Origin of the sequence: Hufsiella arboris (assembly GCF_009834875.1) — a bacterium.
Taxonomy (GTDB): Bacteria; Bacteroidota; Bacteroidia; order Sphingobacteriales; family Sphingobacteriaceae; genus Hufsiella_A; species Hufsiella_A arboris.
The window spans coordinates 459,432-517,102 of record NZ_WVHT01000003.1; the positions used below are offsets into that span (position 1 = coordinate 459,432).

Below are 57,671 nucleotides of genomic sequence, written 5' to 3' on the forward strand. Positions count from 1 at the left end.
AATGAGCCGGCACCTGGTCACTGTAACTGATTCGGCCCAGACATTCACGTTCAGTGCATCTGCCAAACCTGATCTTGTTAATGTAGATGGCGATAAACTATTGCTCTGTGAAAAAATTGACCATAAATCTTTGGGGGATTTTGCTTACCAGTATGCACACGCACCATTGTATATGGATCGGTTGGAGGCTATCCAGGCAGCAACGAAAAAACTGTCTGCTGCAGAGTCCAAAACCATTTTACAAAGTGCGTTAAAAGACAAGTTCTATGGATTACGCGTTGAAGCAATTAAAAGTTTAAAAGACAGCAAAGATCCTGCTGTTCTAGCGTCTATAAGGACAATTGCGAGCGGAGACCCTAACTACCTTGTACAAGCTGAAGCCCTCAATGCCATCACGCCGTTAAAAGATGAAAGTGATCTTCCGCTAATTCGTAAAGCTTTAACAAGTCAGAGTTATACCGTACAAGGCTCGGCGCTTATGGCTCTGGCTTACCAAAAACCAGATGAGGCTTTACAAGCGGCGAAAGGCCTGGAAAAAAACAGCAAAAAATCCCTTACGGAGGCAGTTACTACTGTTTATGCAAAATATGGCAGCGAAGAGCAATTGCCTTTCATTGCAGAAAAATTTGAGAGCGCCGGTCCGCAGGCAAAAATCAATATGACGCCGGCGTTTATAAACATGCTTGGCAAGTCATCTGACCAGCCGATCATTAAAAAAGGCATTGATCAGCTGAAAGATCTTGGAATAAAATATAAGTCGTATGGAATTGACAAGTTCGCTGTCACCTTTCTTAACCAGTTAAAACAGCAGAAAGGAAGCGACAAAGCGATTGGCGATTATGTGGACGCTGCCATTGCGGAAATCAATAAATAATAAATAAACGATATGAAACAAAAATGGCAGCTTATCGGCTGCCATTTTTGCTTCATATTATTCTTCTATCACTTCGTTATTCAGAAAAACTTCTTCTTTCTTTTCTTCCTTAAAGTAATGCTTTTGGAATATTAGTATTAAGATCACTCCAACTGAAATAGCGGCATCGGCGATGTTAAAAACAGGCCTGAAAAACTCGAAGTCCTGGCCTCCCCAAACCGGCACCCATTGCGGAAATATTCCTTGTAAAATCGGAAAATAGAACATATCTACTACTTTTCCGTGAAACAAGCCGGCATAACCACCACCCGGAGGAAATAGCTTAGCAGGTTGAAAGAAATTACTTTCGCTAAATAACAACCCATAAAAAGTTGAATCGATAATATTTCCCAGTGCACCAGCGAAAATAAGGGCCACGTTCAAAACAAGCCCCCGATGATATTTCTTTTTCACGAGGTAGACAACACCATAACCTATTCCGCAAACGGCGGCAATACGAAACAATGTCAGGAATAACTTTCCAGCATCACCACCAAACTCCATCCCAAAGGCCATTCCATTATTTTCGGTAAAATGTATAATAAACCAGTTACCGGCTATTTTATACTCCTGCCCGAGGGACATGTTAAGTTTAATCCAAAACTTTAAAAGCTGGTCGGCCAATAAAACCAAAAATACTGCAAGCGCAGGCTTAGTATAACCTTTCATCAAGATTGCTTCAATTTAGCTTCCATGCTAAGGGTTGTATGCGGAACGGCACGTAACCTTTCTTTCGGGATCAGCTTACCTGTTTCGCGGCATACTCCGTACGTTTTGTTCTCGATACGAACCAAAGCTGCTTCCAGGTTGTCGATAAATTTACGCTGGCGTGCAGCTAACTGATTGATCTGCTCTTTTTCGAGCGTCGCAGAACCATCTTCGAGCGTCTTGTAGGTTCCGGCAGTATCGTCGGTACCGTTTACATTTGGATTACTTAGTGATTGCGTTAATGATCCAAGCTCTTCACGAGCAGTGCGCATCTTGTCAAGAATAATTTCTTTAAATTCCTGTAACTCTGCATCAGAGTACCTTGTTTTTTCGTTATTAGTCTCCATTTTAAGCTTTCGTTATAAAAATAGCAAGTTCAGAGCCATCTATCTCAACCTTGTTTCCCTGATTAAGGTTATCGTCAAGCTCAAATGAGTTTGCCAAGATTTCGGCGCAAATATATTGTAAATTATTTCTTACCGCTTCAGCAATGTAAGGATTATTGCTAGTTCTGACCGTGATTTTATCCGTCACTTCCAGCCCATTTTCTTTGCGTAAATTCTGAACCCTATTTATCACCTCCCTTGCTATTCCTTCTTGTTTTAATTCATTGGTGATGGTAACATCTAAAGCCACAGTTAGTTTGCCTAAATTTGCAACCTGCCACCCTGGAACATCCTCTGCGATGATTTCCACATCTTCCAATCCAATTGAGTAAGCGTTGTTCAATATCGCGATAGAACCTTCGGCTTCGAGGAATTGAATATTTTCCTGACTAAAGGCATTAATCGCCTCACCGACAGCTTTCATATCCTTCCCAACTTTTTTACCAAGGGTTTTAAAATTCGGTTTTATCTTTTTCTTAATGATTCCCGATGTGTCAGTTATGTAGTCAATCTGCTTGATATTCGTTTCCGAAAGTATCAGGTCTTTAATTGTTTCGACCTTCTGATGAAAAGAATTGTCGAGCACCGGAAGCAGAATTTTGTTTAATGGCTGCCGAACATTAATGCCTATCTTTTTCCGGAGCGATAAAACCAGCGAGGAGATATCCTGGGCAAGAGCCATTCGTTCTTCCAGGTTTTTATCGACCAGTTCGGTGTGATACAGCGGATAATCGGCCAGGTGCACAGATTGTGACTGGTCTTTGCCGGTGGCAGCATTCAAATCCTGGAACAACCTGTCGCTAAAGAAAGGAGCAATTGGCGACATTAATTTGGCTATCGTATCCAAACAGGTGTAAAGTGTCTGGTATGCCGAAATTTTATCTTCTGTATAATCACCTTTCCAAAAACGGCGACGGCATAATCTTACATACCAGTTGCTTAAATGCTCATCCACGAAATTCTGGATAGCACGGGCAGCTTTAGTTGGCTCGAAATCCGCATAAAAGGCATCAACCTCCTTGCTTAAGGTATTTAACAACGAGATGATCCAGCGATCAATTTCCGGGCGCTTTGCAAGCGCAATATCTGCTTCCTTATATTCAAATCCGTCGATATTCGCGTAAAGTGCGAAAAAAGCATAGGTATTATAAAGTGTTCCGAAAAATTTACGACGCACTTCATCCAGGCCTTCGATGTTAAATTTCAGGTTATCCCAAGGCGAAGCATTGCTGATCATATACCAGCGGGTGGCATCAGCGCTATACTGATCAATAGTTGAAAAAGGATCGACGGCATTACCAAGACGTTTCGACATTTTGTTGCCGTTTTTATCAAGCACCAGGCCGTTCGAAACCACATTTTTAAATGCTACACCCGGATTTCCTACGTTCGAATTAACGACTTTTATCTCGTCGCTTGTTTCGCTTAACATTACTGCGATTGCATGCAGCGTAAAAAACCAGCCACGTGTCTGATCAACTCCTTCAGCTATAAAGTCCGCAGGATAAGCGTTCTCGAATTCCTGTTTATTTTCAAAAGGAAAATGCCATTGCGCGTATGGCATGGCTCCTGAATCAAACCAAACGTCGATCAGATCCGGTTCGCGGAACATTTTTTTGCCGGTTGATGAAACCAATACTACATCATCAACATACGGGCGGTGCAGATCTTCAATCTTGAAAGAAGATTCCATAAATCCGGCATCCACCGATTTAGCTATTGCTGTATTAAGTTCTGCTATCGAACCGATACAAATTTCTTCAGAACCGTCTTCCGTGCGCCAGATTGGCAACGGTGTGCCCCAATAACGGGAACGTGATAAATTCCAGTCGACTAAATTTTCGAGCCAATTACCAAAACGGCCGGTTCCTGTAGCTTCAGGTTTCCAGTTTATGGTTTTATTAAGCTCGACCATTTTTTCTTTTACCGCGGTTGTTTTAATAAACCAGCTATCCAGCGGATAATAAAGAACCGGTTTATCAGTACGCCAGCAGTGTGGGTAACTGTGTTCGTACTTTTTAACGTCGAATGCTTTATTGTCTTCTTTTAACTTGATGGCGATAAGAACATCGGTTCCCTTAAAATCCGGCGACTGGCGTTCCTCATCACTGTAATACTCTTCCTTCACAAAACGGCCGGCGAAATCGGTTACTTCTTTAACGAACCGCCCCTGACGGTCGACAAGCGGGTATTCATTTCCTTTTTCATCAGTCACCATTACTGAAGGTACGCCGTTCTCACGGGCGGCACGAAAGTCGTCAGCGCCATAAACCGAAGCCGTATGAACGATTCCCGTTCCATCTTCTGTGGTAACGAAGTCTGCAGGAATAACACGAAACGCATTCTTTTCCAGGTTTTCATTCGTTACATAAGGCATTAACTGGAAATAACGTAGGCCAACCAGGTCGGCACCGGTAAACTCGGCAGCGATCTCCCACGGTATCAATTTATCGCCGGGCTTATAATCCTGAAACGATGCGTTTTGGGCCTCAGCTTTAAAATATTTTCCAACCAACGTTTTGGCCAACACCACACTTACCGGCAAAAAAGTGTATTGATTGAACGTGCGGATTTTCACATATTCAATTTTTTCGCCTATGGCAAGAGCACAGTTTGACGGCAATGTCCATGGAGTAGTTGTCCAGGCAAGGATTGTTGTATCTTCAGCCTCGTTTTGAAACAACTGGGAAATTAAAGGATGAACCTGATCTGGCTTGATTCGAAACTCCGCAACGATCGAGGTATCCTTAACCATCTTATAGGTCCCCGGCTGATTTAACTCATGCGAACTTAATCCCGTTCCCGCAGCTGGCGAAAATGGCTGAACAGTATAGCCCTTATAAAGCAGGCCCTTGCTGTAAAGCTGTTTCAATATCCACCAGAGTGTTTCAATATACTCGTTTTCGTAAGTCACATATGGATTTTCAAGATCGACCCAATAACCCATTTTCTCGGTTAAGTCATTCCAAACGTCCGTATATTTCATCACTTCTTTACGACACGCAGCGTTATAATCTTCAACAGATATTTTTTTTCCGATATCGTCTTTAGTGATTCCTAATGTTTTTTCTACAGCCAGCTCAATAGGAAGGCCATGTGTATCCCAGCCACCTTTACGTTTAACCTGGAAACCTTTCAAAGTTTTATAGCGGCAAAAAATGTCTTTAATGGAACGCGCCATCACATGGTGGATGCCGGGCATTCCATTTGCCGAAGGCGGGCCTTCGTAAAATGTATATGGCCTGGATGATGGGCGGTTTAATACGCTTTTTTCAAAGATTTTATTTTCCTTCCAGTACTCAAGTATGTCTTTACCTATCTGAGATAGGTTTAGTTGCTTATATTCTTTATACATCAGCGCTTTAGCTCTCCAAAATTAAGGTTGCAAATTTAGGTGTTTTGTGTTAAAAAAAGATGCATATATCCAGGTTAGCAAATCTTTTGACTTTTATGCCAGATGTAGCTTCATTACGTTTGAGGCTCAGTCCTAAGACAATCCAGCCGATACATCATTGATTGTTATGAAAACAAGAATTAAAATTTCTTAATTTGCTTTGTGGCCGAAACAGTTCATCTTTTGTTTGGTTAGAACTTAAAATCATAAAATGCTGGTACGAAATAAATATATGCGTTGGGGAATATGGTTATTGATAGCCGGAGTTCTGCTTGTTCTGCTGGGTGAATATTTAAAAACACAAGATACCTGGTACGGTGGTGCGCTAACACTAGGCGTTGTATTATTTATTGCAGGCTTTGTGCTTTTCTTTTACAGCTTGTTACGTAAGATCGATCGGCGTTCTTTGCTAAGAGAGCGCCGGGTTGAACAGCAGAAAAACGATTCAGAAGGAATTAATCCCTAATTTTTAAAACTTGATCAAAAAAATTTTAATGGGATTTGTTTACGCGGCTAAAGGGATTTCTTACGCGTTTAAAAGCCAGGTAAATTTCAAGATTGAGATTTTTATCGCTCTCGCAGCAATCATTATTTCATTCATTCTTAAGATTAGCTTTCACGAATTTTTGTGGATTATATTATCAATAGCCATTGTTTTAATTGCTGAACTGTTAAATACAGCCATTGAAATTCTCGTCGATTTTGTCTCACCCGGTTACCACGAAAAAGCCGGGCGAATAAAAGATATATCTGCAGGACTGGTACTTGTTGCCGCCATCGCGTCAGCCTGCATTGGCGCTTTCATTTTTTTGCCAAAGTTATTTTAACATGCTGCATAAAACCCGTGGCATCGTTTTCAAAACTACCGATTACTCTGAGAGCAGCGTCGTTGTGCAAATTTTTACGGAAAAATTCGGGTTGCAATCGTACCTAATAAACGGCGTAAAAAAAAGTAAAAGCAAAATCAGGTATAACATGTTGCAGCCACTTCATTTACTGGACATGGTTGTATACAACAAACCGACGGGAAATATCCAACGGGTTGCCGAACTCAAAAACGATCCCGTATTTCAAACCATTCCGTACGATATTATTAAAAGTTCACTAGCGATGTTTCTGAATGAAATGCTCTATAAAAGCGTCAAACAGCAATCAGCCGATGAACAGTTGTTTGAATACTTGTACACTTCGATTCATCTACTAGATAGAACAGAATCCGGGCTTCAAAATTTTCACCTGTATTTTTTGCTTCGGCTGACCAGGCACCTGGGCTTTTTTCCTGACCTTACTTTGGCCGGTAAGGCAAACTATTTTGACCTTAAGGACGGGGCTTTTACCGCCCATCCTTCTTCGCATAGTTTTGTATTGCAACAGCCGCACACCGGTTATTGGGCAGCGTTATTATCGCATAGCTTCGACAAGCTACACACAATAAAAATTGCCAATGCAGACCGCAGGGTTTTACTTTCAAAACTTATAGATTATTACCGCCTGCATGTAGAGAACATGGGCGAAATCAAATCTTTACAAGTTTTAGAAGAGATATTGAGTTAGTCGTGTACCAGCACGCTGTTTATTTTACTTTCGAGCTCCTGTATATCAAAAGGTTTCGGCAAAAATGTGTCAGCACCGGCTTGTTGCGCAAGTGTGTGAATATCGTTGTTGGCTGAAAAATAAACCACGGGAATTTGTTTTAAATCTGCTTCATTTTTCAAGGCTCTCGTCGCCACAATTCCGCCTGTATCCGGAATCCAGTTATCCATTAATATCACATTAGGAGCAATGTCACGAACACGCTTCACAATGTCATTACAGTTTTCGGATGTAAAAACTTCCCACCCCTGTTCAGATAGTATATAACTGCATATAGAAAGTATGTCTATATCGTCATCAAAAATAAGTATGCGGTTTGCCATTATGTCTATTTAGTTCTCAAGCTCGTTTCGTCCAAACGATTGAATTTGTATTGCCTGAGTTATTGCATTATCGCCAATTGGTATTGTAAACCAAAAAGTGGACCCTTTCCCCTCATTACTTTCTACACCGATCTTTCCGCCATGGCGTTCAACAATCTCAGCGCAAATGTATAATCCCAAACCTAACCCAGAAAATTTTTGAGAAGATTCCTGAACCCGGAAAAATCTGTCAAAAATGTATGGTAGCTTGTCGGTCGGTATTCCAATCCCGAAATCTGTAACAGCGATTTTTAAATAATTGTTTTCGGGTTTTATATTTAAAATGATTTTTTTTGAGTCGGGCGAATATTTAACGGCATTGGACAAGAAATTAATTATTACCTGCTCCAAGCGATGCTTATCGGCAGTTATATCAGCGTCAGCATCTCCTTCTATCGAAAATTCGTAATGCTCTGCCGTAACTTTGACCTGATCAAGGCAATCCATTATAACCGGTTTAAGTTTAAAATCTGACAAGTTAAGTTTCATTTTGCCGGCCTGGATCTTTGTCACGTCGAGCAAATCTTCAATTAAACCAGTAAGTTTATCAACCTGCGAGTTAGCTTTTTCGATGAAATGATTTACCTGCCTGAGATCCCCATTCTTTTTTGTTAAACGCTCAACTATCTGTAAAGAAGCCTTCATACTGGTGATCGGAGTTTTCAGCTCATGGCTTGCGATACTCATAAATTCATCCTTCTTTCTCATTAAAAGCTTGGTAGCCTGCTGAGCCATTTCCTGCTCGGTAATGTCTGTGAAACTGCCAATGTAACCCTGGAAATTAGGATCGAATACCGGGTTGCTTTGGGCAAGCACCCATCTGTAAATACCGTCCTTACGTCGAAGTCTGAACTTTGACCGATAAACGATATGCTGTTCAAACGCCCTTTTAAATTTTTCGGTTTCAATTCCACGATCATCCTGGTGATAACTTGCCCAAAAAGCCGAACCAAGGCTATCTTCAAAAGAAATACCGGTAAAATCAATCCACGGTTTGTTTACATAGGTTAAACATTGATTCTCATCAATCTTCCAGATCATAAATGGCGTTTGATCTGCAAGTTGTCTGAAACTCTCGCCAGTTATCTTCAATGCTTCGGTGATGATTTTTTGATCATGAAAATCCGTACTTGTCCCCACCCACATAGAAACCATTGTCGTCTCGTCCTTTTGCAATATAGCACGCGTAATGTGCCAGCGGTATTTTCCGTCAGCAGCAAGCAAACGGTGCTCAACTTCATAGTTTGTGCCGGTTTGTACTGCGTTTTCCCAGCTATCTAATGTTTTTTGAAGATCATCAGAGTGAATTATCGTTACCCAGCTATCACCCAAAAGCTTATCTAGATTTAAGCCCGTATATTTTAAAAAGGTATCGTTATAATAATCGACAAACCCTGTTTCTGTAGCGGTCCAGATTTTTTGTGAAATTGAATTTGCCAGGTATTGAAACCGCTTTTGCAATGATGCTTCTTTTCGCTGCATCTGCTTTTGTTCGGTGATGTCAATTATATATGTTACGTTAGCTTTTGATTCTTCATTGAGCACAGTAGCCCCGAGCATCACATCTATGCGGCTTCCGTCTTTCCGAAAATATTGCTTCTCAAACGGAGGGCAAACTCCTGTGGTTTCAAGCAACATAACAGCGTGTTCAGATGCTGGTATAAATTCTTTCGGTGTAATATTTTCCCAGTTTAGGCTGCCGTCTTCAAGCTCCTGCCGTGTATATCCCAGCATATTCAACAGCACGTCGTTACATTCAACTATTTGCCCGTTTACTTTGGTAAACGCCATACCAATGAGATTCGATTCAAACACGCGCCTGAACTGAAGCTCACTGGTATGAAGCTTCATTTCAGTTTCCTTTAGCTTGGAGATATCAAGCATTGAGCCTATCATCCTAAAAGGCGTTCCGAATTCATCATGTGAAATAAGGGCCCGGTCGAGAATAACGAGGTAATTCCCGCTAGCGGTCTGAAAACGGAACTCTTGCTCCCATTTGTTCTGCCCGTTATTTATCGTTGCGTTGAGGTTCTCTAACACTTTTGGTCTGTCGTCCGGGTGAATTTTGCTCCTCCAAAAAGCGAATGTCTTAATTTGATCCGTATCCTCATATCCAAAAATTGAATTGAAGCGCTGGCTCCACCAGGTGGTATTATTGGTTAGATCACGATCCCAGATAACTTCGTTGGTTGCCTGCGAAACCATTATGAAACGCTCCTGGCTTTTTACCAGCTCCTGCGTCCGATCGGTTACACGTGTTTCCAAATCCTGATTCAGTACTTTCAAGCTTTCACGTGCCGAAATCAGTTCGTTATAATTTTTCCTTAAACGCTGTTCTGCAACCCTGCGCTGCGTAACATCTGTTAGCGTTGCCACGAAACCATCCAGCATTTTAACCGCAACCAATTCAAACCATTTTCCCACACTGCCAAGGCTTATTTCACCCTGATACGGTTCATTCTTCTCTACGACTTTAACATAGTGCTCAAACAGCCCGTTAACTGTAAGTTCCGAAACGTCATTTTTTAGTTTGATATTATCGTTATCTGGTAAAAACTCCTTAGATGCTTCATTGCTGGTCACCAGCCTGAAATCGACTATTTTATTTTCGTGGTTGCGAATGCTTTCCAATACCAACACGCCACTCACGCTAGCGTTAAACACTGAATTAACGATGTTATTAAGCTGTTTTATCTGACTAACGTCGACAAAGGTGACAACAAGTCCGTCGATTGATTTATCCTGACGGACATAAGGCATAATGCGCATAATGCTTGCCTTTCCATCAGGAAGATTGATCTCACGCTCGATTTCCTTTCCTGTCTGCTGAACGTTTTTAATATCCTCGGTAAAATCTTCCGACTTAATATTATTTGAAATGTGGCTAATCGGCCGACCAATATCCGACTCGATCAGGTTTACCATTTTTACTGCTGCCGGATTAAATTTACGTATCTGCAGATCAGAATCTAGGAATATCTGGCCAATGTATGTGCTTTTAAAATAGTTGTTCAGGTCGTCGTTCAGATTGATAAGCTCGCGGATTTTAAGTTGATGTTCCGTGTTGAGCGTATGCAATTCTTCGTTCAACGATTGCAGCTCCTCATTACTTGATTGTAATTCTTCATTTGATGAAAGCAGCTCTTCATTGCTCGACTGCAACTCTTCATTAGTTGTCTCCAGGCTTTCGACGGCTAATTGCAGGTTGCTGCGTGTTTCATTGAGCTCTGATTCAAGCTCCTGGACGTATTGAGTTTGATCTGCTCCAACAGCATAATCTCCTTCTTCCAGACTTGTTTCAAACGATGGCTGCTTATTTTCACCTAAAACAACCAACGTAAGCTGGGTATCCGGGTTGACAGGCTTTACAACTACCGAGATGAAGTTGTCTTTATCAAGATTTTTAACCCTTACACTTTTTAAATATACTTTTTGCCGCTCTTTCCAGACCTTACGTATAGCAGTATTTAACGCTACAGATAATTCCGGCGGAACCATTTTAAGAATATTGAGATTCAGTTTCTGTTGTGGCAATGAAAGAAATCTGCCAAAATCGCCAAGTGATTCCTTGATCTCGTAATTCGAATCAATAAAAAAACTTACAAATCCGAAATCTTCTAAGATCGTCTGGTTAAATTCACTAGTTATCGAAGACACTACATGAGAGCTTGGACTAACCCGGGGCGGAATAATCGGCCGTTGCAAAGTTGCAGGCGCAGAAATTAATTCCCGGTTTTCATATTTAAAATTTCCTGTCTTTTTATAAATCTTCCATTTTCCATCGATCTCCTGAAATGCAGTTTTTAAATGCGAAGCCGTTTCACTTGGGCCGAGAAACAAAAACCCGCCTTTATTAAGTGAAAAATGAAATGTTGAAAGTATTTTTTGCTGCAGTATTGAATTCATGTAAATCAGCATATTGCGGCAGGTAACTAAATCATTTTTAATGAAGGGAGGATTTTTGGCTATATCATGAACTGCGAACACAATATTTTTTCTGATACCGGGAATAGCAGAGTAAGTTTTACCATTTCTAATGAAATATTTATTAAGTAAATCCTGGCTGATGTTTTTATCAATTGCTAAAGGAAACATATTTTTTGCAGCGGCGTCGATATTTGCAGGATCGAGATCCGTTGCAAATATTTTAAAAGTTATCCGGCTCCTTTTCTTTTCAAGGAACTCATTCAGCAGAATGGCGATTGAATAGGCCTCTTCCCCGGTGCTGCAAGCCGTTACCCAAATTTTAATGTATTCGTCTTTTTGCTTTTGAGCTAAAATATCCGGGAAAACGCTTTCTTCTAAAACTTTAAAAGCAGCCGGATCTCTAAAAAACTGAGTAACGTTTATAAGGAAGTCCTCACCCATTTCCTGAGCATCATTTGGCGATTGTTGAATCGATTCAATAAGTTCCTCAAGTGATTTAAATCCTTTCTGAGTAATTCGACGGCTAATTCGCCTGATGATTGTTGGTGTTTTATAGTACTGAAAATCATACCCGCTATGATCATAAATCAGTTTAAAAAGCATGTTTAAAAGAGCTTCATCAACTTTTCCGCCGTTTAAGATATGCCCCGGAGCCTCCTTTACATAATTAAAAATCTCATTGGGAATCATTTCAGGCGATAATATCAGGTCTGCTACGCCGGCGTTGATTGCGCTTAACGGCATTCCGTCAAATTTTGAAGTTGCCGGCTCCTGGACAATAACGAGGCCGCCTTGCTTTTTTATCATTTCGGCACCTATTGTACCATCGGTACCTGTACCTGATAAAATCATGGCGATCGCCCGGCTTCCTGCGTCTTTCGCCAACGACGAAAAAAATCGGTTGATCGCTGTGTTCGGCCCTTTTTTGTCTTTTTTTTCTGAGAGAATGATCCGGCCATCATGTATCACAATCAGCTTATTATTCGGGATCACATAAACACATTCACGCTGAACGGTCATCCCGTTTTCGGCTTCGAAAACCCGCATGTGTGTATGTTTAGCAATCAGCTCTACCAATAAGCTTTTATAGTCGGAAGACAAATGCTGAATAATTACAAAAGAAAAGGCGTCATGCTGTGGCATGTGATCGAAAAACTCATGAATTGCTTCCAGTCCGCCGGCGGAAGCCCCAATAGCAACTATATAATGTTTCTTTCCACGAGTGGCCTCAGCTTTAGCCATATTAATTATTAAGGTATCTTGTTGTGTATTCAAATAAAAAACTGCGAAAATCTTCTGCCGATGAAAGCTCTTCTTCTGACCAGGGAAGGGATGTTTGCTTTACAGTTTCTTTCCAAACCTGAAACGAGTTCCGCGGATGATAATTTTTCCCGTCAGGTTCAAAATTTATTGCCTGATTCGGATTACCGCCCCATTCAATATCCTGGATAACTTCTTTCCGAAATCCGATAATATAATCGCCCCGATCGGCATTTATCGGCAAAACGATAACGCCGCTCGCGACTTCGGCATAGTCCTCTGCATTCTCGTAAATGGCCGATAAATTTATTTCGCTAAAAGTTTTGTCGATATTTTTAGCTTGTAACCAATAACTGAGATTCTCCATGTCCTGGACAGATGGTGTAATACCAATGCTGTTTATTTTACCCTTAAAAGCTATACAAACTCCATCGGCACGAAGCAAATCGCCTACAGTAACTTCATTTAAAAGCAGACCCTTCACCAAATCATTTTCTGTGTAAATATTATCAATTAATCTCTCACGCGTTTGTTGCAAAGACGACAAAAATTCAAACTTCTTTTTATTTATAGCAGACGCTATCTTACCGGAAATCACCATCGATAACAGCTCAAATGACGAGCAAATTTCGTAATTCAGATATTTTGGAGTCTTGTTATGGCACGAGATCAGGCCCCATAATTTTTCATCTTTTATTATCCTGATTGAAAGAGAAGCCGCCACATCCATATTCTTAAGATATTCTACATGTACCGACGCCACGCTCCGCATATTACAGTCAGAAAGATCGAGGAATGACATGTTATGGGGATTTATAATCGGGAACAGCTTTATAGGCTGATAGTCACGGTCGGGTATAAAGCGGTAAGCATTGTTCTGGTACATCGCTCTTGCCTGCTTCGGAATATCTGATGCTGGAAACTTATGGCCAAGATAGGGGTGCATTCCTTCTTCATGCTTTTCGGCAACTACCGTTCCGTTCCAGTCCTGGTCAAACTGATACATCAAAACGCGGTCAAAACCTGAAAGATTTTTCAGTTCAGTTACGGCAATTTCGCAAACTTTTTCAACGGAATTACCAAGCTCGATTTTAGCAAAAATATACTTCAGCTGCTGGTAGAAATCTATGAACTTTCGTGGATTACTGTACCTGTTTTTTTCCACTTCAATTAGCAGGAGATCGTTTTTGCTATGTACAAGTGCGAGGTGCTCATTTCCGGCGATAGTTATTGCTATCGGAACTTTATCGCGAATGCCTTCGTTATATTTTTGCAACAGCACTTCCACCTGAGGAATAAAGCGTCCCAACTGACTGTTAATAATTTCTGCAAGTGGTTTATCAAAAAGCTCAGTGACATTTTCACTTACCTGGATAATTTTCATTTCGCTGGCTTCAACAATCAACAGATAACCATATGGTTGAATCATATTCGTTTGATTGAGCGGCAAGCGACCGCAGAAATCGGAATCGTAATTAGTTTTGTTCATCAATCCAAGCCTTAAAGCAAGCAAACGTATCTTTTGCAGCATGTAGCACCTCGCCTTGCTGTGAATCAGTTAAATCCTGATCCAACAATAATTTAAACGAGTTCCACATATGGAAAGTATTCTCTCCATAGCTATTAAAAAATGCGGTGCCGCGATTGGAGCCTAATTTGTCGACGATCATTTTGCTGATCACCTTACCGCCAAGCGTTGAACCTTCAAGTACATATAACGCGCCCAAACATTGTTCATGAGTACTTATTTCGGGCAATTTTGTGCAAACTGTAAGCTCTGTAAAGGCACCGCGCGACAACTTTGCGAGATCATCTTCCAGCAAGGCTGTTTTACGCCTGTGCGGATAATCTGGCATCCGGTGTAAATCAACACTTTTATCGGTTAAAAGTTCAATTGGTTTTAGATAACCCAGAAAATTCTTGATTATTAGGAGATAGTCTTCTTCTTCCTCTATCGCTTTAATACGTCGAACTAATGCCTTTTCGAGGGATTGATGTTCTGTTTCAGTAAACTCTTTTAATTGTGCACTAAGCATGTAAATAAACAAATGGATAAGCCGCTAAATTAAGTTTTAGCATCCATTAAAATAAATACAGTGATAATCAGAACAGTTATACCGCTACATGATTTATTTTAAAAAAAATTTTGGATAGTAGAAGTTTGCCTCTATATTTGCAGTCCCAAACGCAAGGGAGGCTTAGCTCAGCTGGTTCAGAGCATCTGCCTTACAAGCAGAGGGTCACTGGTTCGAATCCAGTAGCCTCCACAAACCCCGAAGAAATTCGGGGTTTTTTAGTAAAGGGATATTAGCTCAGCTGGTTTAGAGCACTACCTCGACAAGGTAGGGGTCACTGGTTCGAACCCGGTATGTCCCACAACCTCAGAGAAATCTGAGGTTTTTTTGTTTAATATTATCCAAGAAGGTCGTAACTTTATTTGTTTTATTAGTCACCTGCGCTGAAAACACTACTGACTTATTTTCCTATTTTCAGTTCGTCTACAAATTGTTATTTTTAAATAACCTAATTAAACAAACCATGAAAATAACTCTACTTTCTCTGGCTCTATGTACTATCCTGTTTTCTGCCTGTAAGAAAAAAAATGAAGCGCCTGCATCAGGTATCAATATTCGGATTGAGAACAAAAGCTCTTATCAGTTTGACAATGTACTAGTTTGGGCTGGCGACGTAAAAAACAATTATGGTTCAATTAAGCCGGGCCAAACCTCCGAATACAAAATCTTTAATGAAGCGTATCGCTATGCTTACGTAAAGCTGAACGTAGGTGAAAAAGAATTTATTCTTCAACCGATTGATTATGTTGGCGAAACCCCGCTAGAAGCCGGCAAGTACACCTACCAGCTAACTGTTTCAAATTATGATCAAAGCCGGTTAAATCTTTCTTATAAAAAGGATTAGCGCCATAATAATCCGATAACTCTGTTAACTTTCTGCATATTTAAGCATCCAACCGTCGAACAAATTTGTTTGTCCAGAATTCCTGTTGCATTTAATTTCATAAAACTGACAAACTTGATGAGTGATTGAAACGTTATCTTGACATTTATCACGAAGTTTTAGCTAATACTTTCTCAACTTTGAATCAATATTCGTGAATTAATAGTGTTTATTTTAAAACTTCGCTAATACGTAATAAATTCAACCCGAATACAATCCTTTTACCATAAAAAACTTCTGCTATGTCTCAACAAACAGACACGTCAATAGACCTTTTAAGCGTCAATGCAATCCGTTTCCTGTCTACCGATATGGTTCAAAAAGCAAATTCCGGCCACCCGGGCTTGCCGCTTGGTGCCGCGCCGATGGCTTATGTGCTTTGGAGCAAATTCTTAAGATTTAACGCTACTGATCCGCATTGGCCTAACCGCGACCGCTTTGTACTTTCGGCCGGGCATGGCTCGGCATTACTTTACAGCCTGTTGCATCTTTACGGCTTTGGACTAACACTGGAAGATGTAAAAAATTTCAGGCAGCTAGGCTCGAAAACTCCCGGCCACCCCGAATCGGTTTTAACACCAGGCGTCGAAGTTACTACAGGTCCGCTTGGGCAGGGATTCGGAAATGGCGTCGGCATTGCTATCGCGGAAGCCTTTTTAGCAGCAAAGTTCAATAAAGAAGGATTTGAAATTACTAGCCATTACACTTATGGTATAGTAAGCGATGGCGACCTAATGGAAGGCCTTGCTTCGGAAGCAGCATCGCTGGCAGGCCACCTAAAGCTTGGGAAGCTAATTTATTTATATGACGATAACAGCATCTCTTTAGATGGGCCGACCAGTCTGGCTTTTACAGAAGATGTAACTGCCCGATTCAACTCGTACGGATGGCACACAACAACCGTAGAGGACGGCAACGACCTGGCGGCAATTGAACAAGCCATAAGCGTAGCGCAGGCTGAGACCGAAAAACCATCGCTGATTTCTGTTAAAACGATCATCGGCTACGGTAGTCCGCAGGAAGGAACCAGTAAGGTTCATGGTAATCCACTGGGCGAGGAAAACCTGAAGAAAACCAAGGAGTTTTTTGGATGGGATCCTGACAAAACATTTTACGTACCGGCAGAAGTCAGCGAACACTTGTTAGAGCAAGGTAAAAAAGGCGTGTCTTTACAAAATGAATGGAACACACTTGTTGCGGCATATAGCAAAAGCTATCCCGAAGAAGGCGTGCAATTACAATTTGGATTTAAAGGAGAGCTTCCCGATGACTGGGATAAGGATTTTCCAACATTTGAAATTGATAAACCATTAGCAACACGCCAGGCATCGGGAATGGCGCTGGAAGCACTGAAAAAAAATATTCCATGGATAATTGGCGGCTCGGCCGACCTTGCCAGTTCTAATGAAACGCCAAAAGAAGGAGACGTAAGTTTCCAGCCTGGAAATTATCAAAATACGAATATTTGGTTCGGCGTACGGGAACATGCTATGGGTGCAGCTTTAAATGGTATGGCTTCACACGAAGGCGTAAAAGTTTACGGGGGCACATTTTTAACTTTTTCTGATTATATGCGTGGCGCCATCAGGCTTGCAGCTTTAACTGAAGCCCCTGTGACCTATATCTTCACTCATGACAGCATAGGACTTGGTGAAGATGGGCCGACACACCAACCAGTTGAACACGTTACAGCATTACGAACGATTCCAAACTTAACTGTAATTCGCCCGGCCGACGCTTACGAAACAGCCGAAGCTTGGAAAGTGGCGATAAACCGAAAAAAAGGACCAGTCGCGCTTATTCTGTCGCGACAGAAGCTGCCAATTCTTGATCAGGGCAAATATGCTCCGGCAAGTAACCTCAGTAAAGGTGCTTATGTTCTTAGCGATTCGGAAGGTACTCCTGACGTGATATTAGTTGCCACCGGCTCTGAAGTTCAGCTTGTTTTAGGGGCTCAGGAGAAATTAAAACAAGACGGAATCAAAGCCCGCGTGGTAAGCATGCCAACCTGGGAACTATTTGACAAACAAGATCAAAACTACAAAGACAGCGTTTTCCCACCACAGATTCGTAAGAGAGTGGCAGTAGAAGCGGGCGTTACAATCGGCTGGTACAAATACGTAACATCTGATGGCGTTGTAATCGGACTAGACAGGTTTGGAGATTCAGGCCCCGGAGAAGAAGTTTTTAAACATTTTGGCTTTACCATTGATAACGTTTATGAGAAGGCAAAAGCTCTTGTTAACAAGATATAATGAAAATTGGAATTGCTGCCGATCATGCCGGCTTTGAAATAAAACAAGCACTTGTCAAATTATTGCATGATGCCGGATATGATGTTAAAGATTATGGCGCTCATGAATTCAATGCTATTGACGATTATCCTGATATCGTTCTCCCGCTTGGCGAGGCGATAGCCAAGGGAGAAGTTAGTCGTGGAATAGCAGTATGTGGCAGTGGAGTTGGCGTTTCTGTAGCCGCTAACAAAATACAAGGAGTCCGTGCTGCGCTAATTACGGAAACATATTCGGCTCATCAGGGCGTTGAACACGACGATATGAATCTCATTTGCATTGGTGGCCGTGTTTTAGGTCAATCGCTTATATGGGATATCGTTCGCGCTTTTCTTGATGCAAAGTATGATGGCGGTGAACGTTTTCAGCGTCGCCTTGACAAAGTTATTGCATTAGAAAAAGCCAATTTCAATAAACCTTAAATAAAAGTGATGTAGATTTACCGGCATAATCACGCATATAAATCTAAATTTAAAACATGGAATTACACGATTTTGGCATAGTTGGCCTGGGTGTTATGGGAAGAAACCTTCTTTTAAATATGGCAGATCATCATTTTGCTGTTGCCGGCCTGGACCTCGATACCGAAAAAGTCGCATCTTTAAAGACCGAAGCATCAGAAGGACATCGCGTTCATGGTACTAATTCGGCTGAAGAATTTGCCGGCATGCTTAAAACGCCAAGAGCTATCATGTTACTCGTTCCTGCCGGAAAACCCGTTGATTCGGCTATTCATAGTCTTTTACCGTTTCTCGAAAGCGGGGATATTATTATCGATGGCGGAAATTCTCAATTTACCGATACCGACCGCCGCGTTACTGAGCTCGCTGAAAAGAACATTCATTTCTTCGGAATGGGTATCTCCGGTGGCGAAAAAGGCGCTCGATTCGGACCAAGCATGATGCCGGGCGGAAATAAAGAAGCCTATGAAAGGTTGCGTCCGATCTTCGAGGCAGTTGCTGCCAAAGTAAACGGCGAACCTTGTGTTGAATATTTAGGAAACGGATCTGCCGGCCATTATGTAAAAATGGTTCACAATGGTATCGAATATGGCATTATGCAGCTTATCTCAGAAGCTTACGATTTAATGAAACGCGGGCTTCGTTTAAGCGATGAAAAAATTCAGCAAACCTTCAGCGATTGGGATCAAAGTGAACTTAAGTCATTCCTGATAGAAATTACTGCCGAGGTGCTGAACAAGGTCGATGACGAAACCGGCAAACACCTTGTCAATCTCATCTCCGACCGTGCGCGAGCAAAAGGTACAGGTAAATGGACATCGCAAAATGCAATGGATTTACAGGTTCCGGTACCTGTAATTGATGCCGCAGTGATGATGCGTGATATATCTACCTACAAAAATGAACGTATCGAAGCTGAAAAAGCATTTCCATTTGCTATACCTACCGAATATGCAGATAACGCTGACGACATCATTGATTCGATAAAACATGCGCTGTATTTCGCTATGTTGACAACGTATGCACAGGGCCTGGCTCAATTGAAGGTAGCATCCAACACATATAATTATGACCTCCGATTGGAAGAAGTTGCCAAAATATGGCGGGGCGGATGTATCATACGAGCCGTTTGCCTGGAAGATTTCCGCAAAGCTTATTCAAGGAATCCTGATCTAGCCAACATACTTCTGGACAAGGAAATTGGAGAACAGGTCATTGCAAGAGAAAAAGCAATACGTTCAGTAGTTAAGCTGGGAGTTGATATGGGAATTCCTTTGGCCGCGCTTATGTCGTCACTGGCATATTTCGATTCATATCGCAGCGCACAACTTCCGACAAATTTAATTCAGGCGCAGCGGGATTATTTTGGTGCTCATCAATATGAGAGAACTGACCGGGAAGGAATTTTTCATACTCACTGGGACTAACCTTATTAAGCATTAGAAATTTATGAAAACCGGCAATACAGCAACTCCAGCAATCATTGTAATCTTTGGTGGCACCGGCGATCTTGCAAAAAGAAAACTTATACCTGCATTTTATCACCTGTTCCTCGAAGGATGGCTGCCAGAAAAGTTTGAAATAATCGGCCTCGGCAGAACCGAGCTTGACGACAAATCATATCGCGATCGTTTATTGGAAGGTTTGAAAGAATTTTCAAGAAGCGGAGATCCGGACAATGAGAAATGGGAAAAATTCAGCCAGTCTGTCACTTATTTCCAGTCGAACATTAACGACGCTGCTTCTTACACACAATTGGCAAAAAAAATCACTGCCCTCGATAAAGAATGGGGAAGCCGGGCAAACAGACTATTTTATCTTTCTGTGGCGCCGCAATTTATTGAAGCAGCAACAACCAATATAAACAAGGCGTCGCTCGCCGACGAACCAAAAGCGGATAGAATTATCATCGAAAAACCGTTCGGCCACAATAAAGAAACAGCGATTGCTCTGAACAAACTCCTTACCAGCACCTTCCAGGAAGAGCAGATTTACCGGATTGATCACTACCTCGGAAAAGAAACCGTTCAGAATATCCTTGCATTTCGTTTCGCTAACGCGCTTTTTGAACCCGTGTGGAACAGAAACTATATCGATTTCGTGCAAATTACCGTTGCCGAGCAGGTTGGTGTTGAGGATCGCGCAGACTATTATGACACGTCGGGTGCATTGCGGGATATGATTCAAAATCACCTTTTGCAAATATTATGCATGGTTGCCATGGAAGCGCCCGTTTCCTTTGAGGCTGAAGAGATAAGAAATCGCAAAGTAGATGTGCTGCGAGCCGTACGCAGGCTGAAGCCTGACGAAGTACATAAATATGCCGTACGAGGGCAATATGGTCCAGGGTGGCTAGAAGGCAAAAAAGTTCCTGGCTACAGACAGGAAGAGAATGTTGACCCGCAATCAAATACCGAAACATTTGCCGCAATCAAATTTTATCTTGATAACTGGCGCTGGCAAGATGTTCCATTCTACCTGCGAACAGGAAAAAGAATGCAGGAAAAAACGTCGACCATATCAATCCAATTCAGGCCCGTTCCTCATTCCACTTTCTCTGGAAGGCAGGCAGACAGCTTAATGCCTAACAGGCTGACCATTAACATACAGCCTCAAATGGATATTCGTCTGCGTTTTACAACAAAGCGGCCCGGCCTTGAAATGGATCTTAACCCAGCCGATATGATCTTTGATTACGATACTTGCTCCACTCAAACACCGGAGGCATATGAAACACTTCTGCTTGACGCCATGCAGGGTGATGCCACTTTGTTTATGCGGTCAGACCAGGTTGAAGAGGCATGGGATGTAATTACGCCTATTTTGGAAACCTGGGAATCACGACCATCGCTTGATTTTCCGAATTATGCAGCAGGCTCATGGGGACCGGAAAATTCGGAAGCTTTAATAGCGAGAGAAGGACATGTTTGGGCATTAAACGCTCACTTAATCGATTAACAGCACACTATGATCCGAATTTTTGATAACACTGAAGACTTAAGCCGCGCGGCTGCAGATTTGTTTTTACAGGCCGCGACAGAATCAATCAGCCAAAACGGACAGTTTAATGTCGCATTAACCGGTGGATCGTCTCCTGTAAAACTCTATCAATTATTGTCCCAGCCCCCATACAGCGAACAGATTCAATGGGATAAAGTGTTTGTATTCTGGGGAGATGAACGTTGGGTTCCGCTTGACGACGAACGTAGTAATGCAAAAATGGCCTATGAAACGTTGTTGAATCATTTGCCGGTCAAACCGGCAGGGGTTTTTCCAATGTGGGCCGATAAAATGCAACCGGCGGAATTCGCTGAACGCTACGAACAAACGCTTAAACTTCACCTTGGCAGTAATCCCCAGTTTGATCTGATTCTTTTAGGAATGGGTGACGACGGCCATACTGCTTCACTGTTTCCCGGAACGGATGTGTTACGTGAAGAGTCAAAATTAGTAGACGCCTATTATCTCGTTCCACAGGATATGTTTCGCGTTACATTAACTGCGCCGGTTATTAACCAGGCAAAGCATATCGCGGTTATCACTTACGGTGAAAAAAAAACGAATGCTTTGTATGAAGTTTTGGAAGGCGAGAAAAATCCGGAGAAGTACCCTTCGCAACTACTTAATCCCAGAGGCGGAGACATAACCTGGTTTGTCGACAAAGAAGCGGCTGCCAAGTTATCTTCATAGCTAAACTGCCGAAATTCATGTGAGATCGTTCAACAAGCGTTCGAATGTGAATTTCGGTTCATATCCCAATACCTCCTGTGCTTTTGCCGGCACATAAACCCGGTCGATACTGCCAGGAAATGTCCAGCCCTTCGAATTATATACTTTTTCAGCCTCCGGAAAGTATTTCAATATCACATCCCTGGGATTTTCTTTCAGAGCAGCCAGATCTTCTTTTATAAACGGCGAACCGCTTGAGATATTAAAAATCTCAAAATCGCGGAATGTATGCTCCATCCCCAGCCTCAAAGCTTCGGCGCCGTCTCGTTCATCCAATCCACGGTACAAACGATGATTAACTTTAAGATTTTCGGGTTCAGGCAAAAATCGCCCGACGCGGTATACAGAGGCTTGCAGTCCTTCCTTGTAGAAAAAGTCTTTACATAATTGTTCGGCTGTCTGCTTGGTGATATCATAAATGTCCCTTGGTTCAATTTGCAAAAATTCATCAACCCAAACCGCCCGTTCAGAATTAACCATCGAACTCCCATAGATGGAAGTAGTGCTTGTAAACAGGAATTTTTTAACGCCATTTTTAACGCAGGCGTTTAATAAATTAAGCGTTCCGAGGATATTTGTTTCAACAAAATCTATTCTGGGATAATTGAGCTCATAGTGTTTACCGTGAATTGCCGCCGTATGAATTACGACATTTACAGATTTCGTTATTCTTTCAACAGCTTCCTTATTTTGCACATCTATATCGACGTCAGTAGTTTGCGCAGGACTAATATCCGCACCTAAAACATCATATTTATGAGATCGCAGGTGATTGACAAGTGCCGAGCCCAATTGACCAGAAGATCCCGTGACTAATATTTTCATTTGCTGATTTGGAGTTGGCCGTAATTCATCATGCTGCAAATCGATTGCTTCCTTTTCTTGATTTAACGATGGTAAGTGCTAGCAGCGTTATCGCCGTTAGTAAATTTGCTATCGCAAACCAGTCGCCGAACCTTGTGTACAACGTAGCGCTTCCACCTAACGAAACATTTCCAATCAATAACGCCGTCTGTCCTTCTGAGCTATTTTTCTCATAAACAACGCGACCATAATAATCGCTGATCGTCAACCTCCCCTGCCGAGCTGTTCTAACTTCTGAAAATCCGTTTTCAACACCTCTTAATATGGCCATCCTCGAATGCAGCCAGTCGTCTTTGGTAAAATCCCAGGCTGGAACGCACAAAAAGTTCAGCTGCATAAGTCCATACTTTCTAACGTACCCACCAAAATCCATGTCCTTACATATTGCGGTGCCAGTTTGCAGCTTATTAAACTTAAACACCCCTATCGAATTTCCGGGATTAAACTGAGTTTCCAATCCCTTAATCAAATGTGCTTTGTTATAGTCTACTTCGGTTAAACCGGTATTGCTTACCACTAACGACGAATTATGAACTTTTTCTCCGGAATAATCAGCGCATCCTATTACCAGATATACATTATTTTGCATTGCCAATTCCCGGATTGAACTTACTGTGGCAGATTGGTTTTGCTTATCGATGTCAATAGCTCTCTCAGGTAACACAATTAATTTAGCTCCGCTGGCGGCTGCCTTCGCTATCAATTTTGAATACTCATTCAAAGCAGCTTTCGACTTAAGTGTATCAGGCGTATTGGAACGATTATGAAATTTTTCATCGGCAGAGATCAAGCCGACCTTAAGCTGTTGTTTGCTTTTATTCCCTGCCTGAAGCCGAATAAATCCGTAAACTAATACAGCAATTATCGTTAAAACACTGGCTACAAGCGGTTTTCTATACCTTGAAAAATGGTTACGATTTATCCACGCAATTGAAATAACTGAAGAAAACAGTGAAAGTATAAACGTAATTCCTAACACTCCGGTTAATGATACAATCTGAATAAGCGGAAGGAAATCAGCTTGCGTATAAGCAATACTTCCAGCAGTCCCATCAGGAGAAATTGCAAACATTAAAAATTCAAACCCTGTGTAAATGACTGGAAATGCTAGAACAGCAGGCCAGCCGTTGTTTTTTCGAACAATAAAGCGTGAAGCTAAAACTAGCAGACTGGAGATCAATGGGATCAGGATAGTATAAATTACAGCTGGCACCAGTGTCATTATGCTTATCAAATAAGTTAGCCAGCTAAGTCGGCCGATTAAAAAAGCAAAGAATGAAACTGTAAAGGCGACTTTTGCAGCGTCAGTATACGCGACAACTAAAACTGGAACGGGCGCAAACCATAACAAGGCGGCCAATTGCCCGTCTATGCCATTTGAGAAATACAATAACACTCCGGAAATTATAGTTGCCAATAACCGGGTAAGTCTTTTATTTAAAATCGTAGGTTTGGCTGAAGCTTCCAAATGGTTTATTATCTAAACTACCATTAATCAACAAGTTACAAAAATCAGTTACAGCTAATTTATTAAATCGGAAACTATTTTTGCTGACAGCAGAGCTAATGGAATACCGCCTCCCGGATGCACACTTCCGCCCGCGAAATAAAGTCCTTTTATTTGGGATGAAAAATTTGCATGCCGCAAAAAAGCCGCAAATAGATTATTAGAACTTGTTCCGTAAAGTGATCCCTGGTAAGATGACGTTTTTTCCTCGATCGATCGCGGGTCGAGAATCTCTTCACAGGTGATCAACGACTCAAGATTCACGTTAAGCATGCGGGAAAGCTTCGCGATAATATGCCGCCTCGAAACCGCAATCAGATCGTCCCAATCTTGTCCGCTATTTGACGGCACATTTATCATGACAAACCAATTTTCACAACCCGGAGGCGCATCATCCGGTTTAAATTTCGAGCTGATATTGACGTATATCGTGGGATCTTCATCAACGGTTTGCTCTTGCCAGATGCTGTTAAATTCCTTTTCATAATCATTACTGAAAAAAATGTTATGCAAATCTAATACAGGAAATTGCCGTGATATCCCCCAGTAAAAAATCAATGCAGAACTGCTTCTCTCCTGTTTAAGCATTTTTTCAGGCGCTATAACATTTCTCAGTAACCGCTTGTATGTGAACCATACATCCATATTTGAAACGATTATATCTGCAGGCAGGGTTTTACCACCAACAACCACTCCCGTGACTTTATCATTGCTGTATTCAATTTTTTCCACTGGCGAGGAAAAATTAAATCGAACTCCGATCTCTTCCGCCAGTTTAACGAGCGACAAGGTAATGGCATACATTCCGCCGTCCGGAAAATAAGCGCCATAATGCTGTTCCAAATGAGGAATAACATTTAAAGTTGCAGGCGCTTTGTATGGATTTGACCCATTATAAGTGGCATACCTGTTAAAAAATTGCTGTGTCCGCTTGTCATTAAAAAAGCTTTTGTTCGCCAAAGCCATGGTACGCAATGAGTCGATCTTGCCAAGTTGAAAGATCGATTTGATAGTATTCCAATTTAAGTATGTGGATAGCTTATGAAGCGATTTCTCAAGAAATACATGATTGGTTATTGAGTAGATCCGCGCACTGTTTTTTAAGAAGCGATTTACAGACTCAGTTGTATCAGAAGTTTTAGCTGCAATTTCGCCTGCTAATTTTTCCTGATCTGAAAAAGCCGAAATCATCGTTCCGTCTTCATAAAAATAATTGCAAACGACTTCCAGCTTCGTATAATTAAAATATTGCCGGGGATTTTTACCTGCTAATAAAAATAGTTCATCCACGTATTGAGGCATGGTAAAAAGGCTCGGACCAGCGTCAAACCGGTAGCCATTTATGTTTATAACAGAAAGTTTACCGCCTGGATGGTTATTAGACTCAAAAACCTGAACATCGTATCCCTTTATCCGGAGCCTGATTGCAGAAGCAATTCCGGCGACTCCGGCGCCGATAATAATTGCTTTTGGCATTTAAACTAAGCAGTTAGCATTTGCAGCACCTTCCCCTATATCGGCAGCATTTTGCAACGTCGTCGCCGCAATTTCATGTAGTGCTTCAGTAGTAAAGAAAGCCTGGTGTGCAGTAACGAGAACATTTGGAAAACTCATTAACCGAAGGATCATGTCGTCGTCGATAACACTTTCTGACAGATCCCGAAAAAAAAGCTTTTCTTCCTGCTCGTAAACGTCGATACCCAGATATCCTAAATGGCCGATTTTTAATGAGTGAATTACGTCTTTCGTGCAAATAACAGCTCCGCGGCTTGTATTTATCAGCATGGCGCCGGGTTTCATTTTTTGCAGGTTATCCTTATTTATCAGATGGCGCGTTTCATCTGTAAGCGGGCAATGGATGGAAATGATGTCCGACGAAGTCAGCACTTCGTCAATGCTGGTAAGTTTGATATATTCGGGTGCGGCATTCGTAACAGGATCATAAGCGATAACCCTACAGCCGAAACCGTTCATGATCGCAGCGAAAGCTACCCCTATTTTTCCTAACCCGATCACTCCGACAACTTTTCCGTAAAGGTTAAAACCCGTTAAACGTTCCAGCGAAAAATTCCCTTCCCGTACCCTGTTATAGGCTTTATGGGTTTTTCTATTCAACGTTAAGATCATTGCCACAGCATGCTCTGCAACAGCTTGCGGCGAGTAGGCAGGCACGCGTGCCACATGTATGCCAAGCTCCTTTGCCGCTGGCAGATCAACCTGATTAAATCCTGCACAACGCAAAAGCACTGCTTTAATTCCAACGTTAGCCAGTTCTTCCAGTGTTTCTCTGTCCAGATGATCGTTTACAAATGTGCAGACCGCATCGTGCCCCTTTGCCAAGACCGCCGTTTTTTTTGTCAATGCGCTCTCCAAAAAAGTAAGCTCATGATCGAATTCGCTTTTGATTGACTCAAATGAATCTTTGTCGTAAGATTTGGAGCTAAAAAAAATCAGTTTCATAGGCGCTGTTTTATACGAAACTACGGATTTTAAGACTGATTAGTAAGAGTTCAGGAAATTTAACCGCCTGTTATCATGAATTCACCGAAGCTTTTCATCAGGTAAGCGAACAGGGATTGATGCGCTTTCGCGGCAAGAATATCTTTGATTCAAAATCAATTGGAAATGAACTTGGAAAGCAAAAAATCGCAAAATGGCAGCGCCGCAGTAGGCTTCGCCATGTTAACTGTCGGAGGTATTTTATTAGCAAATCAAATGGGTGCTAATTTCCCGGGATGGCTTATCAGCTGGCCGATGTTATTGATAGTTTTAGGAATTGTTTCTGGTATCAAACACCGGTTTACAAAACCCGGAGCGTTTATTTTACTAATTATTGGCACAGCGTTTTTGCTGGAAAATTACTTCCTGGCAGCTCATATATCGGTTTTATGGCCAATGTTATTAATCGGCTGGGGAGTATGGGTAATCTTAAAACCTTCTAAACAGCATACTTGCTGGAGACGCAGTCAAATGAATAATAGCGTTGGCAGCTAAACGGCCTTTACGAGGATTTATATCCCACTATATATATTCAATGACAGCCGCACTGAGAACCAGCGCGGCTTTTATTTTGTTAAACTTTTTAGCGTTCGGCTATCTATCCAAAGACAAAACAAAATCCCTGTAATCCGCCGACTTTTAAGAAATTCAAAAACTCCGGTCAAAAATTTCACCGATCATTTTCCTTACTTTACCGAGTAGATGCGTAACCCGGCATGCTGTGTGTTGTTAGATGTTTTAACAACTAATACATTTGATGTAAATATTTAAATCATGAGCGAACTAACTAAAAATAAAAACAAAGGATCGGGACGTGCGATAGCGGGGTTGTTAATACTTGGTTTCGGATGCCTTCTCCTGTTAAACCAGGTAGGCGTTTATTTCCCTCACTGGATATTTGGCTGGCACACCTGGCTGATTTTATGGGGTATATTTATTGGCGTACGTAATAACTGGAAAGGCGCTGGAGCTTTTATAATGATTGGTGTAGGTGTTGTTTTTATGATCGACGACATGTTTCCCGACTTTGACACATCGGCCTTTGTATGGCCTATGATAATTATTGGATTCGGGCTTTTCATGATCTTCGGCCGCAGAAGCAAGGCTTTTAAAGATATGATGTACAATCGTAACAAAAAGTTTGATTGGGACAGACGCCAGTTCCAGGGTCCGGGATATACTGCCGAATCTTCGGAAACCTTTAGCAATACTACTGAAGATGGTCCGCAGCCAGATCAGCCTAACAATAGTGGTACATACTACGATGACTTTATTGATTCAGTATCAATTTTTGGAGGAACAAAGAAAAATGTTTATTCGAAAAGCTTCCGCGGCGGCGATATAGTAAACTTTATGGGTGGGGCCGAAATCAATTTCACACAGGCTGATATCAAAGGACGCGTAGAGCTGGATGTAACACAGATTTTCGGTGGTACAAAAATTATCGTTCCTCCACATTGGGAAGTACAATCGGAAATGGCTGCTATTTTTGGCAGCGTTGAGGATAAGCGTCATATACAACAACAGGCAACATCAGATAAAGTATTAGTTATTAAGGGAACTTCCATTTTTGGAGGAATTGATATTCGCAGTTTTTAACCGAATACTGCCCGAAAATAACTAATCATCAACCAAACTATTTTACTGATGGCAACATCTCTTTTACACAGTACCCGCCTTAAACTGATTTTTCTCGGATCATGGGTTGGCTGGTCACTGCTACAGATCGGATTATTGTGGTGGCTTGATCTCGACTGGAATACTGCTTTAATAGATTCGCTTGTCAGCAATACTTTATTAATGGCTGCCAGCGCTTTAATAAGCAATAACCTCCAATTTTACCAACCCGAAAAAGGGAGGTACGCCTATGTAGCAATTTGGTGCCTCATCTTGTCAGCGATCTACGTATTTGCCGGCCAATGGATTGTAGGTTATCTCGAGCCACAAAAAACCGCTTACCTCGATTTTTTCTATAAATCACTTCCGGTTAGGTTTAGCTTCGGATTTTTAATGATAGGCTGGGTTGCACTATTAAGCATTATCTGGTATACGAGGCAAGATCAGCGCGAGGCTGAAAAACGCAAAGCAGACGCCGAACGGTTGTCGCGCGAAGCAGAACTTTATAAATTGCGACAACAGCTGCAGCCGCACTTCCTGTTCAACAGCCTTAACTCAATTAGTGCGCTGGTGGGCCGTAAACCTGAAGAAGCCAGGACCATGGTTCATCAGCTTTCGGATTTTTTACGCGGAACCTTGCGTAAAGAAGAAAATGAATGGGTGACACTGGCCGAGGAATTACAGCATTTGCAGCTTTATCTTGATATAGAAAAAGTTCGCTTTGGTCACCGGTTAACAACGGAAATCTCGCAAGGCGAAGGCTGCGGGGATTTAAAACTTCCGGCAATGCTTTTGCAACCTTTGGTAGAAAATGCAATAAAATTCGGGCTTTACGACACCACCGGATTAGTTATCATTTCCATAAACGCATGCTGCGAGGACAATTACCTGGTGCTGACTATCCAGAATCCATATGATCCGAATACCTCAAATCCACGGCGTGGAACTGGTTTTGGGTTAAGCGGAGTAAAAAGGCGCCTTTATCTTTTATTTGCAAGGCACGACTTGCTACAAACTTCGGGAGAAACGAATATATTTACCACTTCGGTAAAAATTCCGCAGGTATGATTAAAACAATACTCATTGACGACGAACCCCTGGCCCGTGAAGTGGTCAAGGAATATCTCGAAGCATTTCCTCAGGTGCAGGTTATAGAAGAATGTGGCGACGGCTTTGAAGGCCTTAAAGCCATTCAACAACATCAACCCGACCTGATATTCCTGGATATACAAATGCCAAAGATCAACGGGTTCGAAATGTTGGAATTGATTGATCAGCCGCCCGCCGTTATTTTCACCACTGCTTTTGATGAATACGCAATCAGGGCATTCGAAGCGCATGCGGTCGACTACCTTTTAAAACCTTTTGGCAGAGACCGCTTTAATAAAGCCGTAAACAAATGGCTGGAGCAACAACATAGCGAACGTTCGAAACAAAATGCCTATGCAGTTGCGGAAGCTGTTACTCAAACCTCCGAACATGATCGCGTGGTGGTTAAAACCGGTTCCAAGATTACCATTATTCCTGTAACAGATATAGAGTTCCTGGAAGCGGATGACGATTATGTAAAGATCCACACGTCAGCCGGCTCCTATCTTAAAAATAAAACGATGAGTTATTTCGATCAATGGCTTAGCGCGAAGCAATTTGTGCGGATTCACCGATCGTTCATCGTCCACGTTGACCAGATCACCCGGCTCGATCCGTATGAAAAAGAGACTTATACAGCAATTTTGAAAAACGGAAAAAAATTGCCGGTAAGCAAAACCGGCTATGGAAAATTAAAACAGGTGTTGGGATTATAACAACCCCTTACCTGTTTATCGCTTTTATAATATCGTTAACATCATGCTGTCCACTGAAATATTCTATTAAACTTCCATTAGCAGCGTAAGCATACATGGCCGGAAATTTAGTTGGCTGAAACGTTGGAATAAATTGACGCAGACTATCTGTCAATACCGTTACGTTCTTTTGTCCATACAGCTTTTTCCCGTAGGACTCCATAAACTTAACTATCTCGGTTTTGCCGTCCATAGAAACAAGGTAAAAGTTCACGTTTTTAAAATCAGTGAAACGGTTTCCGATATCTTTCATTTCATGCTGGCAATGCTCACAACTTGTGTCGAACAAAATAATCATGCTCTTTTTCCCGCTTTTGATATCTGCACGTGTAAACGGCTTGTCATTAAGCGTTTTGAAAGAGAAATCAGGAATTGTAGGCGGCTGATATTGCTGCGATTTACTTTGGTTACATCCTACCGACATTATAAAAACCAGGCAGCAAAGGCCGGTTAGAAATTTCTTCATCATATTTTATTGTAACAACAGTTAATAAGAGTTTAAAATTAGCTAAAAGAGCTTAAAAACAAAACTTATAATAATCAGCACATATTATTGATAAGTAACAATTTGGCCAAATGTTTTAATTTAATAATCGTAATTAAGACGGCCTAAAATTGTCATATTAATATCAATTGAATTTCTTTTTGAAAAATCCATTCAATTATCACCCTGCTTTATTAACAAATTCTCAATCACACATGCCTTTTTAAAGATAATTTTATCAAAGCCGTAAAAATTATGAAAATTCGATAAATTACATACAGTTTATTTAAAAGTTTATCAAAATATACTGATATTTGTTGCGGAGAATTTAAAAAAAAATAAAATGAAAAAGTTATTAATAACCTTATCAATCGCAACAACATTAACGACAGCTGCATTTGCTGACATCAAAGTTGATGACAAAGGAAAAAACAAAGACGCTACTACAACTGCCCAATATCAATTTGCATTCGAATTTAAAAATGCAAAAGATGTTGAATGGACTGTTACACCTTCCCAGCTTCAAAAAGCTACTTTCACGTTAGACGGTGTTAGCACTGCTGCCTTTTATAATATGGATAATGAGCATGTTGCGACAACTCAATATGTAGATGCAAAAGAATTGCCTGCAAATGCAGTTTCACAAATCCAAAAATATTATAAAGGATATACTATCGGCCAGGTTGTTAAATACATTGATGCTGATCCGGTTTACTTTGTTGACTTGAAAAACGACAAAGAAGAACTACTGATTAGCGTTACTAAAGACAACAGTGTTGGTTTCTTTAAACAAATCAAATAATCCTGCGAAAAATATAGCCTTGTAAAAGCCGGAAGCAATTCCGGCTTTTGGCGTATATTGGGGGTGATGAAACGCTTTTTAACGCTCATTTTTTTCTCGCTAAATGCATACGCTACTGTTTATGGACAATCAAATGGTTCGTTGCTATGGCAAATCAGTGGCAATAAGCTCACCAAAGCTTCTTACCTGTTTGGCACTTATCATTTAATTGGGAAAGATTTTATAGACACTCTTCCCGGTGTGATGAACAGTTTTAATAAATGTGAGATGGTGGCAGGCGAGATAATAACAGAAGATCAGATTCTGATGGCTCAGAAGATGATGCCTTATATAATGGCAAACGATTCCACTCTCGACAAAGTTCTCAATCCGATGGAATACCGTAAACTTGACCACTATATTCACGATAAAACCGGCGCGGCTGCAAGCGCGTACAACTTTTTCAAACCTGCTATGGTGCAGTACACGTTGCTTGTTATGAGCTCACCCAAAACAATTTCTGACACTAACCCACCGCTTGATATCTACTTCCAGGATCACGCCAGGCAACAAAATAAAACTACTGTTGGATTCGAAACACTGGACGAGCAGGCCAAACTGCTTTTCAATTCACCGATAACAAAGCAAAAGGACGACTTGATGAGGTATATAGCCGATTCTGCTAAAAACGACTCGGCAGCAACGCAATTATTTAAAAGTTACCAGCAGCAGGATATACCGAAATTGGAAAAATTATTGGCTGATGAAGATGATATGTCGCCCGAGGACAGGACAAAACTTCTCTCCGCCCGGAATAAAAAGTGGATGCCCAAGATCTTGAATCTATTAAATAACCATTCTGTATTTATCGCAGTTGGCGCAGGTCACCTATTTGGAACTGATGGCTTAATCGAACTCTTACAACAAAAAGGTTATCGCGTGACGCCGGTGAACACGAAATAATTAATTCGTGTCTTCTACAATTTTTTCGGAAACTGACGACTTTTTTCTCCGGAAACTAATACGACGAACATTAGTTGGAATTTCATCGCCCAGCAACTTGCCCCAGGGCTTTAATTCATCAATCCTGTCGAACACAATTTTAATTATCGCAACAAAGGGTATCGACAAAAACATTCCGGCAACGCCCCATAACGCACCGCCTAACAGCACCACGATAATTGAAAAAAGTGCATTTATCTGAACTTTAGATGAGACAATACGCGGCACAAGTATATTGTTATCTATAAATTGAATAACCGCGTAGGCAGCAATGATTCCGAGTTGAGTCGAAAACCCATCCTTCGTTACCGTCGCCATAAGGACAGGTAATGCTATCGCAATTATTCCCCCGATATAAGGCAACATATTAAGCAAAGCGCCCAGCACTCCTAATAATATGGCGTACTTTACATCAAGTATTAGCAAAGCAGTTGAATTCAAAATAGCCACGCACGCAGCCTCAAGCAACAATCCAACCATATAGCTTTGAATCGCCAGCTTGGTTTGATTCAACACTTCCTGGACCTTCTTTGAATGCTCATCAGCAAACACATCATACAAAAAATTGAGCATTAATGGTTTATAGAGAAGCAATAGAAATATGTAAACCGGAACAAGAAGTATCAGTCCCAATGTGCCGAAGGCTGATCCCAAAGCTGTACCGACCAAGGCCTTACTGCCGTCAATTCCATCATTAACCATTTTTAGCTGCTTGTTTATTGCGATGCCAAATTCCTGTTGCACCCAATGTTGCAGCTGACCTTGCAGCGTATGAAATTTCTCCTTTAATACCGGGTATGTTTCGCTAAAATTTGCAATCTGAGAGGAAAGAAAGTAAAGAATTCCGCCTAACACAAGTACTCCTAATAACATAGAGAGTATGATAGAAACGACAGTCGGAAGCCTGTTCTTTTTTAACTTATTGACCAACGGATTGAGCAATATGGCAATGATCAATGCGAACGCAAGTGGAGAAAAAATATCTTTCAGATTTAGCAACGCATAAGCCAGAAGTGTTAAACCGAATAACACTACGGTGCTTTTAACAAAAAAAGGGTATTGTTTTACTGCCATATGAGCACAAAACCCTGTAAAAATCAAATAGTTTTATCCGGCTCAAATAAAAAAGGCCGGCAAGCCGGCCTTCAAAATTTAGTTTACTTTTTTAATTACGCATGCTGATCGGCATGAACGCCTTCTGCAAATTCTTCGACTATTTTTTGATTAAATGCAGGCAGATCTTCCGGACTGCGACTTGTGACAAATCCGTTATCGACAACCACTTCCTGGTCGACCCAGTTTGCGCCGGCGTTTATTAAATCCTGCTTAATAGACGGGTAAGATGTTAGCTTGCGGCCGTCTATCACACCGGCATTAATTAAAAGCTGCGGCCCGTGGCAGATTGCTGCAACCGGTTTACCTGCTTCAAAAAAAGCTTTCACAAAACTGATCGCCTCTTCATTTAAGCGCAGTTTATCCGGATTGATAACGCCTCCCGGCAATAGTAACCCATCGTAATCATTCGCGTTAGCTTCAGACAAATTTTTATCAACCGGAACTTCGATTGACCAGTCTGTTTTATTCCATGCTTTAATTTTATCTTGCTGAGGCGATACCACATGAACTGTTGCGCCAGCTTCTTCCAACGCTTTTTTAGGACTCGTTAATTCAACCTCTTCAAATCCATTTTCCGAAAGAATTGCGATCTTTCTATTACTTAAGTTTGCCATAGTTATAGATATTTATTTTAATACACTATTAATTACAGCTCCGTTTTTCGATTGTTTAGCCATATTATTTTTTTTACAATCGGCTTCAACTTTTCGAATTTGCCGAAAAGCGCCGAAATCATATATTTGATGGTAACTTATCCGGAATTATTTTGAAAAAACGCATAGCTATTCTTGCCTCTGGTTCAGGGTCAAATGCCCAGAAGATTATGGAATATTTCAAAAAGCATCCGGATGCCGAAGTAGCCATCGTGCTAACAAACAACCCGGATGCTTATGTACTGCAACGGGCCGATAACTTTGAAATACCTTCCCACATTTTTGACAGAGACGAATTTTACGACTCGGACCGTGTAGTAAATCTTCTCAAAAATTTACAGATCGATATCATTGTGCTTGCAGGATTTTTGTGGTTGGTTCCGGAAAACTTGCTAAAAACATTCCCTAATAAGATCATCAACATCCACCCCGCTTTGCTGCCGAAATATGGCGGAAAGGGCATGTACGGCGACCGGGTTCACAAATCGGTGCTTGCGAACAATGAAGAGGAATCGGGTATTACCATTCATTTTGTGAATGAACATTTCGACGAAGGCGAAATTATACACCAGGCACGTTTCCGTATTGACAAAAACGACGACCTCGAAATGATCAAGTTCAAGGGACAGCAGCTTGAGCATCTGCATTATCCAAAAGTTGTAGAAGGATTGCTAAAGAAGATGAAGTCGTTATAAATGCCAGGCCTGGCAAGCGGGGCAATTAAATAAAAATTGGTTTTAGTTTAGTCAGCTCTTTTTTAAAATTCTTTTTCCATCTTATATATTTTGGCAACGCTTTACCTGCCTCGTAATCATTCAAAATATTAAGCAACCGTTTCCGGCTATAAGTTGACAGAGTAAATGAAAATGCGGCTAATGTCAGCACTGAACCTAACACAACCGGCGCTGCAAGCATTTGTGTTTCAAGCTGTGAACCGCCAGGATCGCCGCCGCCTGATGTTGAAATTGCTACAGATCCTGCAACCGCCATTGCTGAAGAAGTAATTACACCAATTTCGGCGCCTTTTCGATAATTAAAAAACATGTTAATTACTGCTTTACTTGAATCATCTTTGCCGTAAAGACTCAAGAAATAAGCTCTGTTCTGAGCACTTTTGGAATAACTACCGGACTTTTGAGGTAAAGATTGAGCTTGAATTTTAAACGTTATTATCAGACTTAAAAGTGCGAGATGTTTAGGTTTCATTTTTGAATTTAAAAATAAATCCAAACTCCTTATAAAATCAGCCTTGACGGGCTGTTTAAAATTGTTGACGAGCTATAAAATACCCTCCCAAATTTCTATCTTTGCGGCTTGAAATAAACACCCGCATGAGTCATCCCGTAAAGATAAAAAACGCCTTAATTTCAGTCTATTACAAAGACAATCTCGAACCGCTGATCCAGGAACTTCATAAACTAGGAGTAACTTTTTATTCAACCGGCGGAACTGAAACGTTTATCCGCAATTTAGGATGCAATGTGATTCCGGTAGAAGACCTGACTGGTTACCCGTCAATTTTAGGCGGAAGAGTAAAAACTTTACACCCGAAAGTATTTGGAGGTATTTTATCACGTCGTGAGCTCAAAGAAGATAAAGCACAAACGGAGCAATATGAAATTCCTGAAATTGACCTTGTCATCGTTGATCTTTATCCTTTCGAAGAAACGGTAAAATCGGGCGCTGCCGAAACAGATATCATCGAAAAAATTGACATAGGCGGCATATCGCTGATACGCGCTGCAGCAAAGAACTTCAAAGATGTAGTGATCGTCGCCTCACAAAAAGAATACTCGAACCTTCTGTCGATCCTTCATGAAAACGAAGGATATACCACGCTCGCACAACGGAAAGAATTTGCGAAACGTGCTTTCAATATTTCCTCACACTATGACACTGCCATCTTTAATTATTTCAATACTGATGAATCTTTCCCGGCATTTAAATACAGCGAACAACAGGTAAAAACACTTCGCTATGGAGAGAATCCGCATCAAAAAGGCGTTTTTTACGGCGATCTGGACTCGATGTTTGCTCAACTTAACGGTAAAGAGTTGTCCTACAACAACCTTGTGGATGTTGACGCTGCGGTTGCCCTTATCGACGAATTTACAGAACCAACCTTCGCGATTTTAAAACACACCAACGCTTGCGGCGTAGCAACCAGAAGCAATCTTTTTGAAAGCTGGAAGTCGGCATTAGCTTGTGATCCTGTTTCAGCTTTCGGCGGTGTTATTATCTGCAACGGAGAAGTTGACGAAAAAACTGCAGCAGAAATCAATAAGCTTTTCTTCGAGGTACTAATCGCACCTTCTTATAGCAAGGAAGCGCTGGCCATTCTTACTGAAAAGAAAAATCGTATTATCCTGATAAGGCAACACGTAAATCTTCCAAAAAAGCAATTTAAAACGTTGTTAAACGGGGTGATCGAGCAGGACAAGGATCATACCATTGAAGGACCGGAAAAAATGACGCCGGTTACTGACCGCAAGCCGACTGAACAGGAACTAAAAGATCTTCATTTTGCTAACAAGCTTGTGAAGCACACCAAGTCGAACACCATTGTACTTGCGAAAAACGGGCAGCTGCTGGCAAGCGGCGTTGGTCAGACCTCGCGCGTAGATGCCTTGAAACAAGCAATAATTAAGGCGAAAGAATTCGGATTTGATCTTCACGGCGCGGTTATGGCGTCGGATGCTTTTTTTCCGTTTCCGGACTGCGTAGAAATAGCTGCACAGGCAGGAATCTCAATAGTTTTACAACCGGGCGGATCAATTAAAGATCAGCTTTCTATCGATAAGGCCAATGAAAAGGCTATTGGCATGGTGATGACCGGTGTACGACACTTTAAGCACTAAAACTAAATCACCGGAATGTTTGCAAAAGTCCGGTGATTTTGTACCTTTTACAAAGTTTTTTTACGACAATAGTATTCGAAAAAAGACGTTAACTTTGCGTACTTTTTTAAAATCATAATCTCTTTTTAATGGGTTTATTTAACTGGTTTACACAAGAAATTGCCATCGACCTGGGTACTGCGAATACCCTCATCATACATAACGATAAAGTAGTAGTTGACGAACCGTCTATAGTGGCTTTTGACCGCACTACAAACAAAGTAATTGCCATCGGTCGGCAAGCGATGCAGATGGAAGGAAAAACCCATGAAAACATTCGTACTGTAAGGCCGTTGAAAGACGGGGTTATTGCCGATTTCAACGCCGCCGAGCATATGATCCGTGGAATGATCAAAATGATCAATAATGGCAAAGGATGGTTTTTTCCTTCGCTAAGAATGGTGATCTGTATTCCCTCAGGTATTACAGAAGTTGAAAAACGTGCCGTTCGCGACTCGGCCGAGATCGCTGGCGCTAAAGAAGTTTACCTGATCCACGAACCAATGGCTGCCGCCGTAGGTATCGGCATCGATGTGGAAGAACCAATGGGTAATATGATCATAGATATCGGTGGCGGAACGACAGAAATTGCCGTTATCGCCTTATCAGGAATCGTTTGTGATCAATCCATTCGCGTTGCAGGAGATAATTTTGACAGTGATATCGTTCAGTATATCCGCCGCCAGCATAATATTATGATTGGTGACCGTACTGCTGAAAAAATCAAAATAGAGGTTGGTGCAGCCCTGCCGGAACTTAGTGATCCACCTGCAGACTTTGCCGTTCAGGGACGAGATTTAATGACTGGTGTTCCGAAACAAATCACCGTATCATACACAGAGATCGCCCACTGCCTGGACAAATCAATTTCTAAAATCGAGGAAGCTATTTTGAAAGCTCTTGAGATCACTCCTCCCGAACTTTCGGCGGATATTTACCAGACTGGAATTTACCTGACTGGCGGTGGCGCCTTGCTTCGCGGCCTTGACAAACGTGTCGCAGCTAAAACTAAGCTACCAGTTCACGTGGCTGAAGATCCGCTTCGCGCCGTTGTTCGCGGAACCGGAATCGCGCTGAAAAATATTGGCAATTACAAATTTTTAATGCAATAAAAAGTAATGAGTGTTGCGAATTGCGTATTGAGATCGCATTCGCAATACGCAATACTTACTACTCAATACTAAAAACATGCGTAACCTCTGGATCTTTCTCAGCAAGTACAACGCATTTTTTCTTTTCATTATCTTTTTTGTCATCTCTTTCGTCCTGCTGGTTAGAAATAACTCGTATCAGCACGCAACGGCGTTCAACTCATCCAATCAAATTATTGGCACCGCATTCAGCCAGGTCAACGATCTGAAAAGTTACCTGAGCCTGAAACAAACCAATGAAAGTTTAGCCAAAGAGAACGCACAGCTCCGCGCTCAATTGAAAAATTCGCTTTACGCTGACACTGTTGAATCAAATAAAGTAAATGATACAGTTGCACATCAGCAGTATAGCTATATTGTTGCCCGCGTAGTAAACAATTCCATTCATCAAAAGAATAATTATATAACGATCAACAGGGGTAAAAAACAAGGAATTACCAAAGATATGGGTGTAATTTGCCCGACCGGCATCGTGGGAATTGTTCAGGATGTTTCAGATAATTTTGCAACTATTCGAACCTTGCTGCATTCCGAATCACGTATCAGCGCAAGCATAGCAGGCTCAAACGCTTTTGGATCGTTAGTTTGGGGCGAAGGAAATTATCGACCGGATTATTCGATTTTAGAAGATGTTCCAAATCATATTATAGTAAAGCGCGGACAAAAAGTCGTTACTTCCGGATTTTCGTTATTTCCTAAAAATCTGCCGATAGGTACTATTACAAAAACCGACAAGCAAGGCGGCAACAACTTCCTCGATATAGAAGTGAAATTAAGCACCGACTTTTCGACACTCGAATATGTGTATGTTGTAAACAATTTAATGACCCAGGAACAGAAAACGCTCGAAACTAATAGTACAAAAAATGAGTAGAGTTATAATTATCACACTTTTACGGTTTTTTCTGCTGTTGTTTATCCAGGTGTTTCTTCTAAAAAACTTTGGCTATTATAACCTGGCGACGCCGTTTTTATACATCTTATTTATCCTGCTACTGCCGTTCAATACTCCAAACTGGCTGTTGTTTGTTCTTGCATTTCTAACCGGTTTAACTGTCGATGCCTTTTATGATACATTGGGAGTAAACGCCGCGGCTTGCACAGTACTTGCCCTGGTACGCGTCCTTTTTATCAGCGTTACAGTACAACGGGACGGATTTGACAATGAACCTGAACCCAGCCTGGGAATAATGGGTTTCAGATGGTTTTTCTTTTATGCGGTCATCTTAACGCTTGTTCACCATACTACCTTGTTCTTCCTGGAAACATTTCATTTTGATGAAATACAATACACGCTCATGCGGATCGTTTTGAGCAGTGTGCCTACCATCTTATTGATGTTGGTTTACGAGTACATTTTTTACAGGAAGAAAGAGCGCTAATGAATAGTTTTTTTGCCCGTCGGTTTGTCATTCAGGCGATATTTATTGTTATGGCGCTGGTTCTGCTGGCCAAGCTTTTCTACATCCAGGTGTTGGATGAAAAATATTACCTGTCGGCGGAAAATAACGTTTTACGTAAATTAGTTATTTATCCTGCACGCGGTCCGATACTGGACCGTAATGGAAAAGTACTCGTACAGAACGAGCCGGTGTACGACATCATGGTAATTCCACGCGAAGTGAAACCCTTTGATACATTGGAATTTTGCCGGCTTATCGGAATTGATAAACCAGGATTTGACAAGCGCTTTCAAAAAGCAAAAAAATATTCACCGTTTCGGGCATCTATTTTCGAGAAACAATTATCGGCACAGCTTTACCAGGTTTTCCAGGAGCGTTTGTTTGATTTCCCCGGTTTTTTTGTAACCAAACGAACCGTGCGGAGCTATCCCGATTCGACAGCAGCGCAATTCCTTGGCTATATTGGCGAGGTTAACGATGCCGCCATTGAAAAATCAGGCGGCTACTACCGTCCTGGTGATTACATTGGTATATCTGGAGTGGAAAAAGCCTACGAGCCAACGCTACGGGGACAGCGAGGCGTTCAAAACTTAATGGTTGACGCGTTTAACAGGCCAAAAGGGCATTTTGCCGATGGCAGGTATGATACGCTTGCGGTTGCCGGCGAGAAGCTGATCTCTTCCTTAGACCTTCGCATTCAACAGCTTGGCGAGCGTTTAATGAAAAACAAAGTAGGCAGCATCGTAGCCATTGAGCCATCAACCGGCGAAATCCTGGCATTTGTGAGCAGCCCGACTTATGATCCGAACTTACTGGTTGGACGCGAACGGGGAAACAACGTGGCCAAACTTTATAAAGATCCATACAACCCGTTTCTTATCCGCCCTATACAGGCGAGGTATTCACCAGGCTCGTCATTTAAACCTGTTGATGGTTTGATCGCGTTACAGGAAGGATTGATTGCACCTTCAACCACATTTTTCTGTCCGCATTTTTACCAGGCCGGAAATCACCGGGTCAGTTGTGAACACTATGACGGAGTAACCGACCTGAGGAAAGGTATTGCCATGTCCTGCAACACTTATTTCTGTAATGTTTTTGAAAAACTAATCAACAGGGCCGGCCCAAGGCAAACAATAAATTCATTCGTTAGTTGGCGTGAAAATGTTCTGAAATTTGGACTCGGAAAAAAACTGGAGGTAGATCTTCCGGGCGAAAGCCGTGGCAACGTTCCAACACCCGAACATTATGATAAGATATTTGGGAAGAACAGATGGAGAAGCAGTTCAATTATCTCTTTAGCAATTGGCCAGGCTGAGTTACTTGCTACTCCCCTTCAGCTGGCTAATATAGAATGTATCATCGCCAACCATGGCTATTACTATACGCCGCACTTAATAAAAGCAGTAGGCGAAAAGCAGATTGTAAAAAAGGAGTTTAAGGAAAGACACAGCGTAGAGGTAAACGCGCAGTATTTTGAGCCAATCATCGACGGAATGCAACAAGTTGTGGAAAGTGGAACAGCCGCTGGCGCACGAATTCCCGGAATTGTCATGTGCGGTAAAACCGGAACTGTTCAAAATAATCACGGTAAGAACCACTCGGTTTTTGTAGCGTTTGCACCGCGTGAAAATCCAAAAATTGCTATTGCTGTAGTGGTAGAAAATGCTGGTTATGGCTCTTCATGGGCAGCTCCGATAGCAAGTTACATGGTTGAAAAGTACTTAACAGATTCGATAAGCAGGCCAAAAGATCAGATAGAATACATCGCAGAAAAAAACCTGTTGCCAGAATTGAAAAGCAAAGCACCCGCAGTTAAACCGAAAACAAAAGCAGATTCTTCGAAACGCGATACTTCGTCAATCAAACAGGTTAAAACCAACCAGTTAAAATCAGCCAGATAGCATGAATAACCAGCGAAACTTATTTTTTAATGTGGATTGGGTAACTATACTTATTTACCTGACGTTATGCATTATCGGCTGGTTCAACATTCATGCAGCGGTATTGGATCCGATACATCCCGGAATCATGGATCTATCCACGAACTACGGCAAACAGCTGCTTTATATTTTGTCTGCACTTGTTCTCGGTTTTTTTATCCTGATAATTGATAGCAAGTTTTATAATAGCTTTTCGCCAATTTTTTACGGACTTACTATTCTTCTGCTTGTTGTTGTACTTGTGGTAGGCCGCAATGTCGGCGGTAACCAGGCCTGGATACCGCTGGGTTCGTTTCGCCTGCAGCCATCCGAGTTTGCTAAGTTTTCAACCTGCTTGCTGCTTGCGCGTTATTTAAGTTCTACAACAACCAAAGTACAGGATTTCAAAACTATTTTGAGTTGCGCGGCTATTATTATCTTGCCGGTGGTTTTAATTATGATGCAGCCGGATACCGGCTCGGCACTGGTATTTACCTCGCTCATTTTTGTCCTTTACAGGGAAGGACTGTCAGGTTATTTTTTGCTTATCGAAGGTCTGTCGATCGTTTTATTCGTATTAACGCTTCTCTATAATAAGTTTTACGTGCTTGCCGGCGTGGTAGTTTTTGCGGCCATCCTTATCTATTTTCTAAAAAGGAATCGAAGTGCAATTCAGACAGTTATCATCGGCGTCATTTATTCGCTTTGTTTTATCTTCTCGGTAGATTTCGCCTATAACAACATACTTAAATCGCACCAAAAAACCCGTATCGATGTCATCCTCGGTAAAGTTGACGATCCGCGCGGACAAGGTTACAATCTAAATCAATCGAAGATCGCTATAGGCTCAGGCCGGCTTTGGGGCAAAGGGTATCTTCAGGGAACCCAAACCAAATATGATTTCGTACCAGAGCAAAGCACCGACTTCATTTTTTGCACGGTCGGTGAGGAATGGGGTTTTGCAGGCAGCTTTGTATTGATCGGTTTATACCTTTTCTTGCTTTTACGCATTATTTTTCTGGCGGAAAGGCAGCGATCGACGTTTAGCCGGGTGTACGGTTATGGCGTAGCTTCCATTATTTTCTTCCACTTTTTCATCAACCTCGGCATGACGATTGGTTTGATTCCGGTTATTGGAATCCCCTTGCCCTTTATCAGCTACGGAGGATCATCGTTGTGGAGTTTTACGATTTTGTTATTCATCTTGCTTAAGCTGGATTCGAACAGGATGGGCATTGTCTGAATACACGAACCTGATTATTTTTATTATTCTATCCTAGTGTCTCCGTTTGATCTCCGACCTGAAACGTTCACAGTACGACCCTTATTTTACACTAAGTCTTAACATTCGTAACTTGCAGAAAACCGCTGCTATGAAGGGTACAAAAACTACTTTCCTGATATTCCTGTTTTGTTCATTCTGTATGAGTGCCTATTCCCAGCAACCTATTAAAGTTGTCATTGCGGGATTGAGCCATGATCATGTTCATAACATCCTTAAAGAATACAATAAAGGCACGGTGACGCTTATTGGCATCGTTGAAGCAGATAAAAGTTTGCAGGAAAAATACAGCAAGCTTTATCATGTACCTCAGGAACTGTTTTCCGATGATCTTCCTTCTCTTCTTTCAAAGAAGAAGCCCGATGTAGTTTTGGGTTATAATCCAGTCGCTGAACATGTAAACCTTGTTCGAGTCTGTGCGCCCTTGAAAATTCCTGTAATGGTAGAAAAACCACTTGCGGCAACTTTGGATCAAGCCCGGGAAATTGCGAAACTGGCAGCTCAGTACAATGTCCAGGTGCTTACTAATTATGAAACTACCTGGTACCCTTCTTACCATGAAGTTTATAAAAATATTGAGAATGACAGTATCGGTTCAATAAAGAAAATGGTCGTACACGATGGACACCAGGGGCCGAAAGAAATCGGCTGCAGCAAAGAATTTTTAGATTGGCTGACAGATCCAGTAAAGAATGGAGCTGGAGCCTTGAACGATTTTGGTTGTTATGGTGCCGACCTGATGACTTGGTTAATGAAAGGGCAACGGCCAATCGCGGTGACTGCCATTGCACGTCATTACAAACCGTCTATTTATCCTAAAGTGGAAGATGACGCAACCATCATTTTAGAATATCCGCAAGCAACCGGACAAATTGAAGCTTCCTGGAACTGGCCATACTCAATTAAAGACCTGGAGGTTTTTGGAGAGAAGGGTTATTACCATGCGTTAAACAGCACAGATATTTTCAGCAGAATGAGAGAAAATAAAACTGCAGATGTGAAAGCTCAACTACTGGAAGCACCGCTAAATGATCCAATAATTTACTTAAAAGCGGTTTTAAAGCAAAAAATAAACTCTAAAAATGATCTGTCGTCACTAACTTATAATATGATTGTGATGGAAATATTGGACGCGGCGAAACGATCCGTTAAGGAAGGTAGACGTATAATCTTATGATCTGGCATTTAATCATCTTGGCGCGAACAGCAAATTACACATTTCCAACACAAAATATAACAACGATTTGAGGATATTTATCACTTTCTTAAATTTACAGTATTAGATCGCTAATACTATGAAAATCAATCCAGTAAGACTTGTTCTCCTCTTGACAATTTCTCTTTCGGGATTAACCCTGCAGCAATGTAAAAAAAACGATATTTCAAAAAGCGCCAAAGCGGAAGTCGCTAATTCGCTTTCAGCTAAAAGCTTTGATGAAACCAGCATATCCGCGCCTTATGTCATCAGAACCCTTGCACATTTCAACAATGTTGATATTAATTTTTCGCGTGTATGTACGGGCCCGGCAGGATACGTTTATGCATCGGCTTATTCTCCTAAAACCAGCGGCGTAATTTATAAAATATCATCAAAGGGCGTTGTATCGAAGTTTGCGAAGCTTGGCACTGGACAATTTTTTACCGGTGTAAAAGCTATGGATAACGGCGATATTTATTACACATCAAGCGAATATGAAGGTCTAAAGGTTTTCAAGCTTACACAGTTGGGTGTAAAAAGTGAGATACGATACACGCTTCCATACCTTATTAGTGATTTAGCGGTTGCGCCCGACGGAACAGTCTATATATCTTCTGCTGCTTACCATTGTATAATGAAAATAACCCCAGACGGAGTGTCCAGTGTTTTAGCCGGACAGCCAAACCAGGAGGGATTTGTCAACGGAAGTGGCCAGAATGCGCGTTTTGCATTTCCATCAACGATCAAATACGCGAGCGAAGGTTATTTAGTTGTCGAAGACGGGCCTTATAACAGGCTACGAAAAATAAGTCTTAACGGGCAAGTCAGTACAATTTATACATTATCGGGCCCCTACCGGGATTATCATATCGACGACTTTTCTATTGTAAAAAGAAAGAGTGACCTGACCGTATCACCATTCGAAAATTTAATCCTTTCTACATCCCTATCTAAATTTATCAAACCATCGCAATATAATATAAATGAAATTTCGCACCTGAGTTACGACGGCAAATTAACTACGATTCTAAAAGATTCAACAAAAGCTGTTCAGTATGGCATGACATTGACATCTGGTAAAGGAATAATTTATTACTACGAATACTACAACAATCGATTCAGAACGATAAGCAGGCAATAGGAATAAGGAAAATTACTTTTTAAAGAAATTATTTTCCAAACTTCCTGTTAAGCAGCTCATACAACTTATCAACCGTAGCTTGTTTTTCGTTCCAGTGATTTTTAACGGCGTAATTTGTTTTCAAAAAATTATCCGCCGCGTCCAGCGTATCAAACCGGTTAACCAGTTCGATCGCTTCGCTGTAAGCGAGACTGTATCCATTAAAAAGCTCTTTAACGAAAAGCAATTTATCGTTCAGGCTTATAATTGACTTCAGATCAGTAACGGTACCTTGTGAAAAACCACTTAAAGCTGTTTGCTGCGTCCGCTGCGCCGATATAATATCATTGATAGTTGGCTTTTTTACTTCCTGTGTCTCGATAGTCGATTCAGGCTGAGGTGTATCTACGCTAATGGTTTTTTCAGCAATCACTACCTCGTTTACAATAGGTTCAAAGGCCGGCTTCTCGGGTTCTTTTACTGGAGTTGGATCGCTCGTTATTTTTGGCAGTTCTGGCGTAGGGGGCGCAGTTTGTGATTTCCTGTTAATTACCTCTCTTTCTTCGTCTGACAGTTCGCGGTCGAACAGCTCATGGGTGGGCTTGCTTTCAAAATCAAACTCCTCATCTTCTTCCGGTTCTAAATCCAGCATAAAGCGAATGGTCGGTTCCGGTTCAGGCTTTTGCTCTTCTTTTTCAGCCTCGGATTCTTTTATTTTAGTTCCGGGTTCTTCAATTTTTTCCTCGTTCCTTTCAACCTCTTTGTCCGCAACCAGATCTTCCTCCGTTTGGGATTCACTATCATCTTCTTTACTGTCAGTAGCATGATTTGCATTTGTTTCCCATGACCATTCGTGCGTAACAGGAGCTGTAGCTTCTTCAGTTTTCACAGGTTCTGAAGCTTGCGCAGGCTCTGCCGCCTTTTCAGGCGCTTCGGCCACTTGAAGTCCGATATCCTGTTTATTAAGTTTTCGCAGTATTTCTATGTGATCAAAAAGGAAATGAGCATTCGCAGAAAAAAGTTCGGTTTCAAGCTCGTTGAATGATTCCGGATTTTGAGAAAGAAATTGGTATTGCTCGGATAATTCCTGAATAATTGTACCAATTTTATTGAAAATACTTTTCTTGTTCATTATCTGAAAATACAAAGATTGACGGGAATGTGTTGGTAATTCGGTGTACCAAAAATAGTATTAAATTCTGATATTAGCCGCTTATATGCTATTTACAGAACATAATCCAGCTCTGAGAACCAAACCTGCAGGAAGCATCGAAGTGATCTGCGGCTCGATGTTTTCCGGGAAAACCGAAGAACTGATCCGGCGTTTGAGAAGAGCGCAGATCGCCCGCCTGGATGTAGAAATATTCAAGCCTAAAACTGATACACGCTATGATGAAACTGCCGTGGTTTCACATGATCAGAACTCTATCCACTCAACTCCTGTTGAAAGCTCCTCAGCGATTTTATTACTCGGTGCCAACAGCCAGGTTGTCGGCATTGACGAAGCCCAGTTTTTTGATGACGAGCTACCTGAAGTTTGCACGAAATTAGCCAATAAAGGCATCCGCGTAATTGTTGCAGGCCTAGATATGGACTTTTTGGGCAAACCCTTCGGCCCGATGCCAGCTTTACTGGCTATAGCAGAAGACATAACCAAAGTGCACGCTATTTGCGTTCGTTGCGGCAACCCGGCAAGTTATTCATACCGGACAGCTCTAAGCGAGTCTAAAATTCTGCTGGGCGAAAAAGAGAGCTACGAGCCACGTTGCCGTTCATGCTTTGCTGAAGGATAAACATAATGCATGCTAAAAAACTTCGGTATCCCAGCTCTTCGCAGATTACGCCAGTAAAGCAAATATTTGTTAATGTGCCATCATGGCTCGCTTAACTGCAGGCGTGTTCATGACCAATGGTTGGTTCCAACTGTATATTTAGGACTGAATGTTTCGATATATCCTGTTCTTTTTCCTGCGGAAAAAGCCTTGAGCGCGAACAGAATAACAGGTATACAACACCTGATCTCTTTCATAACAATCACTGCCCGTTTGCCTTTGCTTTTTTCGCGGCAGCTTTAGCCCTGCCTATCGGGATATTTGTATAAATACTCCATTGCTGATTTTCCTGGCGCCCGTCTATATTTTGCATTACATCGGTAAATCCGCCCGTATATCTTAGTCCGAGAGATAACGATTTTGATTTACCGATACTAAAACCTCCGCCTGCAATCCATCCAAGATCCCATACATTGGTTTCGTCTTTAATATTTCGCGTAAGCTTCAATTCACCTTGCGGCTGATCCGCTGAAAACACGTCCTCTGCTTTTATCCTCAGCCCAATAAGCGGTCCGAGCTCAAAAAAGAAATTCCCGGTTTGATATTGCATAGTCATTGGAAGTGCCAGATACCCGATCCTTCGCTGAACGTCCCCGTCAATAAACTGGGTGTTCAGTGAATCATTTCCCAGGTCATAAGGCTGCAGCTTATTGGCTCCTTTACGCAGCTTAGCAAGCATCTCAAGATTTGCATGCCACTTCTGGTTAAAATGATAGGTAAAAAACAGTCCCAGGTTTACTGAGCTCAGGCTTTTTTGATCACTGATGTTTGATAGACGGCTTAAACCATAATCCACATGAATCCCAAATGAAAGCTCGTCTGAATTAAGTTTATCTCCAAACAACAAGCCCATTACTATCTGCCCCCGGGCGACAGTAGACGTAAACTGAAGGGCGCAAATTATTACAAGGTATTTGATGGCCTTTCTCCATATTTTAAGTTTCCGGCCGTAAAGCCCGCGAATTGATAAAAACTCAATAGAGCGACGTTTATTTTCACCTGTTAATCTATTCATTCGGAGCGTTTTTGCAATGATTGATGAATTGGTTAGTGTATTGTTCTGTTTGCTTCTGTTATTAAAATTAACAATCGGTTGGCCCGGAACGCCCAACTCCACCGCTTTTATGGTTTCATCTTAGAAATTGCAACTTTAATTCTGGCATTTATGACAGCAGCTACATGCTATCAAGGTGGGTATGCCGTTAATGGCGTATTCACAGACTTCCTTTACCCTTGGCAATCAAAAAGAATAGGTAGTGCCGGCTGTCAGCGCCGTCTCCCGCCCCGGAAACCGCCGCCACCACCACTACCGCGATGGAAGTTTTGAAAACGCTGGGTCTGGATCTGGCCACGCTCGCGACTCTGGAACGACTGGTTAAGCTGTTGCCTGGTTCCGCCGTCGCCTCCTATACGCTGCTGCCAGTTGCCGTTCTGGTATTTGCTCCAGTCTCCATTATCATCGCGCCGGTAAATATTGCCGTCATGCCCGGCAAAGGTTCCATTTTTTCCGTTCACTACTTTGGTTCCGTTCGGCCCTACGACACCGGAAGCTCCCCCTGAAGTATTAAAGCCAAAAGCCGTTCCTGCGCCGGTTGTTACGTGGCCTGTGCGAACCCACTGATCACCACGCCCGGCCACGGATGTCCCCCATTGCGCGTAGGGACTATGACCCTGGCGTGTGCCGGCGTAGTTTCCTGTCCACGGATTATAGCCGCCTGCAGCGGTTCTGCCGTTGTACCATCCCTGAACGGTAGCGGCATGTCCGTAACGGCCTGTTGCCGGATTGTAACCTGCTGCAGAGCGAGCGTACCCATAAGGACCGTAGTAAGCCCGGCCGGCTGCCCAACCGCCCGTCCATGGGTTATACACAGCGCCGGCACCCCAGGCACAGGGCCATGGGTTGTAAAACGGGTAATACATCCCCGGCCCCCACCACATATAAGGCGGATAATACCAGCCTGTTCCATAAGCGATGCAAGCGCCGAAAGCTGTTCCGAAAATGAACATGCCGAGATACCCGGAGGTATAACTGCTCTCTACAGTTGTTTCAGTAGGATTAGTCTGTGTAACATAAGTAATATTATAAACCGGCGAACTTGGTGGAATGCTATAAATTTCTTTAGGTATTGAATCCGCTACCTTCCATGGGCCGTTCGGATTTGCCGAGCGAAACCATACCGCGTTATCGCATAAGTAATATTCCGCGCCATCCTTAACCACTTTTGACTGGGTATTCACCGCATATTGCAACTGAGTTGAATCAATTGCTTTAAACTGTGGATCGCCGCTGTAAACCACCTTTACTTTTGCCTCAACATCTTTTTTATTTACAATTGCTGTTGTCGGAACCTGCGCCAGTAACACTGCATCTGAAGACTGTACTGTTCCTGGTACTGAAGCCAAAACATGGGCCTTGGCGGAGTTTTCAGGGATTTTTGAAAAATCTGCCGGCAATTCGTTGCTTGTAAATTGCCATGGCCCTCCGAAAGCAGAAGAACGAAACCATCTGCCGGAAAATAGGACATAATATTGCTTTGTCTTGTTATCAAGGAACAAATCGCTTTCCGTATTAGCGGCATATAAAAGATTGGTGCCGGTTATCTTAGTGTAAATGGGTGAACCTTTCAATAAAATAAGTTCGGCAGGTTTGTTACTGAAATATACTTCTGGCGAAGTAGTATTAGCTGGAGCCGGAATCATTTTTTTCACTTCATCAAAATTCTGACCCGCAGGTAATTTACCCAGTTCCGCCGGAAGTGAAGTTGTTTTCGTCCAGGGACCTTTATAGCTTTTTGATTTGAGCCACACATTCTTTGCAAGCAGGTAATAGTCTTTACCCGTTTGATCGAAGAAAACATCCCAGTTGGTATTGACGATATATTTCAATTTGAGCTTCCCGACAGGCGCAAGTAAAGCAGAATCGCCTTCAACTGTTAAAATGATAGCCGGCGAGGTACTGTAAAATATCTGGGGCGGATCCGTTTTTAACGTCACCGCGTTGGATTGCGATTTGGTGCGGTTCATGTCTGCAATGACCCTGTCAAGTGATATGGTTTCTCCATTGCCCGGAACAAGTTGTTTAAAAAGCGCTGACATGTTTGCCACAGAATCCTGCCCCAGGGAAGGAAAGCGAACATCATTCACTTTCAAGTCGCGGATAAAGACCGTACGTGCGTCTTTATCAGTAAGCGTGTTTGCCTCCAGAGAGGCAACTCCGAGGATCTGCCTTCCACTTTTGGACGTTAGAGAAAAAGCCATTTCGGCCTTGATGTCTTTATAGTTCTTCCAGTCTTCTACCTGTGGTTGATAGTAAATCAATGTTGCTCCATTTTTAACAATCTGCCGTGGCCAGCCGATGTCTTCAATGGGGGTTGTTTGCGCAGTAGCCGCAGCACTAACAACAAACAATACATGTATACTTAAAAGAGAAAATGTTTTTCCAGGACTCATGATCATGAATTTTTACAATAAAACTATCCGACGGTGACATGAAGCTTACAGTCAGGCAAGTATCATCGCAGGCCAAGCGATATATATAAATCAGTTAGTAAAATTAAAGACAGTCGTTAAGGAGTAGTGTTTCGAAAGGCTTCGATACGTTTCATTTTGGAAGATGAAACGAAATAAAATTGTCGCATGAATTTTTGTCGCACGATTTGATGCGACAAAATTTCGTGCGACAAAACTTTAGACAAAAATATATCCCCTAAAAACGCATCACATTATTTCTAAAAAAGTTTACCGGCCGACTTTGTCAAAACGAGATATCCCATTGCACCCTGAATCTCCATTCGTCTGCAGGAATACCGCCGGTTTTATCATAATTAAAGTAGCTTGTTTCGAAGGTCAACTTGTTCGCATGCCCGTTAAAAAACCAATTCACTGCGGCTGAGGTTTCTCTTTTTTTAGTCTGATCTGCTTCCTGGTTGGGCATGTATCCCGCATTTCTCACAGCTAATTCCAGGGGTTTGGGCCACCACTTAATTGCGTTGTGAAAAAAATATCCTGCCTGGATGTAGTAACCATGCAGTTCGTCTTTACGGTTGTTATCGTAAGTATTGATAACGTCTTTGCGATGAAATTCAGATTGCCAGCTAAAGCCGCGATACATAAAAGCGCTTTCAAAATTAAACTGGTTGACCCGGTATTGTCCCGGACCGCCATCCTCGTACCCTGCAAGAGAGCCGCCGCCCGCCTGCGAAAATCGGGTGTACGGACTTTGATTGGTTACAACATTTACCGCCAGCAAACCAACAGGTTTTTTATGATCTTCTAAATCGCTGCCTACAAAGTCAAGATATCTTCCCAGGAAATTCCATTGCAACCTCCCGAAATACATCAAATGGTTATCGTCATTTTCAGAATTACCACGACCAGTTCCGGTAAGCACTCCTGCCCAATAATTAAAATCCGCCACTCCTTTTCCTTTTAGTCTGCCGTAAACTTCAACCCCTTGCTGACGGTCCAAAGTAAATTCGCGATTAATGATTGAGCGGTCGACCATTTGCTGCTCGCCGCTGCTTATTCTTCTTTCACGTGTATATTCCACTTTAAATTGCCCGACCATGAATTTCAACCAATCCCATTTTTCGACCATAATCGTGTAATTCAAAAGATTCGACTGACTTAATTCATATTCCCAGTAATATTTAAGCCAGGGCTTAAAAGCATGTCCTCCAACTTTTAGTCTTGCCCGGTTTATTTTGAAACTGGCTTTATTGTCGCCCTTAAAATCATCAAATGTAACCGGGTCCTGGTCTTCGGGAGTTGCAAAGCGAAACTGAAGACGGCTGCGTATCTGAAGCAGGAATTTATCATCCCTGGTTTTAAACTCAAAGCCTTTTTCGGGGTTATATCTTACGGTAGCCGTTTTTGTCGTATCACTCTCCTCTTCTTGCTGGGCATAGGAAATTTTTGAGACACCAAGCGAAATCAAAAGACAGATAATTATTCGGCAGGCACCTGTTTTTAACATGTCACGAAATTCCTTTACTTCCCAGACGGATAGATCACTTTCCAGTCATTCTTCATGTCAGCTATTGCCCATTTTTTTGCAATCGCTTCGTCCAGTCCTTTATCAAGCGTACCAATATGTGACTTCCTGTCGTATGCCCATTCCCTTACCGAATCAGTATGATGCACATATATTTCAAAATTTTTGAATTTATTAGAAGCCGCCCACTGCAGCATTTGTAAATCGCCATCGGAATTGCCCGCGGCAAATACCGGCCTTCGGCCAATATATTTCATAATTCCAACTGGCTTGCCTTCTTTATCGTCGATAAAATCCAGCTCGGGAGTTTTGATAATAAAAGGTTTTCCATTGTTGTATTCATATTTCGATTTAATACTGCTGCCCACGATCTGGTTTTTCGGTATGCCGTAAACGTCTTCGGCCCAGGCACGCATAAAATCTATTTCGCCCCCGGAAACGATGAACACTTTAAATTGATTCGCCTGAAGGTATTTGACAAGTTCAAGCATAGGCTGAAAAACCAAATCCTTATACCGCTTTTTCTTGATCGGATGTTTTGCAGTATCTGCCCAGCGGCTGACCGTTGAATCGAACTGATCCGTGGTCATACCCGAGTGAGTGATGGCAAAAATCTGCAATAAACCTTTTTGACCCTGTTTCATCATCTCGCCCATGTTGTTTTCCAGCACAGCTTTAAAAGGCTGCTTTGTTTTCCAGTCGGGATGTTTAGGGGCCATCGCTTTCACCTCGTCGAGAGCATAGAACAATTCAAAATAGATCGGCTGTTCTGACCAGAGTGTGCCATCGTTATCAAACGTGGCGATGCGGTCACGTACCGGGATAAAGTCGGCGCTTCCTTCTTTTGTCACGTCGGTAACATAGTCGGTGATCGATTTTTTAACGGCGCCGTCATTCCATGATGGAAGCGGATCTCCACTCGTGGAGGTTTTGGTTGTGGCAGTGCTATCCTGTGATGCGGAACCGGTTTGTTTATCCGGTGAGGATTTGCAGCCCGCGGCCAGCCAGATTACCAGGCATACCGCCAAAAGTTTTACTCTTACCATAATTTTGACTTGTGCAGACGACGAGAATCGTCACGAATTAAAAAAAGGCCAAAGGGATCAATTAACCTTGGCCTGTTAGCTTTCCTATTCTTTTACATCATTAGGCAGTCTGATGCCTTTTTGTTCGAGCATCTTCTTGGCCTCCTGGATCGTTCTGAACTTGTTGATCGTCTCCGGGCCTGTGTAAGTTTCACTTTGCAAAGGCCTTGGAGGGTAATCTATATAAGTTTTCATTAAATCCTGGATCGCCTTATTAAATACTGGCATCGTCCAGGTTTTTTCCGTAAAACTGTTCATAAACAAATCATAACGTTCCTGCGGATCCTGCCAGAGATTGTAGACAGCAGGTACAGTGGCTACATATGTTTCGTTGCCCCGCCAGCCCAACTGCTGGCCAGGCATGTCACTGCCGGCCAATGCACCGTTATCACCACGTGTATTAAATACAGCTTTATATTGTTTAACCCGAACAGCACCAGGCGAAAGCTCTGATTCGGTAAAATAGAACCACCGGTCGCGCAGCGGCTGGCCTGTTTTAAAAAGCACATTCGACATATCATAACTATCGAAGATTATTGGCTTTCCTTCCCGGTCATTTTTAGGCAGTTCTACGCCAGCCAGGCCCGCAAAAGTAGCCATCAGATCAAGGCCGCCGACGATATCATGGCTGTCGCTTCCAGCCTGTATTTGTCCTGGCCACCAGGCAATAGCTGGAACTCTGCTTCCGCCTTCACGGTCAGTGCCTTTTGATCCCCTGAATGGAGTGTACCCTGCGTCGGGATGCACATCCTGCCAGGCGCCGTTATCTACTGTATAAATTACAATCGTATTTTTGTCAATACCCAGCTTCCTGATTTCGTCCATCACGCGGCCAACGTTTGAGTCCATTTCAACTACGCAGTCAGCATATTTGCTTTTGGCAGGAGATTTACCGACAAACTGTTTTGATGGCAAATTGGGTTGGTGGTTCTTAGCAAAGTTCACGCACATAAAAAATGGATCCTTGCCTTGCGCGTAACTATCAAGCTGTTTAATGACATTATCAGTCATCATCATATCCAGCTCAGCGATATTTTCTTCAGTAACTTTTGACACTTCACGCGCCTTTCCGCCAGCTTCACCTTCCAATACCCCTGTGGTTGCTTTTTGAAAAAAGGCCAGGACTTTAGGACCCATATCAGGATTCCAGGACGGAAATGCCGCAGTGTAAGCATTTAAGTGGTAAAGCACCACGTTCTTCATGATATCAAACCCATGAGCAATAGGCATTGCGTAATCTGCTTCGCCCAAATGCCATTTACCGGAAAAGAAAGTTTTGTAGTTCGCTTTCTTCAGCACCGAGGCCAATGTCCATTCCGGTGCCGGCAATCCTCCGCCCTGTCCCTGGAATGCTACTGTTGTCATCCCGCTGCGATTAGGAATGCGGCCGGTTATCATTGCCGCGCGTCCGGGAGTGCAGCTTGGCTGTCCATAGAAATCCCAAAACTGCATACCCTCTTTCGCCATCCTATCGAGATTTGGAGTCGGCATACCACGGCCAACGCCACCGCCGTAAACGCCCAGGTCGCCCCAGCCGGTGTCGTCCGAAATAAGCATGATAATATTAGGTTTTTTAGGCCTCGCCGTTTGCTGAGCCCGGCTCACCGATAGCGAAAAGCTGCATATCAAAACAAGAGCCAATGATTGAAGGATGTTTTTTTTCATAGCAGTATTAAATATTAGTTTTCGTTCTTGTAACTAAGTCGCTATGTACTGATTATGACAGGCTAACTGTTTTGAAAAGCCTTAACGTCATGGGTACCAATATGCGATGCACATGAGACTATCTTTTAGTCAGTGATAAGGCACAACAATAGCCAACGTTTAAACGGAAGCTCAAATAGGTTAGATCAACGAAATTAATCAAGGCGTGGCGTAGAATTCAGAATTTATCCGAAATGTCTGTTTCACATTAAAAAATGGAACCAATCGATAGATCATAAAACGATACGGAAAGTGTCAAAATTCAGAAATGATAGATTTCAATAACAGAGCTCTTCCACTGCCCAATTTAATTCAGCAAGTATTCCGTTGAATTATACTACTTACGCAGGAATGATGCTACGAAATTGGTTAACCGATTTTTAAAAATGAAAAGCTAGTTAACCAATTTGGTTAACTCGTTTTTGGTTAACCGATTTCGAGTTAACCGAATTTGAGTTAACCAATTTAAAATTGGTGGTTAAGACTATCTGCTTCAGCAGGGTCTCGCATAGCGGACCCTGCGTTAATTAATACATTAACTTCATCCGATACATGAACTATTAAGCTTTAGCAGGGTCTCGCGTGGCGGACCCTGCGTTAATTATCGAAATCAATCCCCTGAATCCGAATACAGGGCTTCTTCGATAGCCCTTGATTTTGATGGAATGTTAAGATCGCAAAAGCAATTGACTCCGCCATTCTCGCTACACACCAGGACGAGCAGACCAAAGGAAAAACCTACAAATTCACATCTACAAACTGCTTGCAGTACTCTTTAATTTGTTCCCTGACCCTGCGAAATTGTTCGTTAACCTCCTCTTCCGTTCCTGTTGCTTTCGCCGGATCAGGGAAGTTATAGTGAAATCTCACTGACTTTGCAGGGAAGAAAGGGCAGCGCTCCCGGGCGTGATCACAAACGGTTATTACAAAATCAAAGTTGAGTCCGAGATATTCATCGATATGGTTTGATGTGTGGCCGGAAATGTCAATGCCGTCATCTTTCATAATTTCAATGGCTTTCGGATTTACACCATGTGTTTCCACGCCTGCACTATATATTTCTGCCTTTTCAGCTGCAAAATGCCGCAGGTAGCCTTCGGCAATCTGGCTTCTACAGCTATTTCCTGTGCAAAGCACCAATATTTTTTTTTCGAACGTATTCATACAAAAAGCCAGATTATATTGATGATGCAAAATTTGGGATCGAATCCGAAAATGAGCTGTAAAACGATAATTGAAGTTGTTATGATCAGCGGCTTACGATATTTCTTTTGCAGCATTTTAGCTGCAACACTCTGTCGCGCAACCACAAGATTTAGATTTTTCTCCATAAACTGTAATGCTGAAAATTCCTGTATTACCAGCCTTGAAATCCCGCAATTCTGACTCGCCCAGGTATTTTTCAAGGATATCACCTGGTATGACAATCGGTTTTTCCTTTTGAATACTGCTATTTGAAAACCCGTTTGACCTGATGAGTTCGAGGTAATCTTCTTTTCCGATTGCGCCAGCCACGCAGCCTGCATACATTTCGGCATCTTTTTGTAATGCTTCCGGAAGGCTTCCTACTAACACCACATCTGAAATGCTAAAATGTCCTCCGGGCTTTAACACACGAAATATCTCTTTGAAAACTTTGTCTTTACCAGGAACCAGGTTTAAAACACAATTACTAACGATGACATCTGCTACGTTATCTGAGACTGGGATATTTTCGATATCTCCGAGGCGGAATTCTACGTTTGAGAAACCTAGTTTATCCGCGTTGTCTTTCGCCTTCTCAATCATTGCAGGCGTGAAGTCGATTCCTATTACTCTGCCATCTTCGCCCGTTTCAGTGCGCGCGATGAAGCAATCATTTCCTGCTCCGCTTCCCAGGTCGATTACGGTATCACCTTTTTTTATCCTTGCGAATTGTGTCGGCAAGCCGCAACCTAATCCTAAATCGGCCTCAGGATTGTACCCATTTACCGAGCTGTAATCATCGGTCATTATGTTATAAACTTCCGTTGAACGACCGCCGGCGCCACAACAGGATGCCTGGTTTGTCGATTTATCCTGTAAAGCAATTTCACTGTATTTCTGCTTCACGATATCCTTTAATTCCTGGTTTGTCTTCATAATCAACTATTCATTAATTGCAATATTACGATACATTGGTTTAAATTTTTTTAACAGCAATCTGCTGGTCCCTGGTGAGCTTTAAAGAAGGCGTTGAGGTCTTTATGCAGCAATTCCCAGGCTTTCGGCTCGATACAATAACAAACTTTTACACCGTCTATAGTGCCCTGGATTAATCCCGCGCTTTTCAATTCCTTTAAATGCTGTGAGATGGTGGGTTGAGCGAGGCCCAGCTCCTCTGCCAGATCCCCGCAGATGCAGGCATTGCTTTTAATAATTTGTTCGAGGATGGCGATACGGGCCGGATGCGCCATCGCTTTCAGCATGGTAGCCAACCGGTTTTGTTCGGATGTAAATATTTCCGTCTTTGTAACTCCCATATATTGCAATATTACGATAGATATAATAGCGACGCAAACATTTAGTTATATTTTTTAGCCTTACTCCTCTTGTCAAATTTTTTGTTCAAGCTTTACAGGCAGTTATCCGAAAAATCTAATTAATCAATAAACTTGGGCCGTCCGAACCCATCAAATATTAAACTAAAAACTTATGAGATTAAAATCTTTATTTATCACCATTACAATTGCTTTTTCATCCTGCTCATCAGT

At 42.0% G+C, this 57,671-nt stretch carries 51 protein-coding genes and 2 tRNA genes (2 of these 53 cut by a window edge); 29 read left to right on the forward strand and 24 right to left on the reverse strand.

Features of this window, described 5'->3' with window-relative positions; all coding sequences use genetic code 11:
* On the forward strand, nucleotides 1-874 hold the final stretch of the coding sequence (locus GS399_RS08930; RefSeq protein WP_160844261.1) for a M1 family aminopeptidase. Its footprint begins 1,586 nt before the window's first position; the window shows 874 of its 2,460 coding nt (coding positions 1,587-2,460); the start codon falls outside the window, past its left edge; the stop codon is at nucleotides 872-874.
* A gap of 57 nt (nucleotides 875-931) precedes the next feature.
* On the opposite strand, the gene GS399_RS08935 is transcribed toward GS399_RS08930, so the two are convergent.
* From GS399_RS08935 to ileS, 3 genes are read right to left on the reverse strand one after another with little or no spacing between them, the layout of a single operon-like run.
* On the reverse strand, nucleotides 932-1,582 hold the full coding sequence (locus GS399_RS08935; RefSeq protein ID WP_160844262.1) for a lipoprotein signal peptidase: 651 nt from the start codon (nucleotides 1,580-1,582) through the stop codon (nucleotides 932-934).
* A complete protein-coding gene (locus GS399_RS08940; protein WP_160844263.1) occupies nucleotides 1,582-1,968 on the reverse strand; it encodes a TraR/DksA family transcriptional regulator in 387 nt (128 codons plus the stop codon). The genes GS399_RS08935 and GS399_RS08940 overlap by 1 nt, the downstream gene beginning before the upstream one ends.
* Before the next feature lies 1 nt (nucleotide 1,969).
* Nucleotides 1,970-5,362: an isoleucine--tRNA ligase gene (gene ileS, locus GS399_RS08945; RefSeq protein WP_160844264.1), complete on the reverse strand. Its 3,393-nt coding sequence runs from the start codon at nucleotides 5,360-5,362 to the stop codon at nucleotides 1,970-1,972.
* A 250-nt stretch (nucleotides 5,363-5,612) separates the two neighbouring features.
* On the opposite strand from ileS, the gene GS399_RS08950 reads away from it, so the two are divergent.
* The 3 genes from GS399_RS08950 to recO are packed head-to-tail and all read left to right on the forward strand — an operon-like array spanning nucleotide 5,613 to nucleotide 6,955.
* Nucleotides 5,613-5,867 (forward strand): signal peptidase, encoded by a 255-nt coding sequence (locus GS399_RS08950; RefSeq protein WP_160844265.1) that lies wholly within the window; start codon nucleotides 5,613-5,615, stop codon nucleotides 5,865-5,867.
* 28 nt (nucleotides 5,868-5,895) lie between these two features.
* A complete protein-coding gene (locus GS399_RS08955) occupies nucleotides 5,896-6,228 on the forward strand; it encodes a diacylglycerol kinase (RefSeq protein WP_160844266.1) in 333 nt (110 codons plus the stop codon).
* A gap of 1 nt (nucleotide 6,229) precedes the next feature.
* Nucleotides 6,230-6,955 (forward strand): DNA repair protein RecO, encoded by a 726-nt coding sequence (recO, locus tag GS399_RS08960; RefSeq protein ID WP_160844267.1) that lies wholly within the window; start codon nucleotides 6,230-6,232, stop codon nucleotides 6,953-6,955.
* Here the strand turns inward: recO and GS399_RS08965 are convergent.
* From GS399_RS08965 to GS399_RS08980, 4 genes are read right to left on the reverse strand one after another with little or no spacing between them, the layout of a single operon-like run.
* Complete coding sequence (locus GS399_RS08965) at nucleotides 6,952-7,317, reverse strand: response regulator (RefSeq protein WP_160844268.1); 366 nt, start codon at nucleotides 7,315-7,317, stop codon at nucleotides 6,952-6,954. The genes recO and GS399_RS08965 overlap by 4 nt on opposite strands.
* Before the next feature lie 9 nt (nucleotides 7,318-7,326).
* Nucleotides 7,327-12,525, reverse strand: coding sequence for a PAS domain S-box protein (locus GS399_RS08970; protein ID WP_160844269.1), 5,199 nt, complete (start codon nucleotides 12,523-12,525; stop codon nucleotides 7,327-7,329).
* A gap of 1 nt (nucleotide 12,526) precedes the next feature.
* Complete coding sequence (locus tag GS399_RS08975) at nucleotides 12,527-14,074, reverse strand: GAF domain-containing protein (RefSeq protein WP_255491610.1); 1,548 nt, start codon at nucleotides 14,072-14,074, stop codon at nucleotides 12,527-12,529.
* Entirely contained in the window at nucleotides 14,019-14,579 is a 561-nt protein-coding gene (locus GS399_RS08980) for a biliverdin-producing heme oxygenase (protein ID WP_160844270.1), read from the reverse strand. Before GS399_RS08980 ends, GS399_RS08975 begins: the two co-directional genes overlap by 56 nt.
* 156 nt (nucleotides 14,580-14,735) lie before the next feature.
* Between GS399_RS08980 and GS399_RS08985 the strand changes: the two genes are divergently transcribed.
* The 8 genes from GS399_RS08985 (at nucleotide 14,736) to pgl (ending at nucleotide 21,946) form a co-directional block, all read left to right on the forward strand.
* Nucleotides 14,736-14,810: transfer RNA gene (locus tag GS399_RS08985), tRNA-Val, on the forward strand.
* Nucleotides 14,811-14,844: 34 nt separating this feature from the next.
* Nucleotides 14,845-14,919, forward strand: a tRNA-Val gene (locus GS399_RS08990).
* A 162-nt stretch (nucleotides 14,920-15,081) separates the two neighbouring features.
* Complete coding sequence (locus tag GS399_RS08995; protein WP_160844271.1) at nucleotides 15,082-15,462, forward strand: hypothetical protein; 381 nt, start codon at nucleotides 15,082-15,084, stop codon at nucleotides 15,460-15,462.
* A 281-nt stretch (nucleotides 15,463-15,743) separates the two neighbouring features.
* Nucleotides 15,744-17,756 (forward strand): transketolase, encoded by a 2,013-nt coding sequence (tkt, locus tag GS399_RS09000; RefSeq protein ID WP_160844272.1) that lies wholly within the window; start codon nucleotides 15,744-15,746, stop codon nucleotides 17,754-17,756.
* Nucleotides 17,756-18,217 (forward strand): RpiB/LacA/LacB family sugar-phosphate isomerase, encoded by a 462-nt coding sequence (locus tag GS399_RS09005; protein WP_160844273.1) that lies wholly within the window; start codon nucleotides 17,756-17,758, stop codon nucleotides 18,215-18,217. Before tkt ends, GS399_RS09005 begins: the two co-directional genes overlap by 1 nt.
* A 56-nt stretch (nucleotides 18,218-18,273) precedes the next feature.
* On the forward strand, nucleotides 18,274-19,683 hold the full coding sequence (gene gnd / locus GS399_RS09010) for an NADP-dependent phosphogluconate dehydrogenase (protein ID WP_160844274.1): 1,410 nt from the start codon (nucleotides 18,274-18,276) through the stop codon (nucleotides 19,681-19,683).
* Between the two features lie 22 nt (nucleotides 19,684-19,705).
* Nucleotides 19,706-21,214, forward strand: a complete 1,509-nt coding sequence (gene zwf, locus GS399_RS09015; RefSeq protein ID WP_160844275.1) for a glucose-6-phosphate dehydrogenase — start codon at nucleotides 19,706-19,708, stop codon at nucleotides 21,212-21,214.
* A gap of 9 nt (nucleotides 21,215-21,223) precedes the next feature.
* Nucleotides 21,224-21,946, forward strand: a complete 723-nt coding sequence (pgl, locus tag GS399_RS09020; RefSeq protein ID WP_160844276.1) for a 6-phosphogluconolactonase — start codon at nucleotides 21,224-21,226, stop codon at nucleotides 21,944-21,946.
* Between the two features lie 15 nt (nucleotides 21,947-21,961).
* On the opposite strand, the gene GS399_RS09025 is transcribed toward pgl, so the two are convergent.
* The 4 genes from GS399_RS09025 to GS399_RS09040 form a co-directional block, all read right to left on the reverse strand.
* Entirely contained in the window at nucleotides 21,962-22,810 is an 849-nt protein-coding gene (locus GS399_RS09025) for an NAD-dependent epimerase/dehydratase family protein (protein ID WP_160844277.1), read from the reverse strand.
* Nucleotides 22,811-22,838: 28 nt separating this feature from the next.
* On the reverse strand, nucleotides 22,839-24,266 hold the full coding sequence (locus GS399_RS09030; RefSeq protein ID WP_160844278.1) for an apolipoprotein N-acyltransferase: 1,428 nt from the start codon (nucleotides 24,264-24,266) through the stop codon (nucleotides 22,839-22,841).
* Between the two features lie 105 nt (nucleotides 24,267-24,371).
* Nucleotides 24,372-25,832 (reverse strand): 1-hydroxycarotenoid 3,4-desaturase CrtD, encoded by a 1,461-nt coding sequence (crtD, locus tag GS399_RS09035; protein WP_160844279.1) that lies wholly within the window; start codon nucleotides 25,830-25,832, stop codon nucleotides 24,372-24,374.
* Nucleotides 25,833-26,816 carry a 2-hydroxyacid dehydrogenase gene (locus GS399_RS09040; RefSeq protein ID WP_160844280.1) on the reverse strand — a complete coding sequence of 328 codons (984 nt, stop codon included), beginning with the start codon at nucleotides 26,814-26,816 and terminating at the stop codon, nucleotides 25,833-25,835.
* Nucleotides 26,817-26,981: 165 nt separating this feature from the next.
* On the opposite strand from GS399_RS09040, the gene GS399_RS09045 reads away from it, so the two are divergent.
* The 4 genes from GS399_RS09045 (at nucleotide 26,982) to GS399_RS09060 (ending at nucleotide 30,277) form a co-directional block, all read left to right on the forward strand.
* The gene (locus tag GS399_RS09045; protein ID WP_160844281.1) at nucleotides 26,982-27,350 is read left to right on the forward strand and encodes a LiaF transmembrane domain-containing protein; all 369 of its coding nucleotides are present in this window, start codon (nucleotides 26,982-26,984) and stop codon (nucleotides 27,348-27,350) included.
* A 279-nt stretch (nucleotides 27,351-27,629) separates the two neighbouring features.
* Nucleotides 27,630-28,454: a LiaF transmembrane domain-containing protein gene (locus GS399_RS09050; protein ID WP_160844282.1), complete on the forward strand. Its 825-nt coding sequence runs from the start codon at nucleotides 27,630-27,632 to the stop codon at nucleotides 28,452-28,454.
* A 48-nt stretch (nucleotides 28,455-28,502) separates the two neighbouring features.
* A complete protein-coding gene (locus GS399_RS09055) occupies nucleotides 28,503-29,540 on the forward strand; it encodes a sensor histidine kinase (RefSeq protein ID WP_160844283.1) in 1,038 nt (345 codons plus the stop codon).
* Nucleotides 29,537-30,277 (forward strand): LytR/AlgR family response regulator transcription factor, encoded by a 741-nt coding sequence (locus tag GS399_RS09060; protein ID WP_160844284.1) that lies wholly within the window; start codon nucleotides 29,537-29,539, stop codon nucleotides 30,275-30,277. The genes GS399_RS09055 and GS399_RS09060 overlap by 4 nt, the downstream gene beginning before the upstream one ends.
* Nucleotides 30,278-30,284: 7 nt before the next feature.
* Here GS399_RS09060 and GS399_RS09065 read toward each other — a convergent pair whose 3' ends face one another.
* Nucleotides 30,285-30,785, reverse strand: a complete 501-nt coding sequence (locus GS399_RS09065; protein ID WP_160844285.1) for a TlpA family protein disulfide reductase — start codon at nucleotides 30,783-30,785, stop codon at nucleotides 30,285-30,287.
* Nucleotides 30,786-31,143: 358 nt separating this feature from the next.
* Here GS399_RS09065 and GS399_RS09070 point away from each other — a divergent pair, with 358 nt between their 5' ends.
* Entirely contained in the window at nucleotides 31,144-31,602 is a 459-nt protein-coding gene (locus GS399_RS09070) for a hypothetical protein (RefSeq protein WP_160844286.1), read from the forward strand.
* Nucleotides 31,603-31,668: 66 nt separating this feature from the next.
* A complete protein-coding gene (locus GS399_RS09075) occupies nucleotides 31,669-32,544 on the forward strand; it encodes a TraB/GumN family protein (protein WP_160844287.1) in 876 nt (291 codons plus the stop codon).
* On the opposite strand, the gene GS399_RS09080 is transcribed toward GS399_RS09075, so the two are convergent.
* Nucleotides 32,545-33,657, reverse strand: a complete 1,113-nt coding sequence (locus GS399_RS09080) for an AI-2E family transporter (RefSeq protein WP_160844288.1) — start codon at nucleotides 33,655-33,657, stop codon at nucleotides 32,545-32,547.
* A 95-nt stretch (nucleotides 33,658-33,752) separates the two neighbouring features.
* Entirely contained in the window at nucleotides 33,753-34,313 is a 561-nt protein-coding gene (locus tag GS399_RS09085) for a type 1 glutamine amidotransferase domain-containing protein (protein WP_160844289.1), read from the reverse strand.
* Nucleotides 34,314-34,465: 152 nt separating this feature from the next.
* Between GS399_RS09085 and purN the strand changes: the two genes are divergently transcribed.
* Nucleotides 34,466-35,047 carry a phosphoribosylglycinamide formyltransferase gene (purN, locus tag GS399_RS09090; RefSeq protein ID WP_160844290.1) on the forward strand — a complete coding sequence of 194 codons (582 nt, stop codon included), beginning with the start codon at nucleotides 34,466-34,468 and terminating at the stop codon, nucleotides 35,045-35,047.
* 25 nt (nucleotides 35,048-35,072) lie between these two features.
* Here purN and GS399_RS09095 read toward each other — a convergent pair whose 3' ends face one another.
* A complete protein-coding gene (locus GS399_RS09095) occupies nucleotides 35,073-35,558 on the reverse strand; it encodes a hypothetical protein (RefSeq protein ID WP_160844291.1) in 486 nt (161 codons plus the stop codon).
* A gap of 125 nt (nucleotides 35,559-35,683) precedes the next feature.
* On the opposite strand from GS399_RS09095, the gene purH reads away from it, so the two are divergent.
* The 8 genes from purH (at nucleotide 35,684) to GS399_RS09135 (ending at nucleotide 45,346) form a co-directional block, all read left to right on the forward strand.
* Nucleotides 35,684-37,210, forward strand: coding sequence for a bifunctional phosphoribosylaminoimidazolecarboxamide formyltransferase/IMP cyclohydrolase (gene purH / locus GS399_RS09100; RefSeq protein WP_160844292.1), 1,527 nt, complete (start codon nucleotides 35,684-35,686; stop codon nucleotides 37,208-37,210).
* A gap of 128 nt (nucleotides 37,211-37,338) precedes the next feature.
* Nucleotides 37,339-38,361 (forward strand): rod shape-determining protein, encoded by a 1,023-nt coding sequence (locus tag GS399_RS09105; protein WP_160844293.1) that lies wholly within the window; start codon nucleotides 37,339-37,341, stop codon nucleotides 38,359-38,361.
* A 76-nt stretch (nucleotides 38,362-38,437) separates the two neighbouring features.
* Nucleotides 38,438-39,274, forward strand: a complete 837-nt coding sequence (gene mreC, locus GS399_RS09110; RefSeq protein ID WP_160844294.1) for a rod shape-determining protein MreC — start codon at nucleotides 38,438-38,440, stop codon at nucleotides 39,272-39,274.
* The gene (gene mreD, locus GS399_RS09115; RefSeq protein WP_160844295.1) at nucleotides 39,267-39,782 is read left to right on the forward strand and encodes a rod shape-determining protein MreD; all 516 of its coding nucleotides are present in this window, start codon (nucleotides 39,267-39,269) and stop codon (nucleotides 39,780-39,782) included. Before mreC ends, mreD begins: the two co-directional genes overlap by 8 nt.
* Nucleotides 39,782-41,707 carry a penicillin-binding protein 2 gene (mrdA, locus tag GS399_RS09120; RefSeq protein ID WP_160844296.1) on the forward strand — a complete coding sequence of 642 codons (1,926 nt, stop codon included), beginning with the start codon at nucleotides 39,782-39,784 and terminating at the stop codon, nucleotides 41,705-41,707. The genes mreD and mrdA overlap by 1 nt, the downstream gene beginning before the upstream one ends.
* Nucleotide 41,708: 1 nt before the next feature.
* Nucleotides 41,709-42,968 carry a rod shape-determining protein RodA gene (gene rodA / locus GS399_RS09125; protein WP_160844297.1) on the forward strand — a complete coding sequence of 420 codons (1,260 nt, stop codon included), beginning with the start codon at nucleotides 41,709-41,711 and terminating at the stop codon, nucleotides 42,966-42,968.
* 130 nt (nucleotides 42,969-43,098) lie between these two features.
* Complete coding sequence (locus GS399_RS09130) at nucleotides 43,099-44,184, forward strand: Gfo/Idh/MocA family protein (RefSeq protein WP_160844298.1); 1,086 nt, start codon at nucleotides 43,099-43,101, stop codon at nucleotides 44,182-44,184.
* Between the two features lie 118 nt (nucleotides 44,185-44,302).
* On the forward strand, nucleotides 44,303-45,346 hold the full coding sequence (locus GS399_RS09135) for an NHL repeat-containing protein (protein ID WP_160844299.1): 1,044 nt from the start codon (nucleotides 44,303-44,305) through the stop codon (nucleotides 45,344-45,346).
* 28 nt (nucleotides 45,347-45,374) lie between these two features.
* Here the strand turns inward: GS399_RS09135 and GS399_RS09140 are convergent, their stop codons facing one another.
* Nucleotides 45,375-46,457 (reverse strand): DUF8457 domain-containing protein, encoded by a 1,083-nt coding sequence (locus GS399_RS09140; RefSeq protein ID WP_160844300.1) that lies wholly within the window; start codon nucleotides 46,455-46,457, stop codon nucleotides 45,375-45,377.
* Nucleotides 46,458-46,542: 85 nt separating this feature from the next.
* Here GS399_RS09140 and GS399_RS09145 point away from each other — a divergent pair, with 85 nt between their 5' ends.
* Nucleotides 46,543-47,118 (forward strand): thymidine kinase, encoded by a 576-nt coding sequence (locus tag GS399_RS09145; protein ID WP_160844301.1) that lies wholly within the window; start codon nucleotides 46,543-46,545, stop codon nucleotides 47,116-47,118.
* Between the two features lie 241 nt (nucleotides 47,119-47,359).
* Here the strand turns inward: GS399_RS09145 and GS399_RS09150 are convergent, their stop codons facing one another.
* The 8 genes from GS399_RS09150 to GS399_RS09185 form a co-directional block, all read right to left on the reverse strand.
* On the reverse strand, nucleotides 47,360-48,172 hold the full coding sequence (locus GS399_RS09150) for a porin family protein (RefSeq protein ID WP_160844302.1): 813 nt from the start codon (nucleotides 48,170-48,172) through the stop codon (nucleotides 47,360-47,362).
* A gap of 251 nt (nucleotides 48,173-48,423) precedes the next feature.
* Nucleotides 48,424-50,607 (reverse strand): hypothetical protein, encoded by a 2,184-nt coding sequence (locus tag GS399_RS09155; RefSeq protein WP_160844303.1) that lies wholly within the window; start codon nucleotides 50,605-50,607, stop codon nucleotides 48,424-48,426.
* 304 nt (nucleotides 50,608-50,911) lie between these two features.
* A complete protein-coding gene (locus tag GS399_RS09160; protein ID WP_202409414.1) occupies nucleotides 50,912-52,093 on the reverse strand; it encodes an OprO/OprP family phosphate-selective porin in 1,182 nt (393 codons plus the stop codon).
* 53 nt (nucleotides 52,094-52,146) lie between these two features.
* A complete protein-coding gene (locus GS399_RS09165) occupies nucleotides 52,147-53,196 on the reverse strand; it encodes an HAD family hydrolase (RefSeq protein WP_160844305.1) in 1,050 nt (349 codons plus the stop codon).
* An 84-nt stretch (nucleotides 53,197-53,280) separates the two neighbouring features.
* Nucleotides 53,281-54,900 carry an arylsulfatase gene (locus tag GS399_RS09170; RefSeq protein ID WP_160844306.1) on the reverse strand — a complete coding sequence of 540 codons (1,620 nt, stop codon included), beginning with the start codon at nucleotides 54,898-54,900 and terminating at the stop codon, nucleotides 53,281-53,283.
* Nucleotides 54,901-55,677: 777 nt separating this feature from the next.
* Nucleotides 55,678-56,103 carry an arsenate reductase ArsC gene (locus GS399_RS09175; RefSeq protein ID WP_160844307.1) on the reverse strand — a complete coding sequence of 142 codons (426 nt, stop codon included), beginning with the start codon at nucleotides 56,101-56,103 and terminating at the stop codon, nucleotides 55,678-55,680.
* Between the two features lie 117 nt (nucleotides 56,104-56,220).
* Complete coding sequence (locus GS399_RS09180) at nucleotides 56,221-57,060, reverse strand: arsenite methyltransferase (protein ID WP_160844308.1); 840 nt, start codon at nucleotides 57,058-57,060, stop codon at nucleotides 56,221-56,223.
* Nucleotides 57,061-57,110: 50 nt separating this feature from the next.
* A complete protein-coding gene (locus GS399_RS09185; RefSeq protein WP_160844309.1) occupies nucleotides 57,111-57,440 on the reverse strand; it encodes an ArsR/SmtB family transcription factor in 330 nt (109 codons plus the stop codon).
* Between the two features lie 172 nt (nucleotides 57,441-57,612).
* On the opposite strand from GS399_RS09185, the gene GS399_RS09190 reads away from it, so the two are divergent.
* Nucleotides 57,613-57,671 carry the 5' end (the start) of a hypothetical protein gene (locus GS399_RS09190; protein ID WP_160844310.1) on the forward strand. Its footprint extends 343 nt past the window's final position, so 59 of the gene's 402 nt are visible here — the first part of the coding sequence; the start codon lies at nucleotides 57,613-57,615; its stop codon lies off the right edge, out of view.

What these genes read in the sequence shown, in the direction of transcription:
- GS399_RS09055 (WP_160844283.1), top strand. Translation starts at nt 28,503, where the DNA reads ATGGCAACATCTCTTTTACACAGTACCCGCCTTAAACTGATTTTTCTC.
- purH (WP_160844292.1), top strand. Translation starts at nt 35,684, where the DNA reads ATGAGTCATCCCGTAAAGATAAAAAACGCCTTAATTTCAGTCTATTAC.
- GS399_RS09180 (WP_160844308.1), bottom strand. Translation starts at nt 57,060, where the DNA reads ATGAAGACAAACCAGGAATTAAAGGATATCGTGAAGCAGAAATACAGT.
- tkt (WP_160844272.1), top strand. Translation starts at nt 15,744, where the DNA reads ATGTCTCAACAAACAGACACGTCAATAGACCTTTTAAGCGTCAATGCA.
- mreD (WP_160844295.1), top strand. Translation starts at nt 39,267, where the DNA reads ATGAGTAGAGTTATAATTATCACACTTTTACGGTTTTTTCTGCTGTTG.
- GS399_RS08975 (WP_255491610.1), bottom strand. Translation starts at nt 14,074, where the DNA reads ATGCTGCAAAAGATACGTTTGCTTGCTTTAAGGCTTGGATTGATGAAC.
- GS399_RS09075 (WP_160844287.1), top strand. Translation starts at nt 31,669, where the DNA reads ATGAAACGCTTTTTAACGCTCATTTTTTTCTCGCTAAATGCATACGCT.
- GS399_RS09105 (WP_160844293.1), top strand. Translation starts at nt 37,339, where the DNA reads ATGGGTTTATTTAACTGGTTTACACAAGAAATTGCCATCGACCTGGGT.
- GS399_RS09040 (WP_160844280.1), bottom strand. Translation starts at nt 26,816, where the DNA reads ATGAAACTGATTTTTTTTAGCTCCAAATCTTACGACAAAGATTCATTT.
- GS399_RS09140 (WP_160844300.1), bottom strand. Translation starts at nt 46,457, where the DNA reads ATGAACAAGAAAAGTATTTTCAATAAAATTGGTACAATTATTCAGGAA.
- GS399_RS08955 (WP_160844266.1), top strand. Translation starts at nt 5,896, where the DNA reads ATGGGATTTGTTTACGCGGCTAAAGGGATTTCTTACGCGTTTAAAAGC.
- pgl (WP_160844276.1), top strand. Translation starts at nt 21,224, where the DNA reads ATGATCCGAATTTTTGATAACACTGAAGACTTAAGCCGCGCGGCTGCA.
- GS399_RS09155 (WP_160844303.1), bottom strand. Translation starts at nt 50,607, where the DNA reads ATGAGTCCTGGAAAAACATTTTCTCTTTTAAGTATACATGTATTGTTT.
- GS399_RS08970 (WP_160844269.1), bottom strand. Translation starts at nt 12,525, where the DNA reads ATGGCTAAAGCTGAGGCCACTCGTGGAAAGAAACATTATATAGTTGCT.
- GS399_RS09150 (WP_160844302.1), bottom strand. Translation starts at nt 48,172, where the DNA reads ATGAATAGATTAACAGGTGAAAATAAACGTCGCTCTATTGAGTTTTTA.
- GS399_RS08940 (WP_160844263.1), bottom strand. Translation starts at nt 1,968, where the DNA reads ATGGAGACTAATAACGAAAAAACAAGGTACTCTGATGCAGAGTTACAG.
- GS399_RS09045 (WP_160844281.1), top strand. Translation starts at nt 26,982, where the DNA reads ATGAACTTGGAAAGCAAAAAATCGCAAAATGGCAGCGCCGCAGTAGGC.
- GS399_RS09005 (WP_160844273.1), top strand. Translation starts at nt 17,756, where the DNA reads ATGAAAATTGGAATTGCTGCCGATCATGCCGGCTTTGAAATAAAACAA.
- GS399_RS08995 (WP_160844271.1), top strand. Translation starts at nt 15,082, where the DNA reads ATGAAAATAACTCTACTTTCTCTGGCTCTATGTACTATCCTGTTTTCT.
- GS399_RS08980 (WP_160844270.1), bottom strand. Translation starts at nt 14,579, where the DNA reads ATGCTTAGTGCACAATTAAAAGAGTTTACTGAAACAGAACATCAATCC.
- ileS (WP_160844264.1), bottom strand. Translation starts at nt 5,362, where the DNA reads ATGTATAAAGAATATAAGCAACTAAACCTATCTCAGATAGGTAAAGAC.
- GS399_RS08935 (WP_160844262.1), bottom strand. Translation starts at nt 1,582, where the DNA reads ATGAAAGGTTATACTAAGCCTGCGCTTGCAGTATTTTTGGTTTTATTG.
- rodA (WP_160844297.1), top strand. Translation starts at nt 41,709, where the DNA reads ATGAATAACCAGCGAAACTTATTTTTTAATGTGGATTGGGTAACTATA.
- mreC (WP_160844294.1), top strand. Translation starts at nt 38,438, where the DNA reads ATGCGTAACCTCTGGATCTTTCTCAGCAAGTACAACGCATTTTTTCTT.
- GS399_RS09130 (WP_160844298.1), top strand. Translation starts at nt 43,099, where the DNA reads ATGAAGGGTACAAAAACTACTTTCCTGATATTCCTGTTTTGTTCATTC.
- GS399_RS09165 (WP_160844305.1), bottom strand. Translation starts at nt 53,196, where the DNA reads ATGGTAAGAGTAAAACTTTTGGCGGTATGCCTGGTAATCTGGCTGGCC.
- GS399_RS09175 (WP_160844307.1), bottom strand. Translation starts at nt 56,103, where the DNA reads ATGAATACGTTCGAAAAAAAAATATTGGTGCTTTGCACAGGAAATAGC.
- GS399_RS09065 (WP_160844285.1), bottom strand. Translation starts at nt 30,785, where the DNA reads ATGATGAAGAAATTTCTAACCGGCCTTTGCTGCCTGGTTTTTATAATG.
- gnd (WP_160844274.1), top strand. Translation starts at nt 18,274, where the DNA reads ATGGAATTACACGATTTTGGCATAGTTGGCCTGGGTGTTATGGGAAGA.
- GS399_RS09095 (WP_160844291.1), bottom strand. Translation starts at nt 35,558, where the DNA reads ATGAAACCTAAACATCTCGCACTTTTAAGTCTGATAATAACGTTTAAA.
- crtD (WP_160844279.1), bottom strand. Translation starts at nt 25,832, where the DNA reads ATGCCAAAAGCAATTATTATCGGCGCCGGAGTCGCCGGAATTGCTTCT.
- GS399_RS09170 (WP_160844306.1), bottom strand. Translation starts at nt 54,900, where the DNA reads ATGAAAAAAAACATCCTTCAATCATTGGCTCTTGTTTTGATATGCAGC.
- GS399_RS09025 (WP_160844277.1), bottom strand. Translation starts at nt 22,810, where the DNA reads ATGAAAATATTAGTCACGGGATCTTCTGGTCAATTGGGCTCGGCACTT.
- GS399_RS08950 (WP_160844265.1), top strand. Translation starts at nt 5,613, where the DNA reads ATGCTGGTACGAAATAAATATATGCGTTGGGGAATATGGTTATTGATA.
- GS399_RS09050 (WP_160844282.1), top strand. Translation starts at nt 27,630, where the DNA reads ATGAGCGAACTAACTAAAAATAAAAACAAAGGATCGGGACGTGCGATA.
- GS399_RS08965 (WP_160844268.1), bottom strand. Translation starts at nt 7,317, where the DNA reads ATGGCAAACCGCATACTTATTTTTGATGACGATATAGACATACTTTCT.
- mrdA (WP_160844296.1), top strand. Translation starts at nt 39,782, where the DNA reads ATGAATAGTTTTTTTGCCCGTCGGTTTGTCATTCAGGCGATATTTATT.
- GS399_RS09060 (WP_160844284.1), top strand. Translation starts at nt 29,537, where the DNA reads ATGATTAAAACAATACTCATTGACGACGAACCCCTGGCCCGTGAAGTG.
- GS399_RS09080 (WP_160844288.1), bottom strand. Translation starts at nt 33,657, where the DNA reads ATGGCAGTAAAACAATACCCTTTTTTTGTTAAAAGCACCGTAGTGTTA.
- zwf (WP_160844275.1), top strand. Translation starts at nt 19,706, where the DNA reads ATGAAAACCGGCAATACAGCAACTCCAGCAATCATTGTAATCTTTGGT.
- recO (WP_160844267.1), top strand. Translation starts at nt 6,230, where the DNA reads ATGCTGCATAAAACCCGTGGCATCGTTTTCAAAACTACCGATTACTCT.
- GS399_RS09070 (WP_160844286.1), top strand. Translation starts at nt 31,144, where the DNA reads ATGAAAAAGTTATTAATAACCTTATCAATCGCAACAACATTAACGACA.
- GS399_RS09135 (WP_160844299.1), top strand. Translation starts at nt 44,303, where the DNA reads ATGAAAATCAATCCAGTAAGACTTGTTCTCCTCTTGACAATTTCTCTT.
- GS399_RS09085 (WP_160844289.1), bottom strand. Translation starts at nt 34,313, where the DNA reads ATGGCAAACTTAAGTAATAGAAAGATCGCAATTCTTTCGGAAAATGGA.
- GS399_RS09145 (WP_160844301.1), top strand. Translation starts at nt 46,543, where the DNA reads ATGCTATTTACAGAACATAATCCAGCTCTGAGAACCAAACCTGCAGGA.
- GS399_RS09185 (WP_160844309.1), bottom strand. Translation starts at nt 57,440, where the DNA reads ATGGGAGTTACAAAGACGGAAATATTTACATCCGAACAAAACCGGTTG.